A 56,468-nucleotide genomic window follows, 5' to 3' on the forward strand; every position below is an offset into this window, starting at 1 on the left:
ACGTCTCGCGGGGCGCGGTGCTGACCGGGCACGTCGTCGCCAGCGTCCTGACGAACCTGGTCGCCATCGCCGCCCTCGTAGGCGTGGCCTTCGCGCTGGGCTTCCGGCCGAACGCAAGCTTCTTCGACTGGCTCGGTGTGCTCGGCATCGTCGTGCTGCTGGCCTTCGCGGCCGGCTGGCTGACCGTCGCGCTGGGACTGTTCGCGAAGTCGCCGGAGACGGCGGGGCTGGCCTCCGTGCCGCTGGTCATGCTGCCGTTCTTCAGCAGCGCGATCGCTCCGGCCGACAAGATGGGACCGGGCCTGAAGCAGTTCGCGGAGTACCAGCCGTTCACGCCGATCATCGAAACCGTGCGCGGGCTGCTCAACGGCACCCCGTCGACCGGTTACGCGATCACCGCCGTCGCCTGGTGCCTCGGCATCGCCCTCGCCGGCTACTTCTGGGCGCGGTCGCTGTTCAAGAAGCGAGCGTGACCTCGGCGAGCTCCCGCCAGTCCGTCCGCGCCCCTTCCGAAGCCGCCTCGGTGAACCCCTCGTCACCGAGGCGGTTTCGCGTGGCCTGCTCGATCCGGGCCAGGTCCGGCCGGGACCGGTCCGGCAGGCCGCGCACGCCAGCGCTCGCCGCCAGCAGCCGCGCGGCCTGCTCGTAGTCCTCGCGCCGCAGCGCCAGATCCGCGATGCCGACGAGGACCTGCGCGAGCAGCGGCGGGTGGCCCACCTCGGCCGCCGCGGCGAAGGCCGCCGCACGGTGTTCGAGGGCTTCGCCCGGATCCTCGGTGAGGTACCCGAGCAGGTCGTGGACCACCGCGCGGACCTGGGCCCGCTCGGCCGCGGTGCCCAGCATCGCTTTCGCGACGTCGAGCTGGCGGCGGGCCTGCGCGTGGTCGCCGCTCCAGCGGGCGAGCTCCGCCTTCGACAGGGCCAGCTCGGTCAGCGCCTCCGGCCACGCGACGCGCTCCGCGGACCGCTGCGCCTCCGCGATCGAAGCCGCACTCGACTCCTCGTCCCCGGCCAGCCAGTACAGCTGGGCCTGCCGCGCCCGCATCCGCACGACGTCCTCGACGGCGCCGACCTCGGTGACGATCGCGACCGCGGCCTCGTAGTGCTCGCACGCTCCGGCGAAGTCGCCGCGCATGGCGATCAGGTCGGCCAGCTCGGTCTGCGCGAACGACGTGCCCCACCGCTCGCCGAGCGCACGGAACTCGGCCAGGGCCGTCTCGAAGTACGCGGCCGCGTCCTCGCCTTCCCGGCCGAGCTGGATCCGCATCTTGCCGAGCTGCAGCCGGGCCAGGGCGCGAACCCACGGGTCGTCGTCGGTGATCAGCGGCTCCCACGTCGACTCGAACGCGTCCGGGACTTCCACCATGCGCTGCAGTGCGGCGACGAGCGACACCGCCGGGTGCCGGTGCGGCAGGCGCGCCGCGATCTCGTGCACCTGGCGAATCCACTCGACCGCCTGGTTCTGGTCGCTTTCGCGGCCCGCGGTCAGGAACCCGGTGACGAACGCGTAGACCGTCGCCCGCGTCTCGTCGGCCACCTCGCCCGGGACCGCGGTGGCCGCCATCAGCAGCTCGTTGCCCTCGAACTTGTGCCCGGCGAGCCACCAGTACCAGCCGGCGCCCGCCGCGAGCCGCATCGCCCCGGCCGCCTCACCCGCCGCCAGCGCACCGCGCATCGCGGCGGCGATGTTGTCGTGCTCGGCGTCGAGGGTGGCGAGCCACGTCAGCTGGTCGGCGCGGCGCAGGTGCGGCTCCGCGGTTTCGACGAGCTCGGTGAAGTACGCGAGGTGCGCCTGCCGCGCCGACTCCGTTTCCCCCGCTTCGGCGAGCCGCTGTGAGGCGTACTCCTTGATCGTGCCGAGCATCCGGTAGCGCGGCGCCTGGTCGCCTTCGGTGACCACCAACGACTTCTCGGCCAGCGCGGTCAGGATCTCTTCGACGGCGCCGGTCCCGCAAACCCGCTCGGCCGCCTCCAGGCTCGCCCCGCCGGCGAACACCGAGAGCCGGCCGAGGACGGCGCGCTCGTCGTCGGAGAGCAGTTCCCAGCTCCAGTCGATCACCGCGCGCAGCGTCCGGTGCCGCGGCAGCGCCGTGCGGCTGCCGCCGGTCAGCAGGTGGAACCGGTCGTCGAGCCGGTTGGCGAGCTGTTCGAGCGACATCGTCCGCAGCCTCGCCGCGGCCAGCTCGATGGCCAGCGGCATCCCGTCCAGCGCCCGGCAGACGCGGGCCAGCGTCGGGGCGTCGGCCACGAAGTCCTTGCGCACCGCGCCGGCCCGGTCCCGCAGCAGCCGGACGGCCGGGGCTTCCTCGATCTTCGCGGGGTCGGCGTCCTCGGCGGGCAGGACGAGCGGCGCGACCGGCCACAGCGCCTCACCGGTGATGCCGAGGGGTTCGCGGCTGGTCGCGAGGATGCGCAGCCGGCGGCACTCGCCGAGCACCCGGTGGGCGAAGGCCGCCGCGGACTCGATCACGTGCTCGCAGTTGTCCAGGACCAGCACCATGTCCCGGTCCTGCAACGCGGCGATGACCCGGTCGGTGGGGTCGGCCTCCGGGGCGTCGCCGAGCAGGGCGTCACGGAGCTTGAGCGCGGCGAGCGTCGCCTGGGCCACGTCGCCTTCGGTCGGCGCGAGCTCGACCAGCCAGGCGCCGTCCGGGGCGTCGCCGAGCAGCGTGCGCGCCGTTTCGGTGGCCAGCCGGGTCTTGCCCGAGCCGCCCGGCCCGACCAGCGTGGTGAGCCGGTGCCCGGTGACGAGCCCGCGGACGGCGGCGACGTCGTCGTCCTTGCCGACGTAGCTGGTCAGCTCGGCGCGCAGGTTCGTCTTGCGGGGCTCCTCGCGCCGGGTCAGCTCGCCGCGCAGCAGCGCGACGTGCAGGGCGGCCAGCTCCGGCGACGGGTCGACGCCCAGTTCGTCGGCCAGCGTCTCGCGCGTGCGCTCGTAGACGCGCAGGGCCTCGGTGTCCCGGCCGGTCGCGACCAGGCCGCGCATCAACGCGCCGACGAGCCGCTCCCGCGCCGGGTGCGCGGCCACCAGGTCGGTGAGCTCGGTGACGACGCCCTGGCCGAAGTCGGTTTCCGCGTCGAACCGGTCTTCGAGGGCGGCCAGCCGGAGCCCTTCGAGCCGGGTGACCGCGGCGTCGAACGCGGCGCTCTCGGTCAGTCCGACGTCCTGCATGGCACCGCCCCGCCACAACGCCAGCGCCTCACGCAGCTGCCGGACGTCGTCGCCGGCCTGGCCGACGAGCCGTTCGAACCGCACGGCGTCGACGGCGTCGGGGTCCACCACCAGCCGGTAGCCGGCCGGGCGGCCCTCGACCGCGCCGTCCGGCAGCACCTTCCGCAGCCGGGAAACCAAGCGCTGCAACGCGTTCGCGGCGTCGGCCGGCGGCTGCTCGCCCCAGATCCAGTCGACGAGCGTCGCCTTCGGGACCACCCGGCCCGGCTCCAGCGCGAGGGCGATCAGCAGTCCGCGCAGGCGGGCGCCCGGTACGTCGGCGACGACGCCGTCGTCCGCGCGGACTTCGAAGGACCCCAGTAACCCGATGTGCACGCGGCCGATCATGCCACGGGCGCGGCGGTGGCCGGTCCGTGTCAGCGCCGTGTCAGGCCCGGCGGCGATGGTGGTCGCACAACCACCACGAAAGGACCTCCGATGAGCGACATCCCGCAGGGTCTGCCGATGGAGCGCGACGCGGGCCCCTTCGACCCGCCCCGCGAGATCACCCGGCTGCGCTCGACGCGACCGGTGAGCCCGATGGTTTTCCCGGACGGGCACGAGGGCTGGCTCGTCACCGGCTACGAGGCGGTGCGCCAGATGATGGCCGACACGCGGTTCAGCTCGCGGCTGGACCTCGACGTCGTCCACGTGCCGTACGAGACGCCCGGCATGCCCGTCCCGACCGAGCCGTCCCCGCAGCTGCCGGGCATGTTCATCGCGATGGACCCGCCCGACCACGGCCGGCTGCGCAAGCGCCTGACCGGCGCGTTCACCGTCAAGCGGATGAAGCAGCTGGAGGAGCGCATCGCCGAGGTCGTCGAGGAACAGCTGGACCACCTGGCGCGGCTGACGCCGCCGGTCGACCTGGTGGCCGAGTTCGCGTTGCCGGTGCCGTCGCTGGTGATCTGCGAACTGCTCGGCGTCCCGTACGACGATCGGGGCGACTTCCAGGTCAACTCGGCGCAGTTCATGGTCCGCGACCAGACGCTCGAGCAGAAGATGGGCGCGTACATCGCGTTGAACACGTATCTGTCCGAATTGGTCACGCGGAAGCGCTCCTCGCCGACCGAGGACATCCTGTCCGACTTGGCGCGGCACGAGGACCTGACGATCGAGGAGCTGACCGGGGCCGCGTTCCTGCTGCTGATCGCCGGCCACGAGACCACGGCGAACATGCTTTCGCTGGGGACGTTCGCGTTGCTGGAACACCCGGCCGAGCTGGCTTCCCTTCGCTCTGAGCCGGAGTTGATGCCCGGGGCGGTGGAGGAACTGCTGCGGTACCTGTCCGTGGCCGACATCTTCTTCCGGTACGCGACGGAGGACCTTTCGCTTGGGGGTGAAACGATCCCGGCGGGCTCGACAGTCGTCGTGTCGTTGCTGGCGGCCAACCGGGACCCTTCGCGGTTCGAGAACCCGGACGTCTTGGACTTCCGGCGCAACGCCCGGGGGTTGCTGTCGTTCGGGCATGGCGTTCACCAGTGTCTCGGGCAGCAGCTGGCGCGGATCGAGATGCGGGCCGGGTTCGAGGGGCTGGTGCGGCGGTTCCCGACTTTACGGTTGGCCGTTGCCGCTGATGAGGTGAAGCTGCGGACCGACATGAACATCTACGGGGTGCACGAGCTGCCGGTCACCTGGTGAGCCCGCGGCGGCCGGCTCGCGACCCCATGGGCGGGTCTTCCGACCGCCAGTTCGCCACCGGGCGGCACACCAAGGCCTCCGACGTCCTCGCGTATTCCAAACTTCGCAGGTAGTAGGAGTACCGGCTCAGGTCACCAAGTCGATGGTGTTCGGCGAGAGCGCAAACAAGGTGCTCGCTTTCCTCGAGCAACGCCAACCCGTCCGGCAGCTCGGCTCGGCCGGCGTCGGCGGGCTCGGCGATGAACGGGTTGGCGATGACGATCCCGGAAACCCACTCGGTCGGGTCGTCGGCAACGAGGCCGGCGGGCCCGACCAGGTACGCGAGTGGTCGGACGTCGGCAACGAGGGGACGGGACTCGCGGCTTCTGGTGACCGATCGATCGCCACGCGGTCGCCAGTACAGGCCTTCGTGGACGCCGATCGACCGGCACAAGTGCACGAGCGGTGCGCTGTCGAGCGGTATGCCTTCGAGCTGGAACGAGAGGGTGATCATCGTCGCTCGGCGCGATCGGTCGGCTGCGAGGTTGGCGGTCAGCGTATAGAAACCACCGTCGCACCGGTCGAGGTAGCAGATTTCCTCGCTGTCATAGGCGCCGGGCGTCTTGGCGCGCTGGTCCCACCGCGGCAGCTGTTCGGCGAACGCCGCCGAACCGAGGCCGTGCCAGTTCCGGTTCGCCTGTTGCACGCTCCACCGCGCGTCCGGTGTCGCCCACCCGAGAGCAGCCAGCTTGCCGACGAGTTCGAGCAGTCCGTATTCGTCGAGGCCCCTCGGTGCCACGTCGAGTGTGACGCCGTAGCCGTCGGCTGCCACCCAATCGATGTCCGGGAGCTCGTGCGCGAAGACGAACTGCCCGAACTCTCCGGCGCATTCGATCACCTGGCTGCGCTTACCGTCGGATTGCATGAACTGAAGGTTCGCTACGGGCAGGCCGATGTGCCGTGTCTTCGGCCGCTTCGCGTCGGGCTCGTCGAGCAGTACGGTGCCGTTCGTCAGCAGCGCGTCCCTCTTCCGCCACAACAGCTCGGAAAGGGGAACCAGCCCGATCGCGGCCAGGCGGAGCTCGTCGCCCGAGATCAGCAGGACAGGTTGGCTCCGGTGTTGCTCGACGTCGGATACGACAGAACCGGTGAAGCCCTCGAAGCTGATGAGGACGCCGACTACTCGCCGCTCCGTTCGTCTGAGACGCGAGCGGAGACTGTCGATGTCGTCGATGTCGGCTTTGGTGCTCCGCCATTTGCACTCGATCAGGTAGATCTCGCCATCCCTGGTCGCCAGGACGTCTGTCTGCCGAGGCCGGGCTGTGCGCGGGTTCCTGGTGACCTCGAAATGATGTTGCCGGAACATCTCGGCCGCGAACTCTTCGAGGTCGCGGCCCCGTTTTGCCGGATCGTCGAGCTTTTGCAGGGCATCGAGCCACTCTTCCAGGGCGTTCCTCACCACGGCATCATCCCGCTCATGGACGCGTCCGGCCTCTCATCCACAGGACGACGTCCAGGCACCTCAGCAAGCTGATGTCGTCGATGCCGCCCGCCTCCTTCCGCAGTTCCTCCACCGCACGGGCTCTCGTCGGGTCCGTGTGGAACCAGGTCCACAAGCAGTGCCACGGGCTTGCCGGGGCCTTCAGCACCGTCCGGACCTGGCTGTCGTACACCGGCGTCAGGTGCGGGCGTTTGCGGGCCAGCAGCTTCGACGCCGTCACCGGGCGGTGGTTGCCGCCGCACTGGCGGAACAGCTCCCACAGGCGGTGGGCCGGGGCTCCCGGTTCGTACGTCGACCACGGGGCCTCGTGCATCGGCAGGTCCGGGGGGATCTGCTCCAGCAGCTCGCGGATCCGGAGCGCGTGCGTCATCGTCGCGTCGATGGCCACGTTCGCCAGGCTGGTGATGCTCAGGAAGTTGAGCGCCAGGACGTCGGCTTCGGTGACCGTGTTCGCGACCGATGGTTCGTCGCCGCCGCCGGCGTAGCGCTCGAACCAGCGGCCCGTGCAGTCGTCGAAATACTCCCTCAAAGCCGTCAACGACTTGTCGCGGTGCCGGCCGCGGACGCATTCGTCCACCAGGTCGTGCTGGTCGGCGTAGTCGGGCATGGCGGGCTCCCCTCATCGCCGAATGAGGGTCGCGGCCGTCCGATCTACCGTTACGGCAGGGTTCTGAGCCAATTTCCCACCACGCTGAAGTACAGCGGGGCGTTTGGCGCGTAGTTGATCGCGTGGCCGTAGCCGTTCAGGATGTACGTCTGCAGCTGCGAAGTGCCGAAGAACGGCGCTTCGGACGCCTTCAACGCCGCGGGCGACGAACAGTCGCTGCCCAGCAGCCCGCAGAAGTTCGGGTCGTCGCCGACCACCAGCAGCACCGGAGCCGTGATCTGGCGGGACACCGGGATGACCACTGTGGTCAGGGTCAGGCTGTCCACCGCTTCGGTCGCCGCGAAAACGTCCTTTGTGGACTCGTCGTAGGCGAGCGCGCCGGCGTCGAGCGGACCCGGCGTGTGGAACGCCCCGTAGCGGGTGCCCGGGTCGGTCGTCAGGTAGCCCACGTCGCGGCCGGGCGTGGCCGGGTCCAGCGGGGCCGGGTGCATCTGCGCCAACGTGGGGACCACCGAGACCAGGTTCATCCGGTGCGTCATCCCGGTGACGAGCACGCCGTCGACGTCGCGGTAGCGGCCGGCCTCGATCATCGCCATCGCCGAGCCGATCGAGTGGCCGCCGATGACGACCTTCGCGAAGCGGGGACGCACCGCCTGGACCACCTGGTGCGCCGCCGTCGCCTGGACGGACGCGCTCAGCAGCGTGCTCAGCGGCTTCGAGCTCTGCCCGGTGCCCAGGCGGTCGAGCGCGAGCGTCGCGATCCCCGCGTTGTTCATCGCCAGGCGGAACGACCGGGTCTGCGGGGTGTAGGCGATGTCCCAATAGGACGCGTTGTACGTGCCGCCGGGGACCAGGACCACCACGGTCTTCGCCCCGGGCGGGGCGCACAGGCGGCCGTGCATCGTCTGCGGCAGCAGGGCCACCGTGACCGGGACGTACAGGTCCTCGCAGGTCGCCGCGTGAGCCGGTGCGGGTACGAACAGCGAGGCCGCGAGCAGCGTGAAGACAGCACAAATTCGGCGTAGCAAGGGGAAAGCCTCCTACTGGTGACGGGGGACAGCCGTCATGGGCAGGCTGTCCGGGTACGCGGCGGAGGTGAACTTCACGCGCACCGGCCGGCCCGGGAGCGGGACCAGCCGCCAGCGCGCGGCCACCGTGGCCACCGTGATGACGATTTCGTTCTGGGCGAAGCGGTTCCCGATGCACTGCCGCCCGCCGGCGCCGAACGGGATGAACGCGCCCTTGGGCAGCCGCGCCGCCCGCTCCGGCTCCCAGCGATCGGGGTCGAACCGGTCCGGGTCGGGGAACGACGCGGGGTCGTGGTGCAGGGCGTGCGGGCTGACGATCACCTCGGCACCCGCCGGGATCCGCGTGCCGCCGAGGTCGACCTCCTCCAGCGTCCGGCGCATCAGCATCCACAGCGGGTAGCAGCGCAGGACCTCGTCGACCACCTGCCGGACGTAGGTCAGCCGCGGCAGGTCGTCGACGGTGACCGGACGGCCGCCCAGCACCTCGTCGACCTCGGCGTGCACCCGGGCTTCCACGTCCGCGTGCCTGCCGAGCTCGTGGAACGTCCAGGCCAGCGCGAGCGCGGTCGTCTCGATGCCGGCGGTGAGCAGGGTGAGCACCTCGTCGCGGGCCTGCTCGTCGGTCATGCCGGCCAGCAGGAGCATCGAGAGCAGGTCGCCGTGGTCCACGCTCTCGGTGCGCCAGTCGCGGATCACGTCGACGACGATTCCCTGCATCCGTCCGATCGCTTCGTCGAACCGCCGGTTGCCGGGCACCGGCAGGTTTTCGACGAACTTGGGCGACAACGCGCGAATCATCCCCTGCTGGATGATCAGGTAGATGGACCGCCGGGCTTCGTCGACCGCCTGCTTCCCGATTTCCGTGTGGAACAACGCTTCGCCGACGATCGTCACCGCGAGCTCCTGCAGGTCCTGGTCGAGCGGACGCACTTCGCCCGGTCGCCACGAGTCGCTCAGCTCGGTCGCGGCCCGCCGCATGGTTTCGGCGTACGCGGCCAGGCGGTCGCGGTGGAACGCCGGCTGCATCAGGCGCCGCTGCCGGAGGTGGAAGTCACCGTTCGAGAGCACCAGGCCGTTTCCGACGAACGGCTTGAACTTGTCGAACATGACGCCCTTGCGGAACTTCGGCCCCGCCGTGACCAGCACTTCGTGGGCCAGCCGCGGGCTGGTGACGAAGTAGGCGGGCATCGGGCCGAGGTGGAGTTTGACGATTTCTCCGTGTTCGTGCAGGGAATCGGTGAATGCGAAGCGTCGTCGCAGCAGTGCCGGAGTGTGCCCGAGAAAAGGCCACCGGCCCGGGGCTTCCGGGACGGTCATGCGGACTCCTCGTTACGCCATTGTGTGGATTTCCCAAGGAGACGGCCTACGGTAGGCGCGTCCGGCCGAACGGGACAGTGCCCGATCGGGTGGTGTGGCCTCACGCGGATGGCGCAGTCACCGGTCGTTCGGGAATCGCTAAGCTCTTTCCGGTCCGACGCGGCTGAGAAGGTGTTTCTCGTGACACGATCACCGGAATGGGTTCCACCGGGTGTCGATATCTCCGTGCCCAGCATGGCCCGAACTTACGACTTCATGCTCGGCGGTGGCCACAACTTCGCCGTCGATCGCGCGGTCGGCGAGCAGATCGAACGCGCGATGCCGGGCCTGCGCGACGCGGCGCGCGTGAATCGCGCGTTCCTCGGGCGCGCGGTGCGGTTCATGACGGACAACGGGATCCGCCAGTTCCTCGACATCGGTTCGGGGATCCCGACGGTGGCGAACGTCCACGAGGTCGCGCAGGCGCAGGACCCGGACTGCCGCGTGGTGTACGTCGACCGCGATCCGGTGGCGGTCGCGCACAGCGAACTGATGCTCGCGGGAAACGACCGCGCCGCGATCGTGCAGGCCGACATGCGGGATCCGGAGAAGATCCTCGATTCGCCGCAGGTGCGCGGCCTGCTCGATCCCGAAAAGCCGATCGGGCTGCTGATGTTGTTGATGTTGCACTGGGTCCCGGACGAATCCGGGCCGCTCGACCTCGTGGGCCGGTACGGTTCGGCGCTCGTGCCGGGCAGTTTCCTCGCGATCACCCACGTCACCGGCGACCACCAGGGTGAAAACCTCGAAGAAGCGACGGACGTGATCAAAGAAAGCCGCAGTCCCGATCAAGTGACGCTGCGGACGCACGCCCAGGTGTCCGCCCTTTTCGCCGGTTTCGAAATCGTCGAACCGGGGCTGGTGGGCTGCGGGGAATGGCGGCCGTCCGGGCCGGCGGACATCTCCGCGGCGACCGAGATGAACATGCTGGTCTACGCCGGCATCGGCCGAAAGAGCTGAACGGGCGCCGCACATGCCGATGATCGAACAACGACCGGAACAACCGGCGGGGCCGGACCCGGAACGCGCGCGGACCGTGCTCGCCCGGAAATGGGCTTACCTGCTCAGCGGCGTGACCGTCGTTTCGCTGAGCCGCGAACTGCTCGACGAGGAACTGCGCGGAATGCTGGACACGCTGGTCGAGTCCCTGCGGGGCACGTCCGCGGACACCGCGCCCGCCGAGCGGATCGGCGCGCGGCTGGTGGGGCTCGGGTACGTCGGCGAGCCGGGGCTGCGGTGCACGCTCGACGTCCTCGGGAAGGGCCTGCCGTCGCTGCCGGAACTGCGGACGGCGGACCGCTTCGTCGAGCGGATCGTGGTGGCGCTGGGCGCGCTCTCCTGCGGATTCCTGCTCGCGCACGAGCGGAGTGTGCTGGACCAGCAGGAGATCATGCACCTGTCGCTGCTCAAGGCGGTGCGGGACGCGCAGTGGAACCTGAAGCAGAGCGAGGCGCGCTTCGAACAGGTCGTGACGTCGTCCGCGAGCGGCATCGCGCTGGTCTCCCTCGACGGCCGGATCGTGCGCGCGAACGCGGCGCTGGCCGAGATGCTCGGCCACCCGGCGGGCGAGCTGACCGGGACGCAGCTGGCCGACCACGTGCACCCGGAGACCGTCGCGGTCCTCCGTGAGGCCATGGCGGAGCTGGTCGCCGACGGCAAGGAGCGGATCCGGCAGTCCCAGCGGCTGCTGCGCAAGGACGGCGACGTCGCCCGCATCTCGCTCACGGCGTCGCTGCTGCGCGACGCCGAAGACCGGCCCGGTCACTTCGTCGTCGTGGTCGAGGACGGCACCGAGCTGATGCTGCTGCAGGGCGAGCTGAGCCGGCAGGCCCTGCACGACGTGCTGACCGGGCTGCCGAACCGCCAGTACTTCGGCACCCACCTCGAAGCGGCGCTGCGGCGCGCCGACCCGGACTACGGGATCACGCTGTTCCACGTCGACCTCGACGCGTTCGGCATGGTCTGCAACAGCCTCGGCCGCCGCGTCGGCGAACAGCTGCTGGTGCACTTCGCCCAGCGGCTGAAGTCCGTGATGGCGCGGGAAAAGGCGATGATCGCGCGGTTCCACGCCGACGAGTTCGGCATCCTGGTCGAGAACTCCGCGACGACGCCGGCGATCGACGCCACCGTCCGCGCGATCAACGACGAGCTCGCCGAGCCGTTCTTCGTCGACGGCCACGGCCTCGCGCTGTCGGCCAGCGCGGGTGTGGTCCACCGGCCCGCCAAGAGCATCGACCCGGGGGAGCTGCTGCGCGCGGCCGACCAGACGCTGCGGCGCGCGAAGGTGCGGCGGCGCGGCCAGTGGAAGATGTTCGACCGCGACGCCGACGCGGACGACCGGCGGACGCAGGCGCTGGCCGTGGGCATGGCCGGTGCCTGGGAGAACGGCGAGATCGCCGTGCGCTACCGGCCGCTCGCGCGGCTGGCGGACGGCGAGGTCGCCGGGTACGAGGCCCGCCTGCACTGGGACCGGCCGGGCGCCGCGGCCCTGCCGCACGAACGCTGCGCGGAGCTCGCCGAGTCGACCGGGCTGGTGCTGCCGCTCGGGGACTGGCTGCTGCGCGCGGCGGCCCGGCAGGGCGAGTGGTGGCGCCAGCGGGCGGGTTCGCGGCTGCCGGTGGTCGCCGGGCTCACCGGCCACCAGATGACGGACGAAGCACTCGGCACGCGCGTGACGCGGCTGCTGTCGGACACCGGCCTGCCGCCGGAGCAGCTGATGCTCGGCGTCCCGGTCGGCGCGCTGAAGGTGTCCGGCGTCCTCGACAACGTCGCCGCGCTCGCCGGCCTCGGGGTCTGCGTGATGCTCGACGAGTTCGGGCTCGGCCCGGACGACCTGCGCGCGGTCGAGGACCTGCCGGTCGGCATCGTCCGCGTCGACCGCCGGCTCGCGGAGTGGCAGGCGTGGTCGGATTCGACGTTCCTGAGCGCGCTGGTCCCGCTGGTCCGCCAGGTCGGCGCCACGCTGGTCGTCGACGGGATCCACACCGAGGACCAGGCGCAGTGGTGGGGCACGGCCGGCGCGGAGCTGGGCACGGGCGACTACTTCGGGGTCGCGAGGGCGCCGGGCGAGCTGGCCTTCGTCTGAGCGGGTCGGCGCGTCAGGCCGACGGCGACCAGCACGATCGCCATGCCACCGAGCACGCGTGGGGACAGCGGTTCGCCGAGGAAGAGCGCGCCGAGGGCGACGGAGACCACCGGGAGCAGATAGCCGACCGTCGCCGCCGCTGTCGGGCCTTCCTCCGTGAGGACCTGGTAGTTGAGGTAGAAGGTGACGCCGGTCCCGAACACGCCGAGGATCGCCACGGCCACCACCGCCGTCACGGTCAGGTGCGGGGCCGTGGCCGGCACCGGCAGCGCCAGGGCGGTCAACGCGGTCGCCGTCGTCAGCTGGGCGGCCGACACCGCGAGCGGTGCCCCGCCGGGCGGCAGTTTCCTTGCCATGTAAGCGAACGCGATCGCGTAGCTGAGGCCGGCGCCGAGCAGCGCCAGCGCGCCCGTGCTCAGCAGCCCGGACTGCTCCCAGGGCGCGAAGATCACCAGCACGCCGGCGAACCCGAGGGCCAGCCCGAGCAGCCGCGCCGGGCCGAGCCGGCGGTCCGTGCCGAGCAGGACGCCGATCAGCAGTGACCACAACGGCGTCGTCGCGTTCATGACGCCCGCGATCCCGGAGTCCACCGTGCTTTCCCCGATGCCGAAGAGCGCGAACGGCAAGGCGTTGCAGAAGAACGCGGCGACGACCAGGCGGCCCCACGTCCGCCGGTCACGCGGAAGCCGCTGGCCGGCCGCGAAGGCCAGGACCAGCAGCGTCAGCGCGCCGAGGGCGCAGCGGACCAGCGTGAGGTGGACGGGGCTCAGCCCGGTCAGGGCCAGCTTGATCCACAGGAAACCCGAGCCCCACAACAGAGCCAGTACAGCTATTCGCGTCACGTGATCCACGGTGCCCAAGCGAACCCGTCAGGACAAGTGAAGAGTTCTGGACTGATCGTTAAGGTCTGCTACAGCTTTCGGGCGCCAGAGCCGGTCGCCGAACAGCGCCAGGGCTGCCGGGAGCAGCACGCCACGCACGAGCGTCGCGTCGAGGAGGATCGCGAACGCCATCCCGAGCCCGAGCATCTTGTACTCGATCGCCGCCAGGCTCAGGAAGATGCTGAACACGCCGGTCATGATCAGTGCGGCGCTCGTGACGACGCCGGAACTGCGCGCAGTGCCCTCCACGATCGCGTCCCGCGCCGAGGCGCCCGCCTGCCGTCGTTCGCGGATCCGGCTGAGGATGAAGACGTGGTAGTCGGTGCTCAGCCCGAACAGCAGCACGAAGAGGAACATCGGGAGCCAGCCGAGGACACCGCCGTAGGGTGTGAAACCCAGTAGTGGCGCGAGAAAGCCGTTCTGGAACACGAGTGTGAGCACGCCGTACGCCGCGCCGACCGACAGCAGGTTGAGCAGGATCGACACCGCGGGCACCGCGACCGACCGGAACACCACGAGCAGCAGCACGAACGCGAGCAGCAGGATGAATCCGAAGACGTACGGCGCCCGCGCGAGCACCTGCGCGGTGAAGTCGTGCGCCTCCGCCGTCCGGCCCGCCAACGCGTAACCAACGCCGTCCAGCCGGCCGATCGTTTGCGGCAGCAGGGTTTCCCGCAACGTCGTGAGCGTGCGGCTCGCGGCTTCGTCGTTGCCGGTGCCGCCGAGCGGGATCCGGACGACGAGCGCCCGGTCGACCGGGACGACGACGGCCGGTTTCGGCGTGCCCGCAGTGAGTTCCCCGATGGCTTGACGGACCGCGGGTGTGTCGACCGGGCCGCCGTTTTCGTTCCACAGGACGACGTGCGCGGGCATCGTCACGCCGGGAAACGCTTCCTGGACGCGCGCGGCCGCGTCGATCACCGGGATCGTGCGCGGCAGGCTTTCCGTCGGTGCGGGGTCCTGCAGGCGGATCCCCACGGCGGGCAGCGCGAGCAGAACCAGTGCTGTGGCGGCGATTCCGCTCCAGAGCGCCGGACGGCGGGTGACGACCCCGGCCACCGCCGCCCAGAACCGCGAGCGCGTCCCGCGGTTGCCGAGCCACGGGATCCGGCCGCGGTCGACGCGGTGCCCGAGCAGCGAAAGCGTCGCCGGCAGGACCGTCACCGCGGCTAGGACGGCCAGCCCGACGACGAGGATGGTGCTCACCGTCAGGCCCTGGAGGTTGTCGAGGCCGGTGAACAGCAGGCCGGTCACGCACAGCACGACGGTCAGTCCCGACACGACGATCACGTGCCCGGACGTCCGGGCGGCGATCCGGATCGACTCGTCGACGCCGTGAGCGCGTTCCTCTCGCACCCGGCGCAGGAAGAACAGCGAGTAGTCGACGCCGACCGCCATGCCGATGAGCAGCGTCATCGCGGAAGTGGCGCTGTTGACCGGGATCCAGTTGTCCACAAGGGACAGGAAGCCGAACGCGGCGGCCACCGTCGTCCCCGCGAGCAGCACCGGGATCGCGGCCGCGACCAGCGAGCCGAACACGACCAGCAGGATCAGCACGGTGATCGGCAGCGAGCGCGTTTCGGAGCGTTTGATGTCCTCCTTGATGCTCTGGTCGACCGCGCCGGACACGCTGAGGTCGCCGGCCTGGGCCAGGTGGGCGTCCGGGTGCCGCGCGGCGACGGTCCGGACCGCGGCGCTCGCGGTCGCGAGGTGGTCCCGGATTTCCGTGCCGGTACCGGGGATCCGGAAGGTGACCAGCCCGGACCGGCCGTCGGCGGAGACCTGCGCGGGATCGTCGAGCGGGGAACGGATGTCGGCGGCGCCGGCCGTCTTCAAGGTCGCGACCAGGTCGGTGACGACGGTGGTTTCGCGGGGAACGAGGACGTTTTCGAAGAACGGTTCGCGCGTGGCTTGGCGGTCGAGGACGGCTTGGCCGGCCCCGGCGTCGCCGGCGGGGCTCGAGCGCGCGTCGGTGCCGGGGACGAACGTGCCGACGGCCCAGGCGAAGACGACGAGCGCCAGCCAGCCGAGGATCGCGGCGGCGCGGTGGCGCACCGACCAGTTGGTGACGCGTTCGACCACCGGGGGTTTTGCGGGCAGCATGAACTAAAGTCCTTCCGTGAAGGAGTGATCCGATGAGAGCTCGCCCTCGGGCGAGTGGGTGCTTCTTCCTCCTGGGCCGCCGAGTTGCCGCTCGGCGGTCCAGGGCCTCAACTCAGTCGACCTCCCTGAGCACGTGTTCGATGGACCGCAGCCGGTCCTGGACGTCCTTCAGCTGCCGCCCGGTTTCCTCCTGGGTCCGGACGGCTTTTTCGGCCAGGTTCCGGTATTCGCTTTCCCGGGCGAGCGCGGCCTTGGCGCGCCAGGTCGAGGCCAGCTGCACGATCGCGATCGACAGCACGACGGTGATCAGGACGAAGACCCCGGTCACGCCGATGATCTCCTGCCACTGGTGCCAGTTCATGTCCGTCCCTCCTCGCCGTCCCCCTGGACGGACTCCGGTGTGGTCAGCGTCGGCACGGCGGCCGCGATCGTCTCCGGCGTCAGCACGACGGAGAACGGGGTGAGCTCGTAGAACCGCAGCGTCTTGCCGTCGTCGCCGACCTCGAAGCTCGCCTCGACCAGCCCGGCGGCTTCGAGCTTGCGCAGGTGCACCTGCAGCAGCGCACGGCTGATCCGCAGCTCGCGCGCGAGCTTGCTGACATAGGTGCGCTCAGCGCGCAGGGCGGCGACGATCCGCAGCCGGTGCGGGTTGCCGAGGGCACCCAGCTGCCGCAGGAGCTCGTCGCCCGTGGTCCACATGCCAACAAAAGTTAGCAGGTGGGTCGACGAGGGGATATCAGGGTGATCCCTGGTTTCCCATCCTGCGGGCTCGGCCTCCTCGCCGATCGGGCGGACCGACACGATCAGCTTGCGCAGTCCCTTTTCCGCGGCCCGCGCCTGAGGAACCGCTCGCAGGTGATCATCCGGCCGCTCGCGCCCTGGTAGACGAACTGGCCGCCGACGTCGCCGAGGCCCAGCGCCGCGTCCAGCAGATCGGGGCCGGAGGCAAGATCGACAACGCGCATGCGCTCAGTGAAGCGAAAAATCACCGGCCGGACACCGGCGACCGGGCGACGCGGGGTGCTGGGCGACGGTCAGCGCAGGGCCTTGAGCCGGCGGGTGAGCGCCGACGGGTCGAGGTTCGCGCGCGTGCCGGCGTCGTGGCCGTCGAGGTAGCCGCTGCCCGACAACCGGCGGGGTGCGGCCGAACGCAGGTCGCCGTACTCGGCGTCGAACGCGTGCTGGACCATCTGTGCGCGGTCGCGGACCACCAGCTCGGCCGACTTCCCGGCGCCGGGCATCGCCGTGCGGACCGCTTCCTGCTCGGCCTGCGTCAGCCGCTCGTGCACCGCGCGGGCGAAACCGTGCAGCCAGGTGCGCCGGTAGGCGGCGAGCGACTCGCCGGGGAAGAACCCGTCCGGCCGGACGCGCGTCAGCTGCGTGCTCGCCTGCAGCAGCAGGCTGGTGAACAGCAGCTCGACCCGGCCGAGGTCTGACCGGTAGCCGAAGACCGTGACGCTGTCGACCTTCTGGCCGTAGCGGTGCAGCAGCGTCCGGCAGCGCAGGGGGTAGGCGACCGAGGTCAGCAGGCTCGCCTTGTCGCGGCTGTAGGGGTCGTTCATCGGGATCTTCAGCGTGCCGATGTCGTCGGAACTCGCCCCGGACGCGGCGAGCATCGCCTGGTCGATCCCGTACCGCGCGACCAGCTCGGCGGCCTTCTTGTTGTAGGCCTCGGCCTCCGCCTCGGTGACCGCCGGGTCCTCGGCCTTCGCCAGCAGCTTCCGGATGCGCTCGAGCTGCGGGTCTGACTCGGTCATGGAGGGAGGGTATTCGATCAGGTGTTCGGACGCGCGCACCGGGGTCGGCGTGTCCTGGAACACTGGACGGACGACCGGAGGGGGCCCGGCGAGCCCCGCTGCCCTTGGCGGAACTGGTGGGGCGGTGGACGTGGTCCTTGCCCGGCATCGGGCCTGCCGAGCGCTGGGTGGGCTGGCGCGGCGGCGACCTCGTCGCGCTGGCCCAGGTGCATTTCCTCGAAGCCGAGAACAGCGAGATCGGGTTGACGCACGTCGTCGTGCACCCGGCCGCCCGGCGGGGCGGGGATCGGCGGCGCGATGCTGCGCGCGGTGCTGCCCGCGCTGCGGGAGCGAGGCCGGCGGGTCGTCGAGGGCTGGGAGGTCGTCGCCGGCACCGCGGGCGAGCGGTGGGCCGCGGCCATGGGGTTCCGGCCGGTGCGCACGATCGTGCGGCAGGAACTGGTGACCGCGGCAGCCGACCGGTCGCGCTGGGACGTCCCGGTCCCGGCGGGCTACCGGCTGCTGCGGTGGACCGGTGCCGCGCCGGACGCCGTGCTCGGTTCCGTCGCCACCGTGCGGGACGCGATGCACGATGCTCCGCTCGGGGAGTCGGGCTACCGCTGGCCGGAGTGGTCGCCCGCGCGGGTGCGGGCCGCCGAAGCCGAGGCGCGGGCCCAGGGCCTCGAACAGCGGGTCGTCGTCGCGGTCGAGGAGCGCACCGGGGACGCCGTCGGCCTGACCGAAGTCTGCGTGCACCCGCGCCGCCCGGACTGGGGGTACCAGCGCGACACCGCCGTGGTGGCCGCGCACCGGGGGCGGGGCCTCGGCCGGTGCGTGAAGGCGCACATGGCGCGGTGGCTGCTCGACGAGCGTCCCGCGGTCGCCCGGATCAGCACCACCACCGGCGCCGACAACGCGCACATGATCCGCGTCAACCGGGAAGTCGGCTACACGACGCTGCCGTCCATGATCGCCGTGCAGCGGGACGTCAACCCAAGTACGCGTCCAGTGTGACGGCGAGCGCCGACTCCGGCGAAGGCGCGAAACTCGCTCCCGCCAGCCCGCCCCACAGCCACAGCTGCGCCAGGCCGTGCAGGGCCGCCCACAGCGATGCCGCGACCAGCCGCAGGTCGGCGCCCGAGCGGGCGAGCGGGGTCGGGACCGCCGCCACCAGGACCGCGAACGTGTCGAACACCGCGCTCGCCGCCGCCGAGAGGGCCGGGTCGTCCGCGTCGATCAGGTCCCGGCGGAACATCAGCTCGAACATCGCCGGGTTGGCCAGCGCGAAGTCCAGGTAGCTGTGGCACGCCGCGGTCAGCCGCTCCCGCGGTGTGTTTCCCGGCAGCGTGTCGCGGCGGGCGAGCAACTCCGCGTACCCGCGTGTCGCCACCGCGGACAGCAGTTCGGCACGGCCGGAGAAGTGCCGCAGCGGTGCGCCGTGCGAGACGCCGGCCGCCTTCGCGATCCCGCGCAGCGTCACCGCGTCGACGCCGCCGTCGGCCAGCAGCTCGGAGGCCGTGTCGATCAGGCGTTGCCGGGTGCCCACGCTTCATCCCGGGTCATGGGGAGCAGGTCCGGGCGCTTCGGGAAGAAGCCGTCGCCCGGCTGGCGGCCGATCATCCGGTTGCGCGTGCGCGACACCGCGACCGGCAGGACCTCGCGCAGCAGCCAGTGCACGTCGGCGCGCCAGCTGCCGGGCGCCGCGACGCCGGGCAGCGGTTCGAGCCACGCGGGGTCGTGCGCGACGCCGAGCAGGCCCAGGACGTACGCGGCGAGCCGGCGGTGGCCGTGCGCCGACAGGTGCAGCCGGTCGGCGCCGAAGTACCGCGAGTCCGTGACGGCCTGGTCGGGCCACAGGTCGATCAGCAGCGCGCCGTAGCTGACGGCGGCCTCGCGGATGGCCTCGTTGAGCGCGACGATCCGCGGCCGCATCCGCTGCCCGAGCGGCATCCGGTGGGAGACGTCGCTGAGGGTGAACGTCACGACGACGGGCGAGATCTCCGTGCACGCGCGGACGGCGGCGTCGACCCGCCGGGCGACGGTCCGCGCGTCCCAGCCACGGCTCATGACGTCGTTGCCGCCGCCGAAGAGGGCGACGAGGTCGGGTGCCAGGCGCGTCGCGGCCGGGATCTGCTCGGGGACGATCTGGTCGAGCCGCCGGCCGCGGACGGCCAGGTTGGCGTAGCGGAAACCGGGCTCGTCCTGGGCGAGCCGGGCGGCGACGAAGTCGGCCCAGCCCCGGTAGGCGCGCTGGTCCGGGTACGGGTCGTCGAGTCCTTCGGCGCAGCTGTCGCCGAGGACGACGAAACGGTGGTAGCTCATTCCGATCTCCGTAACCCGTGGTTCACCTTGCCGACACTGTTTATCAAACTTGTGTAGACGGTGTCTACTTGGGTCGTCACAAACAGGGGGCCCGGTTCGTCGGGGTGGCATGACACTCGAATCGGAAGTCGCCCGGCACCTCGGCAAGATCATCGACGGGCTGCGGGCCAAGGACCTCGACGCGCTGCGGACGCTCTACGCCACGGACGTCGTGTCCTTCGACGTCGAGCCGCCGCTGCAGCACGTGGGGGTCGACGCGAAGCTGAAGAACTGGGCGAAGGTCTTCGCCCTCTTCGACGAGGTGGACTACGAACTGCGCGACCTGACCGTCACCGGGGAAGGCGGCCTGGCCGTCGGGCACGGCTTCGGCCGGGTCAGCGGCACCCTCGGCGACGGGACGCCGGTCGAGGGCATGTGGGTCCGCGCCACCTTCGTCCTGCGGAAGCTCGACGGCGCCTGGGTGATCGTCCACGACCAGGCGTCGGTGCCGTTCGACATCGCGACCGGCAAGGGCGTGACCGACCTCCAGCCGTGACGTTCAGGCGAGCCGGGCGCGGTGGGCCGACACGGCGGCCCGCCGCGGGTCGGCCGCCGGCAGCGTCCGCAGCAGGGCGTCCAGCACCGCGAAGTCGTCGACGCCGCAGGCGGTTTCCCAGAACGACCACAGCACGCCCGGGTCGCCGCTGTTGAGCGCCACCTGGCGCACCTGGGCCGTGAGCGTCTCGCGTTCCTCGCGGATCGCGGGCGCCTCCGACTCCGGCAGCAGCGGCCCGCGGAACAGGCGCAGGACGTCGGACGGCGTTCCGGTGCGCAGGCGCGCTCGCGCGGTGGCGAAGTCGGCGTCGACGTCGGCCGCCAGCCGGTACGGGCGCGTCTGCACCACCGAGGCGCCCAGCTGGGAACGCAGGCGGTGGATCTCCGCGCGGACCGTCACCGGGTTGCCGGTCTCGCCGTAGAGCTGCAAGGCCAGCCGTTCCGCCGAAAGCCCGTTGGGGTGCAACGCCAGCAGCGTCAGGATCTCAGCATGCCGCAAGGTCAACGGGACTTCGCGACCGTCCACAGTGGTCACGTGCGGGCCGTCCGACAGGTACTCCAGCCGCAGCCGTGAGCGTTGACTGCCGCCACCGGAAGAAAGCCGGAGCAGGTAGCCCTCTTCGAGGGGCTCCACCGTGGCGAGCCGTCCGTCGGGCAGGGCGACCGTCCCACCACCGCGTCGGATGTCCACTGTGGACGGCAGCAGGCACGACTGCGCGGCCAGCACCCGGCCACCGGCGGACAGCAGTGCGCCGGGGCGGCCGCGCAGGGCCTCCAGGTGCGGCATGTTGACCCGCCGCAGGCGTTCGTCGCGGATCGCGAGCTGGGCGCGCAGCTGGCCCTCGGCGAGCTGGGCCGTGGCCGTGACCAGCGAGATCATCGCCGGGTGGACCGTGCGCAGCGGCCCGCTGACGTCGATCGAGCCGAGCAGGACGCCGGTCTCGGGGTCGCGCACGGGCGCCGCCGCGCACGTCCACGTGTGGTAGCGCCGGACCAGGTGCTCGGCCGAGTGGATCTGCACCGGCTCGCCGGTCGCCAGCGCCGTGCCCATGGCGTTGGTGCCGATCGCCGCCTCGCTCCACCGCGTGCCTTCGACGAGCCCGACGCGGTCGCCGCGCAGCAGCTGGCCCGCCGCGCCTTCGCGCCACAGGATCAGGCCTTCGGCGTCGGTCACAATCATCACGTGCTCGGCGTCGTCGGCGATGCTCACCAGCATCTGCCGCAGCACGGGCAGCACCGGCGCCAGCGGATGGGCTTCACGCAGGGCGGCCAGCACGTCGGCGTCGTAGACGAACGGCGCTTCGCCCTCGTCCGGGTCGACGTGCGCGGCGAGCGAGCGGTCCCAGGAAGCGGAGACCACAGAGCGTGGCGAACGCGGGCCCGGCACACCGGCCAGCACGGCCTCGCGGACGTGCTCCAGCAGCCGCGCGTAGGACTCCGGGTCGCGCAGCATCTCCGGTTCGGGCGCCTCTGCCACGTCCTCCAGCGTAGAGAGCCGGCTCACAGCGGTGCAACGCGCTTGCAACGTTGCCGAACCTACGTTCTGCGGCACCAGCCCCACCGTCACTCCGAGCAACGAGGCAGGGAAGATGGTCCAGTACGCCGCACCGAACACCGAAGGCAGCGTCGTCAGCTACGAGTCGCGCTACGACCACTACATCGGCGGCGAGTACGTCCCGCCCGCGAGCGGCCAGTACTTCGAGAACCCGACGCCCGTCACCGGCAAGACCTTCTGCGAGATCGCCCGCGGCACCGCCGAGGACGTCGAGAAGGCGCTCGACGCGGCCCACGGCGCGGCGCCGGCGTGGGGCCGGACCTCGCCCGAGGAACGCGCGAACACCCTGCTGAAGATCGCCGACCGGATGGAGCGGAACCTCGAAGCGATCGCGGTCGCCGAGGCGTGGGAGAACGGCAAGCCGGTCCGCGAGACCCTGGCCGCCGACATCCCGCTGGCCATCGACCACTTCCGCTACTTCGCCGGCGCCCTGCGCGCGCAGGAGGGCGGCATCTCGCAGGTCGACGAGAACACCGTCGCCTACCACTTCCACGAGCCGCTCGGCGTGGTCGCGCAGATCATCCCGTGGAACTTCCCGATCCTGATGGCGGTCTGGAAGCTCGCGCCGGCGCTGGCCGCGGGCAACGCGATCGTGCTCAAGCCGGCCGAGCAGACGCCGGCGTCGATCCACCTGCTGTTCTCGATCATCGGCGACCTGATCCCGCCGGGCGTGGTCAACATCGTCAACGGCTTCGGCGTCGAGGCGGGCAAGCCGCTGGCGTCGAGCAACCGCGTCCGCAAGGTCGCCTTCACCGGCGAGACCACCACCGGCCGGCTGATCCTGCAGTACGCCAGCGAAAACATCATCCCGGTGACCGTCGAGCTCGGCGGCAAGAGCCCGAACATCTTCTTCGACGACGTCGCCGCGCGGAACGACGACTTCTACAACAAGGCGCAGGAAGGCTTTGCGCTCTTCGCTCTCAACCAGGGCGAGGTCTGCACCTGCCCGTCCCGCGCGCTGATCCAGTCCGGCATCTACGACAAGTTCCTCGGCGACGGCGTCGAGCGCGTCCGCAGGATCAAGCAGGGCCACCCGCTCGACACCGAAACGATGATCGGCGCGCAGGCGTCCAACGACCAGCTCGAGAAGATCCTGTCCTACATCGACATCGGCAAGCAGGAAGGCGCCGACATCCTCACCGGCGGCGTGCGGTCCGACCTCGGCGGCGAACTGTCCGGCGGTTACTACGTCGAGCCGACCGTGTTCGCCGGCGACAACAAGATGCGGATCTTCCAGGAGGAGATCTTCGGCCCGGTCGTCTCGGTGACGAAGTTCGACGACTACGCCGACGCGCTGAAGATCGCCAACGACACGCTGTACGGCCTCGGCGCCGGCGTCTGGTCGCGCGACGGCAACACCGCCTACCGCGCCGGCCGCGACATCCAGGCGGGCCGCGTCTGGGTGAACAACTACCACGCCTACCCGGCGCACGCGGCCTTCGGCGGCTACAAGGCGTCCGGCATCGGCCGCGAGAACCACAAGATGATGCTCGACCACTACCAGCAGACGAAGAACCTGCTCGTCTCCTACTCCGACCAGGCGCTCGGGTTCTTCTGATGACGCAACGAGTCGACCTGACACCGGCTGCCGCGGACCTGCTGCGGCAGTTGGTGTCGCTCCACGGGCCGGTGATGTTCCACCAGTCCGGCGGGTGCTGCGACGGCAGCGCCCCGATGTGCTACCCCGCAGGGGAGTTCCGCATCGGCGCGTCGGACGTGTCCCTCGGCGAGCTGGCGGTCGAGGGCATCGAGGACGTGCCGGTGTGGATGTCCGGGCCGCAGTTCGAGTACTGGAAGCACACGCACCTGACGATCGACGTCGTGCCCGGCCGCGGGAGCGGGTTTTCCTTGGAGGCGCCCGAAGGCGTGCGCTTCCTGATCCGCTCCCGGCTGCTCACCGACGAAGAGTCGGCGGCGCTGAACCGATAGCGCCGAACAACGCCGTGGCGAGCACCAGCCCTTCCCGGGCGACCGGGGCGAGCAGGTGCTCGTCCGGCGCGTGCTGCAGGCAGCCCGGGTAGGAGTGCGGCAGCCAGAGCGTCGCCAGGCCGAGGACGTCGGTGAAGACGTGGTTGGGCAGGCCGCCGCCGAAGTTGGGCAGCAGGGCGACGGGTTTCTCCGCGACCGCGTCCAAAGTGGACTTGGCCCAGCCCACCCACGGGTCTTCGACCGGCGTCCGGCTGGCGAGGAAACGGGCGTCGGCTTCGACGTCGACCATCGGAAACCCCTGCGCGGCAAGGTGTTTCCGGATGGCCGGTGCGATGCCGTCGACTTCGGTGCCGGCGACGTACCGCAGCTGCAGCACGGCGCGGGCGCGGCCGGGGATGGCGTTGACCGGGCGGTCGGCGTTCCCGGCGTCGAGGGCCAGCACTTCCAGGGTGTTCCAGCCGTAGAGCCGCTCGGCGGGGCTCAGCTGCGGGTCGCCCCAGCCTTCGTCCGGTGCGTCGACGACCACGTCGGCCAGCGCGGCCCGCACGTTGTCCGGTAGTTCGGGTGGCAGCAGTTCGGGCACCTGGATGCGGCCGTGGCCGTCGACGAGGCTCGCGATCGCCGCGGCCAGCGTCGTGGCCGGGTTGCGCAGGATGCCGCCCCAGTTCCCGGAGTGGGCGGCGTCCGGGCGCAGGTCGGCGTCGAGGGTGATCCGGACGCCGCCGCGGGCGCCGAGGAACAGCGTCGGCGTCGCCGCGTCGAGGCGCGGGCCGTCGGAGGCGATGAGGACGTCGGCTTTCAGGAGTTCCTTTTGCTGCGACGCGAATTCCGTGAGCCCCGGTGAGCCGATCTCCTCGCCCGTCTCGAAGAGGAACTTGAGGTTGAAGCCGAGTTCTCCGTTCGCCGCGAGCAGCAGGCGCAACGCCGTCAGGTTGATCAGGTGCTGGCCCTTGTTGTCTGCGGTGCCGCGGCCGTACCAGCGGTCGCCGTCCGCGGTCAGCGTCCACGGGTCGAGGCCGTCGCGCCACTGCCCGGCTTCCCCGACGACGTCGGCGTGGCCGTAGCAGAGCAGCGTCGGCAGGTCTGCTCCTTCGGTGCGGACGCCGACCAGGAACGGGCCGCCCGCCGGATCCGGGTTCGGGTGCTGGGACACCTCGCAGCCGAGGCGGGTCAGCGCCGGCGTCAGGACGTCGTCGAGGTACGCCTGGATCGCTTCGCGGCCTTCGGGCGCGTCGCTCACCGTGGGGTAGGCGACGAGCCGGGCGAGTTCGGTGAAGAACGCGCCGGAGTCGACGTGGGCGCGGGCCTGGTCGAGCAGTTCCATGACCGCCAGCCTAGAGGGCGAAAACTATACGAACGGTCGTGCTATCTTCGGGGGTATGAACGTCGACAGCGTCTACGTGGGCGAACCGAGCGTCCTGGGGTACCGGCGGGAGCTGCCGGTGCTGAGCGGGATCACGAAGGCGCTGGTCACGGCGCCGGAGCTGAAGCTGACCGAGCTGAACCTCGACGGCGACCGGCAGGCCGACCTCACCGTCCACGGCGGCCCCGACAAGGCGGTCTACGTCTACCCGGCCGAGCACTACGCGACCTGGCGCGAGGAAGGCTTCGAGGTGTCGACGGCCGACTTCGGCGAGAACATCTCGCTGTCCGGCGTCACCGAGGACGACGTGCGGATCGGGGACGTCTGGGCCTGGGGCGACGCGCTCGTGCAGGTCTCGCAGCCGCGGTCGCCGTGCTACAAGCTCGCCATGAAGACCGGCCGCAAGGACATCACGCCGGCGATGATCGACTCCGGGCGCAGCGGCTGGTACCTGCGCGTGCTGCGGCCGGGCACGGTGCCGACGTCCGGCGCGGTCGAGCTGGTCGAGCGCGCGGACGGGCCGACGGTCGCCGAGGTCTACGTGATCACCTTCGCGAACTACGGGCAGCTGCCGCCGGAGCACGTCGAGCCGGCGCTGGAGTTCGCGGACCGCGTGCTGGCGACGCCCGCGCTGGCGGAGCAGTGGAGTGCGGGAGTCCAGTCCACAGTGGACCGCTGGCGGGCGCGGCGTGCCGGTTGACGGCCGGGTCGCCCGCGGCGACGCCACCCGCCGCCTGGTGCTGCGCCGGGCGGCCGACGTCGCGTCGGTCGACGGTCTCGACGGGCTGTCCCTCGGCCGGCTGGCCACCGAGCTGGAGCTGAGCAAGAGCGGCGTGTTCGCGCTGTTCGGCTCCAAGGAGGAACTGCAGCTCGCGACCATCGAGGCCGCGTTCGGCATCTTCGAGGCGCACGTCGTGACGCCTTCCCTGGACGTGCCCGCGGGACTGCCGAGGTTGCGCGCGATCTGCGAAAACTGGCTGGAGTACTCGGAAAAGCGGATCTTCCCGGGCGGCTGCTTCTTCTTCAACGTCGGCGCCGAGTTCGACGCGCGTTCCGGCCGGGTCCACGACGCGGTGGCGGCGGCGAGCGGCTCGTTCGCCGGGTTCATCCGCGAAACTTGCTCTGAGGCGGTCTCCCTCGGTCACCTGGACGCGGACCCGGAAGTCCTGGCGTTCGAGCTGCACGCCCTGGGTCGCGCGGCCAACGCCGACGCGGTCCTCAACGGCGGGACGCAGGCATACGCCCTGGCCAGACGAGCCATCGGTGCAAGGCTGTCGTGAGTGAGAAACAGTGTTAGAACACTGTTTCTCACTCACGACAACGGGACCACTTGCTTACTTCCAGTCGACCTGGGGACTGCGGTAGAAGCCAATGCCCTGGACCACCCAGCGCGGGCTCTGCTTGGCGAGGCGCAGCCGGTAGGCGTCCCAGTTGTGGGTAGCGCGAGGAGACCAGCCGATCTCCGCGATCCCCGGCAGCCGCGGGAACGCCATGTACTCGATGTCGGCACTGGTCCGGAGCGTCTCGGTCCACAGCGGCGCCTCGACACCCGCGATCTGCTTCTCACCGACACCGGTCACCAGCGACGCGGGATCCCAGTTGTAGCCGTCGCGCACCTCGATCAGCGCGGCCCAGTCCTGACCCAGCGGCGTCGAAGGGTCGTACTTCATGTCCAAGTACGCGTAGTTCGCCGGCGACATCAGGATTTTGTTGCCCCTCGCCGCCGCGGCCGCGACGGACGCGTTGTCGCCGCCGAAGTCCCAGTACTGCGGAATCGCCGAAACCGGCAGCTCGGACTTCGCGATCTCGTGCCAGCCGGTGACCTTCTTGCCGTACTTGGCGACGATCGGCTGCACCTTCTGCTCGAACGCGATGTAGTCCGCGGGCGGCGTCGAGTGGGCCTCGTCGCCGCCGATGTGCAGGTACTGGCCCGGCGTGATGGCCGCCAGCTCGCGGACGACGTCCTCGACGAACTTGTACGTGATCGGCGAGGAAATGCACAGCGAGCTGTAGCCGACCTCGGTGTCCGTGCGGACCGGGACGGCCTTGCCGTCGCAGTTCAGCTCCGCGTACGTCGACTGCGCCGCGTTCGTGTGACCCGGCATGTCGATCTCCGGGATCACCGTGATGTGCCGCGAAGCCGCGTAAGCGACGATGTCCTTGTACTGCGCCTGCGTGTAGTAGCCACCGGGGTCGCCGTCGACCGCGGTCAGGCCGCCGACCGTCGCCAGCTTCGGCCAGCTCTTGATCTCGATGCGCCAGCCCTGGTCGTCCGCGAGGTGCAGGTGCAGCGTGTTGATCTTGTACTGGGCGATCTGGTCGATGTACCGCTTGACCTGGTCCGGCTTGAAGAAGTGCCGGGCGACGTCGAGCATCGCGCCGCGCTGGCCGAAGCGGGGGTAGTCGAGGATCGTGCCGCCCGCGACCGTCCACGTCCGGTGCTGGACGCGCTTCGCGTCGATCGCCGACGGCAGCAGCTGGCGCAGCGACTGGACGCCCTCGAAGAGCCCGTCCGCGGTGTTGGCCTTGAGCGAGACGCCGTCGCGGGCGACCTTCAGCTCGTAACCCTCGGTGCCGATCCGGGAGTCGTGGCCCAGCTGCAGGGAAATCGCGGGGACACCCCAAGCACGCGGCACCACCGGCAGCGGGTAACCGGTGGCCGGACGCAGCAGGCCGCGCAGGTAGTCCGCGACCTGGCCGGCGCCGCGGCCGGCGGTGATCACGGTGAACGGCGTCAGCTTGAAGCCGCCCCGCGGGTCGGCCTTCGCCGAGACGGGCGCCGGGACGACGTCGGTCACGCTGCGTTCCGGGGCGGCCGGCGCGGCCACCGCGGCAGCGGGGACGCCGACGGCCGTGAGACTCACGATCGCCGCGGTCAAGACGGCTCTGGACAAGCGCATCAGGGCACCTCCGGTCGGGGACTCCTCCCAAAGGTACAGACCAGCGTGGCCATTTGGAACAGTCCTTAACGAAGGGCCGCGCGGATGGCGTCCAGGACGCTCGGGTCCTCGATCGTCGACGGCACGGCCTCGTCGCGGCCGTCGGCGATCTCGCGCATGGTCTTGCGCAGGATCTTGCCCGACCGCGTCTTCGGCAGGGCGTCCACAATGGACACGTCGCGGAACGCGGCGACCGGCCCGATGTCCCGGCGGACCAGCGCCACCAGTTCGTCGCGCAGCTGCTCCGCCGGGATGTCCGCACCCGCCTTCAGCACGACGAACCCACGCGGCAGCTGGCCCTTGAGCTGGTCGGCGACGCCGATGACGGCGCACTCGGCGACCGCCGGGTGCGAAGCGAGCACGGCCTCCATCGACCCGGTCGACAGCCGGTGCCCGGCGACGTTGATGACGTCGTCGGTGCGGCCCATGACGAACAGGTAGCCGTCCTCGTCGAGGTAACCGGAGTCGCCGGTCAGGTAATGGCCGTCGTAGCGGGAGAGGTAGGCCTCGCGGTAGCGCTCGTCGTCGCCCCACAGCGTCGGCAGCGAACCCGGCGGCAGCGGCAGCTTGACCGTGATGGCACCTTCGCGCCCGGCCGGCAGCTCGTCGCCGGCCTGGTCGAGGATGCGGACGTCCCAGCCGGGCACGGGCTTGGTCGCCGACCCGGCCTTGACCTCCATCGGCTCCAGGCCACGCGGGTTGGCCGCGATCGGCCAGCCGGTCTCGGTCTGCCACCAGTGGTCGACCACCGGCGTGCCGAGCTTCTCGTGCGCCCAGTGGTAGGTCTCCGGGTCGAGCCGTTCGCCGGCCATGAAGAGCGTCTTGAACGCCTTCAAGTCGTACTTCTCCAGTTCGCGCGCGTCCGGGTCGACCTTCTTGATCGCCCGCAGCGCGGTCGGCGCGGTGAACAGCGCCTGGACGCCGTGTTCGGCGACGACTCGCCAGAACGCGCCCGCGTCCGGCGTGCCGACCGGTTTCCCCTCGAACATGACCGAAGTGGCCCCCACCAGCAGCGGCGCGTACACGATGTAGGAGTGCCCGACGACCCAGCCGACGTCGGACGCCGTCCACCAGACGTCGCCGGCGTGGACGTCGTAGACGGCGTCCATCGAGTAGGCGAGCGCGACGGCGTGGCCGCCGGTGTCCCGGACGACGCCCTTCGGCTTCCCGGTGGTCCCGGACGTGTAGAGGACGTAGAGCGGGTCGGTGGCCGCGACCGGCACCGGGTCGGCCGGCGTGGCGTTCGCCGCCAGCTCGCGCCAGTCGAGGTCCCCCTTGGCCAGCTCGGCCGGCGCCTGCTCGCGCTGCAGCACGACGACGTGGTCGGGCTGGTGCCCGGTCATCCCGAGGGCCGCGTCGATGATCGGCTTGTACTCGACGACCCGCGTCGGCTCGATGCCGCAGGACGCCGCCAGGATCACCTTCGGTTTCGCGTCCTCGATCCGCGCGGCCAGCTCCTTCGGCGCGAAGCCGCCGAAGACCACCGAGTGCACCGCGCCGATCCGCGCGCAGGCCAGCATCGCGATCGCCGCTTCGGGCACCATCGGCAGGTAGATGATCACGCGGTCACCCTTGGTGACCCCGAGCGAGCTGAGCGCGCCGGCGAACCGCGCGACCGTGTCCCGGAGCTCCTCGTAGGTGTAGGTGCGTTGCCGTCCGGTCACGGGAGAGTCCCAGATCAGTGCGGCCTGGCCGCCGCGGCCGGCCTCGACGTGCCGGTCGAGCGCGTTGTACGAAGTGTTCAGCTCGCCGTCCGGGAACCACCGGTAGAAGGGCGGGTTCGAGGCGTCCAGGGCGCGTTCCGGCGCCTTCGTCCAGCTGATCCTCTCCGCCTCGGCCAGCCAAAACGCTTCCGGGTCCGTCAGGCTGCGCCGGTAGGCCTCCGAGTACGCGCCCATGCCCGCTCCCTCGCGTCGATCGTCCGCACCGGCCCCCATCATGGCGCGGGAGCGGCGGGCCCGCCGGATTCCGGGCACGCTGAAGACCCGGCAACCTCCTGGCGCCCGGCTGCGTCCTAAGCTGGACCGCGGGGAAATGCCGCGTGACGGTAAGAAGTGAACACGGACAGTGAGGGGATCCGGCGGTGAACGGACTCGCGAGCGCGTTGCTCTCGCTAGCCCATTCCTTGTTCGGCCCGGGCTTCTGCCCCGGCGACTGGGTTTGGGCCACGAGTGCGGCCGGCGCGCTCGTCGCGCTGATCCCGCCGGCCGGCGCGCTGGCCGTGTCGATCATCCGGAAGGGCACCGGCAACCGCTACGACGCCACGACGCTCGGCGTCTTCGGCGCGATCGGCCTGGTCAGCGCGCTGGTGCTGCCGTGGCTGCTGTCCAACGGCGTGTCGGGGGTCTTCCGGGCGGAGTTCGCGGGCGAGAAGTCCGGGCTGTCCAAGGCGGAGACGGCCACGTTGACCAGCGGCTTCTGCTGGGTGGACGACCAGAAGCGGTACCTGGGCGGCGGCCAGACCGTCTACGACGTGCTGTTCTCCCGGAACGGGAGCGACCTCCCGTTCTTCGTGTACCTCCTGGCGTTCGCCGTCCTGGGCGCCGGCTCGCTGCTGTTCGTCATGCTGCAGGGCCGCACCGCCTTCCGCCGCGGTCCGAAGTGGCCGTCGCGGTTCTTCTGGATCCCGTTCGCCGCGATGCTGGTGTTCAGCGTCGGCATGGAGGCGAACACCGCGCTGCACTTCTGGCTCGGGTTCCTGCCGTTCAGCGTGCTGGGGCTGATCCCGGTCGCGATGGTCGGCCCGCCGCCGTGGTCGGTGATCAACCGGCCGGACGCGCCGCCGCGCCGTGAGGAGCCGCAGGGGCCGCCGCCGTCGCAGGTCCAGCCGCGCCCGACCCCGCCTCCGCCACCCCCGCCGCCGGTCAACCGCCCGTACCCGAAGACGGCGCTGGCGGCCGCGCCCGAACCCCCGCCGATGGCCGGCGCGCTGGCCGCGGCCCCGGGCCCGATCCCGCCGCCGCCCGGCTCGCGCAACGCCGGCGGCAGCCGCTACCGGCGCGTCAAGCAGCTCGGCGCGGGCGGGTTCGGCACGGTCTGGCAGGCCGTCGACACCCAGCTCAACCGCACGGTCGCGCTGAAGATCGCGCACGCACCCGACCGCGACACCGCCGAGCGCATGCAGCGCGAGGCCCGCGCGCTGGCCGTGGTCAGCCACCCGAACTGCGTCAAGGTGTACGACCTGGCCGAGGAGCCGGACGGCCTCGCGCTGGTCATGGAGTACCTCGAGGGCCGGCCGCTGGCCGAGCTGGTCGACGGCCAGGGCCCGCTCGACGACGTCGCGGCCGGCCGCCTGTGGGCGACGATGGCGGGCGCGCTCGCCGCGGCGCACGAGAAGGGCGTCCTGCACCGGGACATCAAGCCGTCGAACGTCATCCTCGACCCGAGCGGCCTGGCCCACCTGATCGACTTCGGCATCGCCCGCAGCCAGGGCGACTCGAAGATGACGGCGACCGGGATGATGATCGGCACGCCGGACTTCGTGGCCCCGGAGCAGGCGATGGGCTCGGCGGCTTCGCCGGCGTCCGACGCGTGGCAGCTGGCGGCGACGATCAGCTACGCCCTGTCCGGCCAGCCCCCGCGCGGCACGCGCGAGACCCCGATGGCGGCCCTGATGGCCGCGGCTCGCGCGGAACCGGTGTCCCGGCTGCCCCAGCGCAGCGCGCACGCGCGGCTGCTGGCGGCTTCGCTGGACCCGGAGCCGCGACGACGTCCGACGCTGAACGCCGTGCGGCGCGAGGTCGAGGGCTGGCTGTCGCGGGCGGGCAAGTCGGCCGACGGGCCGGTGACGCGGGTGGTGCCGCGCCAGCCGGGGAACCAGCTGCCCCGCCGTTAACCGGGCTTCACGGCCGAGAAGATCACGAGCTGCTTCGGCTCCAGCTGGACGTCGACCTGCTCGAAGCCCGCCTTTTCGAGGCGCGCGGGGAACGTCGCCGCGTCGACGACGTTCATCGTGTCGCCGATGTGCAGCAGGCGGAACCGCAGGTTGAGCTGGCCGTCGCTGCCGCAGTACGTGCCGCCCGGGCGCAGGACCCGCGCGGCCTCGGCGAAGATCGCGTCCTGCAGGTCCTTGGTCGGCACGTGGTGCAGCATCGTGAAGCAGACGACGGCGGAGAAGCGGCCGTCCTCGAACGGCATCTCCGCACCGCTGCCCTCGACGACGTCCGCGCGGTCGCCGTACTTCGCCCGCAGCAGCTCGCTCGACGCGTGGTCGATCTCGAGAACCGTCAGCTTCGGGACGGCCTTGAGCAGCACGTTCGTGGTGGCGCCGAAGCCGGGTCCGATCTCGAGGACGTCGTCGCCGAGGTCGCGCTTCTCGAGCCACGGCGCTAGGCGTTCTTCGACGGTGGCCGCCCACTTCTCCGAGCTGCAGATCTTGCGGTGGATCAGGTTCATCGGCATGCGTCCGACGCTATTTCGGCGCGCTGGTGGCCGGTAGCCGATAGCCTGCCAACTGATGTCGCGAAACAGCCAAGCCATGCTGCTCGGCGAGGTCGACCTGCCCGCCGGCACCTGGTTCCCCTGGCACGAGCACCCGGTGCACCAGCTGGTCTGGTCGGCTCGCGGCGTCGTCGCGGTGAAGGTGGGCGACGCGGGCTGGGTCCTGCCGCCGACGCGGGCGCTGTGGATGCCGGCGGGTGTCCAGCACCGCACGGGCGCGCTCGGCCGGGCGGCGCTGCGCGGCATCTACGCCGACCCCGCGCTGTCCCCGGTCTCGTGGCCGGCGCCGCGGATGGTGGTGGTCCGGCCGCTGCTGCGCGAGCTGCTGGAGTACCTGACCGGCGACGGCGTGGCCCCGGACGCCCGCCTGCGCGCCGAAGCGGTGGCGTTCGACCTGCTGGAACCCCTGGACGTGGTGCCGATCGTGGTCCCGTCGCCGGCCGACCCGCGCGCCCGTGACGTCGAACGCGCGGTGGTCGCGAACCCGGCCGACCCGCGCAGCCTGGCGGAGTTCGGCCGGGACGTCGGAGCCGCGGAGCGGACGCTGGCGCGGATCTTCGTCCGCGAGTGCCGGATGCCGTTCGGGACGTGGCGCACGCAGGTGCGGCTGCGTGCGTCGCTCCCGCTGCTGGCCCAGGGGACACCGATGGAGACGGTGGCGCACCGGGTCGGCTACAGCTCGGCGAGCGCGTTCGTGGCGGCGTTCCGGCGCGCGGTCGGCGTCACGCCCGGGTCGTACTTCGCGGGCTGAGCTACCGCCAGGACGGCAGCCAGCGTTCGGCCTCCCACTGGCCCGTCGTGATCGCGACGCCGTTCAGGATCGGCCACAGCCAAGCGAAGTTGGCCACCACCAGCCCGACGTACAGGCTGACCACGAGCAGACCGGTCCCGCGTCTCTCGAACCCGCGCCGCGCGCTGCCCAGGATCTGGCCGAGGCACAACGTCAACCCCAGCACCAGGAACGCGGCCAGCGGCGTCGCGTAGAAGAAGTACATCTGGCGGTCGATGTTGGTGAACCAGAAGACGTACCCGCCGAGGTAGCCCACCAGCACGGCCGCGTAGCGCCAGTCCGCGCGGAACACCGAGCGCCACACCGACCAGCCCAGCATCGGGATCGCCAGCCACCACATCGCCGGCGTGCCGATCAGCATCGTCGCGCTCACGCAGCGGGCCTCGCCGCAGCCGGTGACGTCGCCGTCGTAGCTGTAGAGCATCGGGCGCAGCCCCATCGGCCACGTCCACGGCTTCGACTCCCACGGGTGCGGGTTGTCCTTCGGCGTGACCAGCGTTTCGTGGAAGTGCAGGACGTTGCCGGTGTAGTCGGCCAGCGACCGCAGCGACGCCGGCACCCAGGACCAGAACCCCGGCGCGATGTCCTTGATCTCGGTGTAGTGCCGGTCGGTCGCCGTTTCGCTCGCGAACCACGCCCAGTACGCGCTGAGGTACATCAGGAACGGGATGAGCAGGATCGCCCAGAGTGCCGGGAGCACGTCCCGGCGGATCGTGCCCAGCCACGGCCGTTCGACGCCGGCCGCGCGCCGCGCCGCGACGTCGAAGAACACGCACAGCAGCCCGAACGCGACGATGTAGTACAGCGCCGACCACTTGACGCCGAAGGTGAGCCCGATCATCAGCCCGGTCGCGAACCGCCACCAGCGGAAGCCCAGCTTGGGACCCCAGACGGACTCGTTGACCCAGCCCTCGCGGACCGCCGTCGCGAGCCGTTCGCGCACTTGGTCGCGGTCGACGAGCAGGCAGGCGAACGCGGCGAGCACGAACAGCGCGATGAAGATGTCGAGCATGCCCATGCGTGACTGCAGGTGCAGCACGCCGTCGCTGATCACGAGGATGCCCGCGATGCCGCCGAGCAGCGTCGAGCGCGTCAGGCGGCGGGCGATGCGGATGGTGAGGAAGACGATGAGCGTGCCGGCCAGCGCGGGCATGATCCGCCAGCCCCAGCCGTTGTAGCCGAACAGCCATTCGCCGATCGCGATCAGCTGCTTCGCCAGCGGCGGGTGGACGACCAGCTCGTAGCCGTAGTTGTCCTCGTAACCGCCGTTGCGCAGCATCTGCCACGCCTGCGGGACGTAGTGCTTCTCGTCGAAGACCGGGCTGCCCTTGTCCGTCGGCACGCCGAGGTTCTGCAGCCGGACGATCCCGCCGATCACGGTCAGCACGAGGGTGACGACCCAGCCGCGCAACCGGTCGGTCGGCATGCCGCGGCCGAGCAGGGTCACTTCGCGGTCGGTCGGCGGCCGGAGCGCCTCGAGGGGGTCCGGCCGGACGCTCTCGTCGTCGGCACGGGTCAGCACGGCGGTCACGGGGGCGATCCTACGGGCGCCGCGGGGCGTGCGTCGTCGGGATCCGCTGATCAGCCTAGGCTGGCCGGGTGAGTTCCTCGCTCGTTCCCGGTCGCCTGGTGCTGGCCGCGACCCCGCTCGGCGACGTCCGCGACGCCTCACCGCGGCTGGCTTCGGCACTGGCGGAAGCCGACGTCATCGCGGCGGAGGACACGCGCCGCCTCCGGTCCCTGGCATCGGCGCTGGAGGTGACCCCGCGCGGCCGCGTGGTGAGCTTCTACGAGGACGTCGAGACGGCGCGCCTGCCCAAGTTGCTCGAATCGTTACGCGCGGGCGAGACGGTGGTGCTGGTGACGGACGCCGGTATGCCCAGTGTGTCCGATCCGGGCTTCCGTTTGGTTGCGGCTTGTGTCGCTTCGGACTTGCCGGTCACGTGCTTGCCGGGGCCGTCCGCGGTGACGACGGCGCTCGCTTTGTCCGGGTTGCCGTGCGACCGGTTTTGTTTCGAGGGGTTCGCGCCGCGGAAGCCGGGGGAACGGTCGCGGTGGTTGACGTCGCTGGTGTCCGAGCCGCGGACGGTGGTGTTCTTCGAGTCCCCGCACCGGGTGGCATCGCTGCTGGCCGACGCGGCTTCGGTGCTGGGGGCGTCCCGTCAGGCGGCGGTGTGCCGGGAGTTGACGAAGACGTATGAAGAGGTGAAGCGGGGGTCGCTTTCTTCGCTCGCCGAGTGGGCCGCGGAGGGGGTGCGCGGGGAGATCACGGTGGTGCTCGCGGGGGCGGAGCCGCGGTCGGTTTCGGTGGCGGACTTGGTGTCGGAGGTGGCTTCCCGCGTAGAGGCCGGCGAGCGCTTGAAGTCCGCGGCCGCTGAGGTTGCCGAGGCCGCTGGGGTGTCCAAAAAGGAGCTTTACGACGCTGTGCTGGCCTCGCGGGTCAAGTGAACGATCGTGGAGCTTGAGCTTCAGCGACACGACTGGCCGTCGCTGTCTTCGTCCTACGGCAACTCGTCGCTGGTCCCGGACGCGATCCGCGACCTTCGGTCGGCGGGCAGCCGGTCCGACGCCGAACACGCGCTTCGCCGGCTGGAACAGGTCCTGCCGGGGCTCGCCGAGGTGACCGTCGCCGCGGCTTCGGTCCTCGTCCACGCGTTGTGGGGCTGCAGTCCCTTCTCGATCGACCTGGTGCTGGGCGTGCTCGCCGACCTCGCCGCCGGGGTATACGAGGACCAACCGCCGAACGAACGGGAAGTGGTCCTCCGCCGCGAGGTCTTGCGGGAAATCGGCCGCGGTTTCGCGGCGTATGTCGAGATCGTGGAGTCCACCGACGTGGACGACAGCCGGACGGCCTGCATCGACTTGGTCGCCGCGTGCGGTGAGGCCGACCCCGGCCTCCGCGAGCGCGCCTGTCACGTCCTCGGCGCGCTGCTGGAGATGGAGCGGTTCGCCCGATATCGAGAGCTCATCGAGGCGTCGATCGAAGAGTTGCGCGCCGCCTAGTCAGGTCAGCAACGCCGTCACCGCGGCATGCGCCTTTTCCGCGTCCGGCGCGTCCCCGGTGATGACGTCCGTGTACACGAACGACTCGCCGATCCGCACCAGCAGGTAAGCCAAGTCCGGCACTGGCAACGGCGGCTCCAGCCGCCCCGCCGAGACCTCGCCCTCCAAAAGGGACTGCAGCTCCGCCGTCGTGCGCTGTTGGCAAACGCTTGCGCGGGTCGTCAGCAGCCGCAACGCCCGCTCCGGTTCCCGGCGCAAGAAGTCCCGGAACGGCGGGGACTCGTTCGCGAACCGGACATACCCGCTCACGAAGTCCGCCACCCCAGCAGCGCCCCGGCCGACGCACGCGGGCCACAGCCGGGCGATGGAGGCGGACGAGAGAGACCACAAGATCTCCCCGAGCAGCAGATCCCGCGACCCCACCCGCCGGTGCAGCGTCGCGCGGCTGATCGACAGCGCCTCCGCCAGCTCGCCCATGTCCACCCGGCGACCGGCCAGGAACCAGTCGCGGGCCAGGTCGAACGCAGCCGAGTGAGACATATGCCAGAATGTCTCACATCGAGCGGCCGACGGCGAGAGGGAAACGCAGATGCGCGCAGTGCAGGTGACCGAGTTCGGCGGACCCGAGGTGCTCACCCCCGTCGAGCTGCCCGATCCCGTGGCCGGCCCCGGTGAGGTCCTCATCGACGTCGAGCGCATCGGGGTCAACTACGCCGACACCCACCAGGCCGAGAACTCCTACCTCGCGCCGTCGAAGCTGCCGCTCGTTCCCGGTGGTGAAGTGGTCGGCAAGACCGGTCAAAAGCGGGTCGTCGCCCTGCTCAACGGTGGTGGCGGGTACGCCGAGAAGGCCGTCGCGCCCGAGGCGACCACCTTCCCCGTTCCGGACGGCATCGACGACCTCACCGCGCTGTCCATGCTGGTCCAGGGCACCACCGCCTGGGTCCTGCTGCGCAAGAACGCCCACTTGGAGAAGGGCGAATCGGTCGTCGTGCACGCCGCTGCCGGTGGCGTGGGGACCGTTGCCGTCCAGCTCGCCAAGGCCTGGGGCGCCGGCCGCGTCATCGCCACCGCCAGCAGCGACGAGAAGCGCGCTCTCGCCCTCGAACTCGGGGCCGACGTCGCCGTCGACTCGCGGGCCGAGGACATGACCGCGACCCTCATCGAGGCCAACAACGGCCGTCGCGTGGACGTCGTGCTCGACATGGTCGGCGGGACCACCACCGACCAGAGCATCGCCGCGCTCGCGCCGTTCGGGCGGCTCGCCTTCTACGGCATGGCCGGCCGGGAGAACCCGAAGCCCGTCGAGATGCGCAACCTGCTCGGCCACAGCACCACCATCAGCGGCATGTGGCTGCCGCACGTCTTCCGGCTGCCCGGCAACGTCTTCGGGACCGCGCTCACCGAGCTGTTCGACCTGGTGATCCAGAACAAGCTCAAGGCCATCCCGGGCGGCGAGTTCCCGCTGTCGGACGCCCGCGGCGCGCACGAGGCCCTGCGCTCCCGCAAGACCGTCGGCAAGCTACTGCTCGACCCCGGCAAGTAGGCGTTCCAGGGGTGCCGCCTTGTGGAGGCACTCCTGCCACTCCGCCTCCGGGTCCGAATCGGCCGTGATGCCGCCGCCGACGCCCAAAGACACCTCGCCGGCGGCGATCTCGAACGTCCGGATCGCCACGTTCAGCTCCAGCCCCGCCGCCGGCGACAGCAGCCCGATCGCACCCGTGTAGACACCGCGTCCGCAGGGTTCCAGCGAGGCGATCAGGTCCAGCGCGCGGATTTTCGGCGCGCCCGTGACCGAACCCGGCGGGAAAGAGGCCGAAAGCAGATCAGCGTCCGAAACGGACGGTCGCAGCGTCCCCGTCACCGTCGAGTCCAGGTGCCAGACCCCCGGCGCCGGCCGGACCCGCAGCAGCGACGGCACGGTCACCGACCCCACCTCGCACACCCGGCCGAGGTCGTTGCGCACCAGGTCCGTGATCATCACGTTCTCGGCGACGTCCTTCGCCGACTGGCGCAACAACAACGCGTTCCCGTCGTCGTCAGGGCCACGTCGGGGGAGCGTCCCTTTGATCGGCGTCGAGCGCACCGAACGCCCGTGCCGCGCCAGGAACAGCTCCGGCGAGAAGGACACCACCGAGCCCCACGCACCCGAAAGGAACGCTGCCCGACGCGGGTCCATCGAGGACACCCCGGCCGCGAACAAACCGGCGGCGGACCCCGAAAACGACCCCGTGAACCGGCTGCAGATGTTGGCCTGGAACAACTCCCCGGCTTCGATCGCGTGCACGCACGCCTTCACCGCGTCCCGGTGCTCCGACGGCAACGGACGCCGCAGTGGCCCGGCGGTCCACGGCGAACCAGGCGCAGCAGTGGTCAGCAATGACTCCATTGTGGACACCGAAGGGCCGCCGCCGTCCACTGACTCCAGGTAGCACGTGCCCGACGAGGACCACCGCAGCACGTGGTCCGCCCAGCCCCACGCGGCCGGCGGGAGCGAGCCGGAGTCGTCGTACGCCAGGTACCCGAACCACCCACCGCCGATCACGCCCGGTGGCGCGTCGACCTCCGGGCAAGACGGGAAGCCGCCGGGAGAAACCACGAGCGAAGGCGCGAGCACCGCCCGCGAGGAAAACCAGTCACCCGACAGCATCGCGGGCGGCGGCAGCCCGCGCGCACGCGCGTGAGACGCCAGGGTCGAAAAGGCGCGCGCGGGCGTGACGTCCGTCCGGAGTGCCCTGCTCGTCACGCGCATGGCGACATACCACCACACGTCAGAGCAGCAGGTCACCCAATGTGAACGGGTACACGACGGCGTTCTGCTCCACCGGCCCGTCGACGCCCCGGACGTCCGGGCCGTACGCGTGCTGGTGCACGCCGAGCCGCGAGTGGAACCAGCCCGGCCTGCCGGGGATGCCGTTGTGCCGGATCAGCCACAGCACGACCTCGCTGTCGGCCCAGCGGTCCGGGTGCAGCCGGTGGGACCAGCAGTCGTGGTCGGCGTAGACGAGCACCCGCTCGATGCGCGCCGCGTGCCGGACGTGCTTGATCCACGTCTTGATGAACCGGTCGTCCACGCTCGGCGCCGCCACCTCCAGCGCCGGCGCCAGCGACCCGGGCGCGAACGCGCCGAGCCTGCTGGCCGTCCGGACGAAGTGGTCGGCCTGGTCGTGCGCCGCGCCGGGGCGGGCGTAGTGCCGGCCGCCGACGTGCAGGCCCGCCTCCTGCGCGCCGGCCAGGGAGCGCTCGGCCGCGGAGCTGGTCCAGTTGACGTTCTCGCTGATCGTCACCGACACGAACCGGGTCTCCGCGCCGCGGACGGCGTGCCAGTCGGTCACCCGCTCCCGGTGGGACAGCGAGATCCCGCGTTCGCTCTCCGGTTCCGTCACAGTCCGCCCCCGGCACGTCGGTGGAGAGCACACCATACGTCGCCGGAGGCGGACCCGCAGTGACAACCCGCTGGTTGATCAGGCCGTTCCGATCAGGCGCTTTCCTTTTGGAACGTCCGGGTGCCCCACCACACGGACACCACCGCCATCACCAGCACCACGACACTCCCGGTGAACAACGCGTCCACCGTGAAGTCGCCGCGGAAGGTGTTCCGCTCGACGTCCACCACGTGCCGGAAGGGGTTGATCTGGGAAACCGTGTACAGCCACTTCGGCGCGACGCCCGCGGTGATCGGCAGCAGGATCCCGGAGAGCAGCAGCAGCGGGATGAGCACGGCGTTGAGCAGTGCGGGGAACGTCTCCTCGCTCTTCAACGTCAGCGCGAGCGCGTACGAGCACGACGCCAGCGACACCGCCAGCAGGAACACGATCACCAGGCTCAGCAGCACCCCGCCGACCGGCGCGTCGAGGTCGAACGCCAGGTACGCCAGCGCGATGATCAGCAGCGCCTGGACGACGGCCTGCAGCGCGTTGGCCAGCACCTTGCCCAGCAGCAGCGCGCCGCGGCCGACCGGCGTCACCCGGAACCGCTCGACGACGCCGGAGCGGTAGTCGGCCAGCAGCCCGAACCCGACGAACGAGCTGCCGAACAGCGCCAGCTGCGCGATCAGCGCCGGGGTGAGCAGCATCCAGCCGTCCACTTCGGACAGGCCCTGGGCCTGCATCGCCTTGACCATCAGCGGCCCGAACAGGAACAGGTACAGCAGCGGCTGCATGATCCCGATCATGACCCAGGTCGGGTTGCGCAGCGCCGCCTTCATGTCGCGGCGGAAGATCAGCCAGGTGTCACGCAGCACGGCTGCCCTCCTCCGCTTCGCGCAGGGAGCGCCCGGTCAGGGTCAGGAAAACGTCGTCGAGCGTGGGCCGGTGCACCTGGACCGACAGCATCGGGATGGACTTCGCGTCGAGCGCGCGCAGGAGCTCCGGCAGCGCGACGTCGCCGCGCGGCACCCGGAACCGGACGACCCCGCCGTCCGCGGACAGCTCGTGCGCGCCCGCCAGCCGGCCCGCGATCTCGGCGGCGTCGGCGCGCTGCTCCGGGTCGACGCCGACCTCGACGCGGTCGCCGTTGACCCGGGCCTTGAGCGCGTCCGGCGTGCCCTCGGCGACGATCCGGCCGTCGTCGATGACGATCAGCCGGTCCGACAGCGCGTCGGCTTCGTCGAGGTAGTGGGTCGTGAGGAAGACCGTGACGCCCTGTTCGGCGCGCAGCCGGCGGATGTGGTCCCACAGGTTGGCGCGGCTCTGCGGGTCGAGCCCGGTCGACGGCTCGTCGAGGAAGACCAGGCCCGGCGAGTGGATCAGCCCGAGCGCGATGTCGAGCCGCCGCCGCTGCCCGCCCGACAGCGTCTTCGTCAGCCGCTGGTCCAGGCCGGTCAGGTCGAACTGGTCGGCGAGTTCGGCGCCGCGCGCGACGGCGTCGGCCTTGCTCATCCGGTAGAGCCTGCCCTGCAGTTCGAGCTCGTCGGCGACCTTGGTCTCCGGCGAGCTGCTGCCGCCCTGTGCGACGTAGCCGATGCGCTTGCGCACGCCGAGCGGGTCGGCCAGCAGGTCGCGGCCGCCGACGGTCGCGGTGCCCGCGGACGGTTTCAGCAGCGTGGTCAGCATGCGCAGCGTGGTCGTCTTCCCGGCGCCGTTCGGCCCGAGGAACCCGACGAGCTCGCCCGCTTCGACGTCGAGGTCGACGCCCTTGACCGCGTGTACTTCGCCCCCAGTGCGGCCCTTGCGGCGGAACCGCCGCTCGAGACCGCGTGCCGTGATCATGAAATCCCCTCTCGAGGGTAGTCAAGCTTGACTAGCTGAGGCGCACACTGTGCCCCAGCAGGGTGCGCTAGTCAAACTTGATTACTCCGAGGCGCGGGACGGTGGCTCGCCGAACGCGTCGCCGGACTCGCCGGCCATCACGTACTCGCCCGCTTCGAGCCGCTCGATCAGCGCCGCCAGCCAGGTGAGGCTCGCGTCGGTGATCCCGCCCCACAGCCGGTACAGCTCGCCCACGTGCTCCGGCGTTCCGAGCCCCACGTTGACCTTCAGCTCTTCGAGCATTAGCCCCGCCTGCCGCTGCTCGGCCTCCAGGTGCACCAGCCGGTGCCGGAGCAGGTTGATCACGCGCGCCCGGGGCAGCGTGGTCATCAGCGAGATCGCCGCCGACAGGTCGGGGTGGTTCAGCGAAGGGTCGGACAGCGCCTTCGACAGCAGCACCTGGTACTCCTGCTCGCCCTCGGCCGTCAGCCGGTACGCGGTCCGGTCCGGGCCGCCGTCGCCCGGCTCGACGTCGACCTGCTCCAGCAGGTCCTCGGCGGTCATCTTCTTCAGCGCGTGGTAGATCGACCCGGGCTGGACGTTCGCCCACTTGTCCGCCGACCAGGTCAGCAGCTCGCGCCGCACCTGGTAGCCGTGCGCGCGGCCGTACATGCGCACCACCCCGAGCACGAGCAACCGTGTCGCCGACAACCGGGCCTCCCTCTCGACAAAGCGCGTGACGCCCTCCGTAGGCTAATAAGGTATGAGCACCCCTGTGTTGACCGCGGTGGCCTGGCCCTACGCCAACGGCCCCCGCCACATCGGCCACGTGTCCGGATTCGGCGTCCCGTCCGACGTCTTCTCCCGCTACCAGCGAATGGCCGGCAACCGGGTGCTCATGGTGTCCGGGACCGACGAACACGGGACCCCGATCACCGTCCAGGCCGATAAGGAGAACTCGACCCCGCAGCAGACGGCGGACAAGTACACCCGCCAGATCGGCAACGACCTGCAGGGCCTCGGCCTGTCCTACGACCTGTTCACGCGAACCACGACGGGCAACCACGCCGAGGTGACGCAGCAGATCTTCCTGGCGCTGCACCGCAACGGCTACGTCGTGCCCAAGACCACGCGCGGCGCGATCAGCCCGTCCACCGGCCGCACGCTGCCCGACCGCTACGTCGAGGGCACCTGCCCGATCTGCGGGTACGACGGCGCGCGCGGCGACCAGTGCGACAACTGCGGCAACCAGCTCGACGCCGCGGAGCTGATCAACCCGAAGTCGCGGATCAACGGCGAGACGCCGAAGTTCGTCGAGACCGAGCACTACTTCCTCGACCTGCCGGCGTTCACCAAGACCCTCGGCGACTGGCTGGGCACCAAGACCGACTGGCGCCCGAACGTCCTCAACTTCACCAAGAACCTGATCGACGACATGCGGCCGCGGCCGATCACCCGCGACCTCGACTGGGGCGTCAAGATCCCCCTCGACGGCTGGCGCGACCAGCCGCTGAAGCGGTTCTACGTCTGGTTCGACGCGGTGATCGGCTACTTCTCGGCCAGCGTCGAGTGGGCGCGCCGGTCCGGGAACCCGGACGCGTGGCAGGAGTGGTGGAACAACGCCGACGCGCGGTCCTACTACTTCATGGGCAAGGACAACATCACCTTCCACGCCCAGATCTGGCCGGCCCTGCTGTTCGGCCACAACGGCGAGGGCGACAAGGGCGGCGAGCCGGGCAAGTACGGCAAGCTGCACCTGCCGGACGAGATCGTCTCCAGCGAGTTCCTCACCATGAGCGGCTCGAAGTTCTCGACCTCGCGCGGGCGCGTCATCTACGTCGAGGACTTCCTGCGCGACTTCGGCCCGGACACGCTGCGGTACTTCATCTCGGTCGCCGGCCCGGAGACCCAGGACACCGACTTCACCTGGGACGAGTTCGTCCGCCGGACCAACTTCGAGCTGGCCAACGAGTGGGGCAACCTCGTCAACCGGTCCATCTCGATGGCGCACAAGAACGTCGGCGCGATCCCGCGCCCGGAGGCCCCGACGGCGGCCGACGAAGAGCTGAAGGCGTTGTCGCGCAAGGCGTTCGACACCGCGGGCGCGCACCTGGCCCGGTCCCGCTTCAAGCTGGCGGCGAGCGAGGCGATGAAGGTCGTCACCGCGGCGAACAAGTACATCTCCGACCAGGAGCCGTGGAAGCTCAAGGACGACCCGACGCGGCGCGACACCGTGCTGCACACCGCGCTGCAGGTCGTCTCCGACGCCAACACGCTGCTGACGCCGTTCCTGCCGCACTCGGCCCAGAAGGTGCACGAGGCACTCGGCGGCACCGGCGTCTGGGCCGCCCAGCCGGAGCTGCGCGAAGTGGAGGACCTCGACATCGACGGCCGGGTCAACCCGATCCTGACCGGCGACTACGCGGCCGAGCAGGCGAAGTGGGAGTCGAAGCCGATCGAGGTCGGCAAGCCCCTGCAGAAGCCGTCGCCGCTGTTCACCAAGCTCGACCCGGCGCTCGGCGAGACCGGCCCGGAGTGGGCACCGATCGTCAAGGAGTAAGAGGTAGTGCATGGGTGACGAGAAGCGCGAGCTGCCGCCGGTCCCGGACCGGCTCCCGGTGTCGGTGGTGGACGCGCACACCCATCTCGACGCGTGCGGTGCGGTCACCGCGGCCGACGTCAAGGCCGTGGTCGACCGCGCCGAGCGCGCCGGCGTCGCCCGCGTCGTCACGGTGGCGGACGACCTCGCGTCGGCCCGCTGGGCCACCGAGGCGGCGACCTGGGACCGGCGGGTCTGGGCCGCCGTCGCGATCCACCCGACGCGGACCAAGGAGTTCGGCGAGGCCGAGAAGGCCGAGGTGGAGCGCCTGGCGGGCCAGGAGCGCGTGGTGGCGGTCGGCGAGACCGGCCTCGACTACTACTGGGACTACTCGCCGCACGACGCCCAGCAGGAGGCGTTCCGCTGGCACATCGACCTCGCCAAGCGGCTGGACAAGCCGCTGATGATCCACGACCGCGAGGCCCACGACGACGTGCTGCGCATCCTGGCCGAAGAGAATGCGCCGAATGCCGTAATTTTCCATTGCTTTTCCGGGGACGCGGAAATGGCCCGGAAGTGCGTCGACGCGGGATACGTCCTTTCCTTCGCGGGAACGGTGACGTTCAAGAACGCGAAGGGGCTCCACGAGGCGGCCCGGCTCTGCCCGGCGGACCAGTACCTCGTCGAAACCGACGCGCCGTTTCTGACCCCCCACCCGTTCCGTGGGCGGCCGAACGAGCCGTTCGGCGCCGCTTACACCGTCCGTCACCTCGCGGCGCTCAGGGGCGAAGCTGTCCACGAAGTCGCCGAAGCGGTCCGGACCACCGCCGAGCGGGTCTACCGACTCCCCAGTGTCACAACGGGTTGAACGCATTGCGACATCGGGGTTCCTTGATCGTCCACCTGATGGAGTGACGGGGATCACGACACTCCGGGGGGTGTTTGCGCAACCCGCCGCGACCCGTTACTGTCCCGTGATCGTGCCGGTCGGGCCTGCGCTCAGCAGCTTCCGATCGTCACGCCCAGTCGTAGAGACGGCGCCCCCGACCGCCGTCTCGTGAAAGGGAACGATCCCCGGTGACAGGTAGCAGACAGGCTGGAGCGCGCTCCGCCGTCCTCGAACGCAGTTATTTCGAGGACACCGCGTATGGCCAGCTCGACTTCTCCGACGACCCGAACATCACGCAGCAGGACATCCTCGCCGCGCTCGGCCCGGACGCCGACGCGATGATGGCCGAGATCGACGTCGACGTCGACGAGCTGATCCGCCTCATCAACGCGGAGACGACGTACCTGCCGCCGATCGTCATCCCGGACGGCCTCGACGAGGACCGCACCGCTTCCCCCGAAGCGCGTCGCGCGGCTCTGGACGAGGGCCTCCGCCAGACCACCAAGGTCTGGAAGCGCCGCTTCCTCAAGGGCGCCGTCCTCAGCGTCATGATCAGCGTCGCCGGCGGCGGCGCGGCCGCGCTGGCGATGAACAAGAGCATCACCGTCGACGTCGACGGCCAGCAGACCACCGTGCACTCGTTCGGCGACACCGTCGGCGAGGTGCTGGAGGACGCGGGCCTGTCCGTGGGCGCGCACGACTCGCTCTCCCCGTCCCCGCAGGCGGAGGTCGGCGACGGCGGCGTCATCAAGCTCGAGCGCGGCCGCCAGCTGAAGATGATCGTCGACGGCGCGGAGCACACCTCCTGGGTCCGCGCGACCCACCTCGGCGACGCGCTGTCCCAGCTCGGCATGACCGCGATGGACAAGCCCGGCACGTGGATGTCGATGCCGAAGGACGGCGAGCTGCCCCTCCAGGGCGCGACCGTCGAGATCAAGACGATGAAGAACATCACCCTATACGACGGCGGAAACGCGCCGAAGCAGGTGAAGACGACCGCGGTCACGACGCAGGAGTTCCTGGGCGAGTACAAGCTCACCCTGGGCCCGGAGGACCAGGCCGAGGGCGGCCTGGACGTCAAGCTGACCGACGGCGCCGAGGTGCACATCAGCCGCACCGGCGTCTCGACGGTCGTTCAGAAGGAAGCCATCGACCCGCCCGAGCAGCGCGTCGACGACCCGGACCTCGCCAAGGGCAAGACCTCGGTCGAGGACCCCGGCACGCCGGGTGAGAAGGAAGTGACCTACAAGGTCACGCAGAAGAACGGCAAAGAGGTCGGCCGGGAGAGCATCTCCGAGAAGGTCATCACCCAGCCGAAGCCGAAGATCGTCCACGTCGGCACCAAGCAGGCCCCGACGCCGGCGATCGGCGACGGGTCGGCGTGGGACCGCATCGCGCAGTGCGAGTCGGGCGGCAACTGGGCCATCAACACGGGCAACGGCTACTACGGCGGCCTCCAGTTCGACAAGCGCACGTGGGACGCCTACGGCGGCGACCAGTACGCGAACCTGCCGAACCAGGCGTCGCGTGAGCAGCAGATCGCGGTGGCGGAGAAGGTCCGCGACGCTCGCGGCGGCTACAGCGCCTGGCCGGTCTGCGGCAAGAAGGCCTGAGTTTCGCTTCGGAACGGCCCCCGTCCTTCGTGGACGGGGGCCGTTTCGCGTGCGCGAGGGACCTCATCGGTAAGCTCTGCCGGTGGTTGAACTGCTGGGACCTGCCGAGATCCGCGGGCTGGCGGCCGAGCTCGACGTGCGGCCGACCAAGAAGCTCGGGCAGAACTTCGTGCACGATCCCAACACCGTCCGGCGGATCGTCGAGCTGGCGAACGTCACCGAAGGCGACGTCGTCCTCGAGGTCGGGCCCGGGCTCGGTTCGCTCACCCTCGGGCTGCTGGCCACCGGTGCGCACGTCGTCGCCGTCGAGATCGATCCCAAGCTCGCCGAACGGCTGCCCAAGACCGTCGCCGAACGCGGCCCCGAAGCCGCGGACCGGCTGACCGTCGTCGGGGCCGATGCCCTGCGCGTCACGCGCGAGCAGCTCGGCGAGCCGACCGCGCTCGTCGCCAACCTGCCCTACAACGTCGCCGTCCCCGTCGTGCTGCACCTGCTCGCCGAGGTGCCCTCCCTGCGCACCGGCCTCGTGATGGTCCAGACCGAGGTCGCCGACCGGATGGCCGCCGGCCCCGGCAGCCGGATCTACGGCGTCCCCAGCGTCAAGCTCGCGTGGTACGGCCCGGCGCGCAAGGTCGCCCCCGTGCCGCGGTCGGTGTTCTGGCCGGTGCCCAACGTCGATTCGGCGCTCGTCGCCTTCGAACGCGGTGACGCTCCGGCGTCGGACGACCGCGATCGGCTCTTCGGCCTCGTCGACGCCGCCTTCTCACAGCGCAGGAAGACCCTCCGCGCCGCGCTCGCCGGCTGGGCGGGCTCCGCCGAGCGGGCCGGGGAACTGCTCACGGCCGCCGGGATCGACCCGAAGACCCGCGGCGAGCAGCTGGACGTGCACGACTTCGCCCGGATCGCCGCCGTCCGTTAGCAGGTCCACAGTGGAAGTCAACGCCGCCGGGTGAAAATACGCCTCTTGCCGCGTGATCTCGCGATTCGGACACCGCCACTCGTGTGATCTGGGCCAACGGGCTTGCGTTCGCTCCTCGGGATCGGTTTTACTCAGTACGTCCATCCCGAGCGACTGAGAGACCTGGCTCGCCGAAGTCGCAGCAACCACCCTCCGCAGGGCAGGTGCTACCGCCAGGACCGATGGAGGCCGTTTCCGATGAAGAGGGTAGCCCGCCCCCTGCTCCTGACCAGGCGTCGCGTTGTCGACGAAGGCCGCCGCTCCGTGACCGCATGTCGACGCTCCCACTGAGCTTGTCGTAGCCGGTCCACCTCTTCTTCACGCACCGTCCAGTTAGGACGGACTCTGCTTGCGGCCGGGCGCCTCCGAGTGAGCGCGCCCCGTTTTCTGGAGCCTTCGTGATCACCGTCGAAAACCTGTCCAAAACCTTTGCCACCAACGGAAATTCGGTCGTCGCCCTGCGGGACGTGAGTGTCGACGTCCAGGCCGGCTCGCTCTTCGGCGTGGTCGGCCCCGCCGGTTCGGGCAAGTCCGTCCTGGCCCGCTGCATCGCGCTGCAGGAGCGGCCCGACCGCGGCGTCGTCCGCCTCGACGGCCTGAACACCGGCACCCTCGACGGCCGCCGCCTCCGGGAAATCCGCCGTCAGCTGGGCGTCGTCTCGACGAAGCCGGAGCTGATCGCCGAGCGCACGATCGCCGGCAACATCGCCTCCCCGCTCGAGCAGCTCGGCATCGACGGCCCGCAGCGCCGCAGCCGCGTCGGCTCGCTGCTCGACCTCGTCGGCCTGACGCAGCGCGCGACGCAGCGTCCCGGCGAGCTGTCGGAGGGTCAGCTCCGCCGCGTCGCGGTCGCGAAGGCCCTCGCGGCGGCGCCGGCCGTGCTCCTGGCCGACGACCCGACGGCCGGCGTCGACCCGGAGGAGGCCGGCTCGGTCCTCACCGTCCTCGACCGCGCCCGCGCCGAGCTGGGCACGACCGTCGTGATCACTACGCCGGACGCCGGCGTGGTCCGCCGGGTCTGCGACGACGTCGCGGTGCTCGAAGACGGCACGGTCATCGAGCGCGGCACGGTGCTCGACCTGATCTCGAACCCGGCGAGCCGCACCGCGCAGGCGCTGCTGCCGGCCATCGAGACCACCCGCGCGCAGTCGTCGCGCTACGACCGCTCGGTCGACGTCGTGCTGGTCGGCTTCGCGTCGGTCGGCGCGCTGCTGCCCGAGGCCGCGGGCCGCTTCGACGTCGAGTTCGCCACCATCGGCGGCGGCCTGACCCGCATCGGCGACACCCCGGTCGGCCGCTTCCGCCTGGGCGTCCGCGGCGAGCGCGCCGACGCGGCGCTGGCGTGGGTCGCCGAGCGCGGCGGCCACGTGACGCACACCGCGCGCGGCCCGCAGGGCGTCGCGGCCGCCTGATCCAAGCGCCCCAATGTGGCCTTGGTTGCGTCTGACGCACCCAAGGGGCCCTTCGGTGCGTCAGACGCACCGAAGGCCACATTGGGGCGTTTTCGCGGGCACGTAGGCTGGTCGGGTGCTCGCCGTAGTTCCGCCTCCAGTCACCGTCCGGGTCCCGGCCAAGGTCAACCTGCACCTGGCGGTCGGCGACCTGCGCGAAGACGGTTACCACGAGCTGGTGACCGTGTTCCAGGCCCTGTCGCTGACCGACGAGGTGACCGTCGCCGTCACCGAAGAGCCGGGCCTGGAGATCTACGGCGAGGGCGAGGGCTCGGTCCCGACCGGTCCCGAAAACCTGGCCTGGCGCGCGGTCGAAGCGCTGTCCGCGCACGCCGGGCGGACCGGCGACCCGAAGGTCCGCGTGGTGCTGCGCAAGGGCATCCCGGTCGCGGGCGGCATGGCGGGCGGCAGCGCCGACGCGGCGGCGACGCTCGTCGGGCTGGCGAGCCTGTGGAACCTCGACGTCACGCGCGACGAGCTCGCGGAAATCGCCGCCGGCCTGGGCAGCGATGTCCCCTTCGCGCTTTACGGCGGCACGGCGCTGGGTACCGGACGCGGAGAACGGCTCGTCCCGGTGCTGTCGCGGCACACCTTCCACTGGGTGCTGGCCTTCGACGAGCAGGGCCTGTCGACGCCGAAGGTGTTCGGCGAGCTCGACCGGCTGCGCGTGGACGGCAACCCGCCGCGGATCGGCTCGCACACCCCGGTCGTCGAGGCGCTGGCCTCGGGCGACCCGCGTCAGCTGGCGCTGCTGCTGGGCAACGACCTCCAGGCGGCGGCGGTTTCGCTGCGGCCGGGCCTGCGCCGCACGCTGCGCGCGGGCGTCAACGCGGGTGCGCTCGCCGGCACGGTCTCCGGTTCCGGCCCGACGTGCGCGTTCCTGTGCGAAGACGCGCAGTCCGCGGTCGAGGTCGCCGCCGAGCTGTCGGGCGCGGGGGTGTGCCGCACGGTCCGGGTGGCGCACGGCCCGGTGCCCGGCGCCCGCGTCGTCGGCGGTGACGACGCGCCGCGGCCGGCGCCGCCGCGCGTGCACGCCTGATCGTCCACGTTTGATTGTCCACTGTGGACTTCTGTTGATGGGGAAAGGATCCGGATGGCCAACCTGGTCAACCTGGAGGCGGTGAGCAAGTCCTACGGGGTTCGCCCGCTCCTGGACGGCGTGTCGCTGGGTGTCGCGGCCGGGCAGCGCATCGGCGTCGTCGGCCTCAACGGCGGCGGCAAGACGACCCTGCTGGAAGTCCTTTCCGGACTCGCCGAGCCGGATTCCGGGCGGGTGAGCCAGGTTCGCGACCTGCGGATGGCGGTCGTCACCCAGCGCACCGAGCTGCCGGAGGACAGCACGGTCGGCGACGTCGTCCTCGAACGCTACGGCGCCGAGCACGAATGGGCGGCCGATGCCCGCGTCCGGTCCATTGTGGACGGCCTGGGGATCACCGCGATCGGGCTGGACACGCCGACCGCGAACCTCTCCGGCGGCGAGCGGCGCCGGGTGTCCCTGGCCGCCGCGCTGACCGGCGAGCTCGACCTGGTCGTGCTCGACGAGCCGACCAACCACCTGGACGTCGAAGGTGTCCGCTGGCTGGCCGACCACCTGCTCGCCCGCCGGATCGCGGTCGTGGTCGTCACGCACGACCGGTGGTTCCTCGACACCGTCGCGACGCTGACGTGGGAGGTCGCGAACGGCCGCGTCGAGCAGTACGAAGGCGGTTACGCGGACTGGATCTTCGCCCGCGCCGAGCGGGCGCGGCTGGCCGCGACGGCCGAGGAGAAGCGGCAGAACCTGGCGCGCAAGGAGCTGGCGTGGCTGCGCCGCGGCCCGCAGGCGCGCTCGTCGAAGCCGCGCTACCGCATCGAAGCGGCCGAAGCGCTGATCGCCGACGTGCCGCCGCCGCGCGACTCCGTCGAGCTGCAGGCGTTCGCCAAGCGCCGGCTCGGCAAGACGGTGCTGGAGCTGGAGGACACGACGTACGCGGTGGGCGAGCGGACGCTGCTCGACCACGTCACGTGGCGGATCGGCCCGGGCGACCGGATCGGCCTGGTCGGCGTGAACGGCTCGGGCAAGACGTCGCTGCTGAAGCTGCTCGGCGGCGACGTCGAGGGCTCGACCGGCCGCCGCGTCGAGGGCAAGACGGTGGCGCTCGCGCACCTGCGCCAGGAACTCGACGACCTGCCCGGCGACCTGCGCGTGCTGCAGGCGATCGAGCAGGTGGCCGGGCGCGTGGTGTTCGGCAAGCAGGAGATGACGGCGTCGCAGCTGGGCGAGAAGCTCGGCTTCCCGCAGGCCCGCCAGTGGACCCCGGTCGGCGACCTGTCGGGCGGCGAGCGCCGCCGGCTCCAGCTGTGCCGGCTGCTGATGGCCGAGCCGAACGTCCTGCTGCTCGACGAGCCGACGAACGACCTGGACATCGACACGCTCCAGCAGCTGGAGGACCTCCTCGACGGCTGGCCGGGCACGATGGTCGTGGTGTCGCACGACCGGTACCTGGTGGAAAGGGTGTGCGACACGATCGTCGCGCTCTTCGGCGACGGCCGGATCACGCACCTGCCGGGCGGCATCGAGGAGTACTTGAACCGCCGCGCGGCCGTTCAGCCGGTCACGGGCCCGGCGCCGTCCGCGGAGAAGGTTTCGGCGAAGAAGTCGGCGGCGGATCTACGCGCGGCGCAGAAGGAATTGGGGCGGCTGGAGCGCAAGCTGGACCAGCTGCACGCGAAGGAGGAGAAGCTCCACGCGTCGTTGCTGGAGGCGGCGACGGACCCGGCGAAGCTGATGGAGCTGAACGCGGAGCTGAAGGGCGTCCAGGGCGAGATCGAGGACGTCGAAGGCCGCTGGCTGGAGACGTCCGAGCTGCTGGAGTGACACCTGTTCGCCTGCTGGCACGCAGTGCTGAACCCGTGCCAGTAATGTCTGCCTCATGAGCAGGTTCGTGGACACGCTCGTCGCCACCGCGGCGGGTCGGGGTCAGCAGCGTGGCATGGTCACCGGGGAGCCCAGGGAACCCGTCCGGCGGACCTGGGGTGAGGTGCACGAAGAAGCCCGGCGGATCGCCGGTGGGCTCGTCGCCGCGGGGTTCCGGCCGGGGACCGCCGTCGGGGTGCTGGCCGCCGCGCCCGTGTTGATCGCGCCCACCGTGCAGGCCGTCTGGCTCGCCGGGGGCAGCGTCACCATGCTGCACCAGCCCACTCCGCGCACCGATCTCGCCGAATGGGCCGAGGACACCGTGCGCGTGCTCGGGATGATCGGCTCGGACCTCGTGCTGCTGGGCGAGCCCTTCGACCAGCTCGCCCCCGTGCTCGAAGAAAAGGGCATCGGGTTCCAGCTCATCACGGACCTCGCGAAGGCCGAGCCGCTCGCGGACGTCGTCACCACCGACGAGGGCGACACCGCACTGCTGCAGCTCACCAGCGGCTCGACCGCCGACCCCAAGGCCGTGCGGATCACCTACGGGAACCTGTACTCCAACGTCAAGGCCATGGTCGACCGCGCGGAGTTCGACTTCGACGTCGACGTCATGGTCTCCTGGCTGCCGACCTTCCACGACATGGGCATGGTCGGCTTCCTGACCGTCCCGATGACCTTCGGCGTCGAGCTCGTCAAGATCACGCCCGTCGAGTTCCTTTCCGGGCCGCTGATCTGGCCGGAGCTGATCACCAAGTACGGCGGCACCACCACGGCGGCGCCGAACTTCGCGTACGCCATCGTCGGGCGCCGGATGGCCCGCGTCGACGACGACAACGCCTACGACCTCTCGAAGCTGCGCATCGCCCTGAACGGTGCCGAGCCCATCGACGAGACCGCCGTCCAGACCTTTGTGGACGCCGGCGCGCGGTTCAAGATGCCCGCGGAATGCGTTTTCCCGGCCTACGGCATGGCCGAGGCGACGCTCGCCGTGTCGTTCGCGCCGCTGTTCACCGGGCTCACGCTGGACGTCGTCGAGGCGGACGCGCTGGAGGCCGGCAACCGCGCGGTGCCCGTGCCCGAGGGCGACCCGCGGCGCGGCACCGACGACGTCCGGTCGTTCGCGCTGCTCGGCCGGCCGCTGGACGGGCTCGAGGCCGAGATCGTCAACGACGCCGGCGAGCGGGCCGGCGACCGCGAGGTCGGCGAGATCCGGCTGCGCGGTGAGGCCGTCACGCCCGGGTACCTGACCATGGAAGGCCCGGTCGCGACCCAGGACGACGAGGGCTGGCTGAACACCGGCGACCTCGGCTACCTCGTCGACGGCCAGATCGTCATCTGCGGCCGCCGCAAGGACGTCATCATCATGGGCGGCCGCAACCTGTACCCGACGGACATCGAGCGCGCGGCGACGTCGGTCGACGGCGTCCGGGCGGGCAACGCGGTGGCCGTGCGGCTGGACGCGGGCAGCCGCCGCGAGCGGTTCGCGGTGGTCGTGGAGTCGAAGCTGGCGGGCGACGCCGAGGCCGAGAAGAACCTGATGAAGCAGGTCTCGGCGCGGGTCCGCGACGCCGTGGACATGCGGCCGTACGCGGTGGTCGTGCTGCCGGCGGGCAGCCTGCCGAAGACGCCGTCGGGCAAGGTCAAGCGCGCGGCGACGGCCCAGCAGTTCGCCGACAAGATCAAGAAGAACGCCGACGCCTAGCGCGTCACTTTCACGTGAAAGTGCCCACCTGGAGGCGGCACTTTCACGTGAAAGTGCCGCTTAGCGCTGCTGGACGCGGGCGGCGCGGATCGTCGGCGGGTTTGCTCGCGACGCCGTGGCTTCGGAAGGTGTGCGGGCCCCCGGGAGGTCCGGCGCGTGGCCCGTGCGGGACGCGAGCTGGTCCTCCACCCGGTCCAGGAAGTCGTCGACCTCGCGCTCGTCGTAGCCGCGCTTGCCGATCAGCGGCTTCGCGAACACCACGTGGTGCACTTCGGCGGCGGTCAGGTCGTCCTCGTCGGCGATCGTCTTGGCGATGCGCCGGACGAACTCGTCGACCTCGTGCTTCGCGTAGCCACGGCGGCCGATCGGGGCGTTACCGAAGGTGACCTCGGCGAGGTCTTCGGCGGTGAACGACATGGAACTCTCCGATTCCGGGGTTAGGCGGTGCGAACTCCCGTACACCGTCCTAGCCCTGGGACGGGTTCCCCCGGAAGAGTCGACCCCGAAGCTCACCCCGACGGGCGGGCCGTATCCGCCATCGAGTGAGGCGGGACTACCGAGCGCTGTGTGGCCGGTTTCACACCGTCGTCAGCCGCGGCCGAACCACTTCCGGGGCCCCGGCGGCGGGCCGTCCTCGACCGCCGGGCGCGGGTTGCGCAGCGCCACCAGCGCCGCCTCGGCCTCGTCGAGGAACAGGTCGACCTGGGCCTGGTCGTAGGCGCGCATGCCGACCGGCATGATCGTGAACTCGACGTAGTGGATGTCGTCGGCGGTCAGGATGTTGCGGCCGGAGAGCGCCTCGGCGATCAGGTCGAGGAACGCGTCGACCTCGTCCTCGTTGTAGCCGCGCCGGCCGAAGCGGGGTTTGCCGAACGCGATCGCCCGGACTTCGTCAGGGGTCATGGGGTCACCTTGCCACCGATGTCAGCCCGCATGGAAGGCGTTCTGCGCGGCCGCGAGACCGGTGCCGACCAGCGCCTCGGTCGCGTCCGCGCAGCGGTCCACCTCGAACGGGAGCTCCTTGCGCTCGACCGTCGAGAAGTCCTTCAGGACGAAGTCCGCCGGGTCCTGGCGGCCGGGCGGGCGGCCGATGCCGCACCGGACCCGGTAGTAGTCGCGGGTGCCCAGCGACTTCGTGATCGAGCGGAGCCCGTTGTGGCCGTTGTCGCCGCCGCCGAACTTCAGCTTCAGCGCGCCGAAGTCGACGTCCAGCTCGTCGTGCACCACGACCACTCCGGTCGGCGGCACCTTGTAGAACCGCGCCGCGCCGACCACCGGGCCGCCGGAGAGGTTCATGTACGAGCGCGGCTTCACCAGCACGACGCGGCGGCCGCCCAGGCGGCCTTCGAGCACCTCGCCGCCGGACTTGTGCGTCTTGAACTTGCCGCCGATGCGGGCGGCGAGCTCGTCCAGCACCATGAAGCCGACGTTGTGCCGGTTTCCGGCGTACTGGGGTCCGGGATTGCCGAGGCCGGCGAGCAGAATCAGCTCGCCGGCCCCGGGTACGTCTTCGGTCACGCGGTAATACTATTCGGCGGCTTCGGCCGACTCTTCGCCCGCTTCGGCGGCCTCGTCGTCGGCCTCTTCACGCTGCGGCTCGTTGACGGCGACGACCAGCGACTCCGGGTCGGTGACCAGGGTGGCGCCCCGGGGCAGCTCGACCTGGCCGGCCAGGACCTGGCTGCCGACCTCGAGGCCCTCGATCGAGACCTCGAACTGCTCCGGGATGTGCAGCGCCTCGACCTCGACCTGCAGGGTGTCGACGTCCTGGTTGACCAGGCCGCCGGGGCCGGGGGTGCCGGAGACGACGACCGGGACGTCGACGACGATCTTCTCGCCGCGCTTCACGACCAGCAGGTCGACGTGCTCGATGTAGTTCTTCAGCGGGTGCACGACGATCGTCTTCGTCAGCGCGAGCTCGTCGGAGCCCTCGATGGCGAGCGTGATGACGGCGTTGGAGCCGTTCTCGCGGACGACGCGGGCGAACTCGATGGCCGGCAGCGCGAAGTGCCGCGGGTCCGAGCCGTGGCCGTACAGGACGGCCGGGATCTTGCCGGCGCGACGCGTGCGACGCGCGGCGCCCTTGCCGAACTCGGTGCGCGGCTCGACGGACAGACGTACCTCGGACACGGTGTGGCACTCCTTCAAATCACGAACATGGTGCGGGAGACAGCATGCTGCGGCGGGGGATGCTTCGTTTTTCTGTTCAGGCGGTTGCGGCGGCGAGTTTCAGGCGTGCACGACAGCCGGGGCTACTCGAGCCGCCGCGTCGATCACGCCGGGCACCCCAGAAGGGCCCCGCCTCGCCGAGACAACCTCAAGAGTGTAAACCAACCTCATCACGGTGGGTTGCGGCGGGGGCCCGGCCCAGGCTAGAACCCTCCTGAACCCCGGTGCGTGACGACACAAATCCGGTGGCGGGACTTCACCGGCCGAGGTGTCCTCGGGTACAGCGGAAGAGCAGGGGGCGGAAGATGCGGGCTCGACGGGCCACGACGGCGGCGGCGGTGCTGCTGCTGGGCGGACTGCTGGCGGGCTGCCAGGTGGCGGTCCCCGGTGCCGCCGGGGTCTCCGCGGCCGGGCAGCAGACGGCCGACCGGCGCGCCGAACAGCGCTCCGCGGTCGACGCCGCCCTCACGGCGCTCGGCCAGGCGCCCGCGCTCGCCCTGAAGTCGGCGACCAACGGCGCCGAGCAGCAGTTCCGCGTCACCCGCGGCGGCAACGCGCTCGGCGGGCTGCCGCTGGAGGGCCGCGTCGTCCAGGTGACCGCCGCGGCGGGGCAGTTCTACCTGCAGGCCGACGCCGACTACTGGAAGTCGCACGCCATCGACGAGGGCACGCAGTTCGGCACGAGCTGGGTGCGCTCGCTCGGCTCCGAACTGCCGCTCGACCCCGCCGCGCGGTTCGCCCCGAAGGCGCTGGCCGACGGGCTGCGCAAGGCACTGGCCGGCCTCGACCGGCTGGGCGACCCGGTCAAGGCGAAGCTCCCGGACGGCACCGAGGTCTACCAGCTCGGTGCCGCGCCCAGCGTCCTGCGCGTGACGACGGCCAAGCCGAACCGGGTCGTCAGCTTCGCCCCCGCGCTGCTCGACCCGCAGGCCGGCCCGAAGTTCGGCACCGAGTTCCGCGTCGGCCCGCTCGCCGGCGACGCGCTCAAGACGTTCCACACCGACCTCGACAACACCGTCGGCGGGCTGGGCCAGCCGTTCGAGGGCCTGGTGCAGGC

53 protein-coding genes and 1 riboswitch (2 of these 54 only partly in view) are annotated in these 56,468 nt (G+C 71.0%); of the genes, 24 read left to right on the plus strand and 29 right to left on the minus strand.

The annotated features are described in order from the left end of the window. Window positions 1-473, plus strand: the 3' portion of a protein-coding gene (locus ACIQWX_RS11325; RefSeq protein WP_400868297.1) for an ABC transporter permease. It extends 268 nt beyond the left edge of the window; only the last 473 of its 741 coding nucleotides appear in the window; its start codon lies beyond the left edge, outside the window; the stop codon is at window positions 471-473. On the opposite strand, the gene ACIQWX_RS11330 is transcribed toward ACIQWX_RS11325, so the two are convergent. Then, entirely contained in the window at window positions 457-3,546 is a 3,090-nt protein-coding gene (locus tag ACIQWX_RS11330) for a BTAD domain-containing putative transcriptional regulator (RefSeq protein WP_400868299.1), read from the minus strand. The genes ACIQWX_RS11325 and ACIQWX_RS11330 overlap by 17 nt on opposite strands. A gap of 102 nt (window positions 3,547-3,648) precedes the next feature. On the opposite strand from ACIQWX_RS11330, the gene ACIQWX_RS11335 reads away from it, so the two are divergent. Then, entirely contained in the window at window positions 3,649-4,851 is a 1,203-nt protein-coding gene (locus ACIQWX_RS11335; RefSeq protein WP_400868301.1) for a cytochrome P450, read from the plus strand. On the opposite strand, the gene ACIQWX_RS11340 is transcribed toward ACIQWX_RS11335, so the two are convergent. From ACIQWX_RS11340 to ACIQWX_RS11355, 4 genes are read right to left on the minus strand one after another with little or no spacing between them, the layout of a single operon-like run. Then, the gene (locus ACIQWX_RS11340; RefSeq protein ID WP_400868303.1) at window positions 4,841-6,289 is read right to left on the minus strand and encodes a restriction endonuclease; all 1,449 of its coding nucleotides are present in this window, start codon (window positions 6,287-6,289) and stop codon (window positions 4,841-4,843) included. The genes ACIQWX_RS11335 and ACIQWX_RS11340 overlap by 11 nt on opposite strands. A gap of 16 nt (window positions 6,290-6,305) precedes the next feature. After that, window positions 6,306-6,938 (minus strand): DUF6308 family protein, encoded by a 633-nt coding sequence (locus ACIQWX_RS11345; RefSeq protein ID WP_400868305.1) that lies wholly within the window; start codon window positions 6,936-6,938, stop codon window positions 6,306-6,308. A gap of 50 nt (window positions 6,939-6,988) precedes the next feature. Continuing rightward, on the minus strand, window positions 6,989-7,966 hold the full coding sequence (locus tag ACIQWX_RS11350; RefSeq protein WP_400868307.1) for an alpha/beta hydrolase: 978 nt from the start codon (window positions 7,964-7,966) through the stop codon (window positions 6,989-6,991). A gap of 12 nt (window positions 7,967-7,978) precedes the next feature. Next, on the minus strand, window positions 7,979-9,283 hold the full coding sequence (locus ACIQWX_RS11355; protein WP_400868309.1) for a cytochrome P450: 1,305 nt from the start codon (window positions 9,281-9,283) through the stop codon (window positions 7,979-7,981). A gap of 180 nt (window positions 9,284-9,463) precedes the next feature. Between ACIQWX_RS11355 and ACIQWX_RS11360 the strand changes: the two genes are divergently transcribed. Further along, entirely contained in the window at window positions 9,464-10,282 is an 819-nt protein-coding gene (locus ACIQWX_RS11360; RefSeq protein ID WP_400869533.1) for an SAM-dependent methyltransferase, read from the plus strand. Window positions 10,283-10,295: 13 nt separating this feature from the next. Then, a complete protein-coding gene (locus ACIQWX_RS11365) occupies window positions 10,296-12,407 on the plus strand; it encodes a putative bifunctional diguanylate cyclase/phosphodiesterase (protein ID WP_400868311.1) in 2,112 nt (703 codons plus the stop codon). On the opposite strand, the gene ACIQWX_RS11370 is transcribed toward ACIQWX_RS11365, so the two are convergent. The 6 genes from ACIQWX_RS11370 to ACIQWX_RS11395 form a co-directional block, all read right to left on the minus strand. After that, window positions 12,362-13,240 (minus strand): DMT family transporter, encoded by an 879-nt coding sequence (locus tag ACIQWX_RS11370; protein WP_400869536.1) that lies wholly within the window; start codon window positions 13,238-13,240, stop codon window positions 12,362-12,364. The genes ACIQWX_RS11365 and ACIQWX_RS11370 overlap by 46 nt on opposite strands. Before the next feature lie 36 nt (window positions 13,241-13,276). Beyond that, window positions 13,277-15,391, minus strand: a complete 2,115-nt coding sequence (locus ACIQWX_RS11375) for an MMPL family transporter (RefSeq protein ID WP_400868313.1) — start codon at window positions 15,389-15,391, stop codon at window positions 13,277-13,279. Between the two features lie 112 nt (window positions 15,392-15,503). Beyond that, on the minus strand, window positions 15,504-15,752 hold the full coding sequence (locus ACIQWX_RS11380; protein WP_400868315.1) for a hypothetical protein: 249 nt from the start codon (window positions 15,750-15,752) through the stop codon (window positions 15,504-15,506). Next, window positions 15,749-16,090 carry an ArsR/SmtB family transcription factor gene (locus ACIQWX_RS11385; protein WP_400868317.1) on the minus strand — a complete coding sequence of 114 codons (342 nt, stop codon included), beginning with the start codon at window positions 16,088-16,090 and terminating at the stop codon, window positions 15,749-15,751. Before ACIQWX_RS11385 ends, ACIQWX_RS11380 begins: the two co-directional genes overlap by 4 nt. A gap of 104 nt (window positions 16,091-16,194) precedes the next feature. Beyond that, entirely contained in the window at window positions 16,195-16,356 is a 162-nt protein-coding gene (locus ACIQWX_RS11390; RefSeq protein ID WP_400868319.1) for a hypothetical protein, read from the minus strand. A 69-nt stretch (window positions 16,357-16,425) separates the two neighbouring features. Continuing rightward, window positions 16,426-17,148, minus strand: coding sequence for a DUF2786 domain-containing protein (locus ACIQWX_RS11395; RefSeq protein WP_400868321.1), 723 nt, complete (start codon window positions 17,146-17,148; stop codon window positions 16,426-16,428). A gap of 297 nt (window positions 17,149-17,445) precedes the next feature. Here ACIQWX_RS11395 and ACIQWX_RS11400 point away from each other — a divergent pair, with 297 nt between their 5' ends. Beyond that, the gene (locus ACIQWX_RS11400; protein ID WP_400868323.1) at window positions 17,446-18,141 is read left to right on the plus strand and encodes a GNAT family N-acetyltransferase; all 696 of its coding nucleotides are present in this window, start codon (window positions 17,446-17,448) and stop codon (window positions 18,139-18,141) included. Here the strand turns inward: ACIQWX_RS11400 and ACIQWX_RS11405 are convergent. Together ACIQWX_RS11405 and ACIQWX_RS11410 are read right to left on the minus strand one after the other, a co-directional pair. Beyond that, window positions 18,116-18,673, minus strand: a complete 558-nt coding sequence (locus ACIQWX_RS11405) for a TetR/AcrR family transcriptional regulator (protein WP_400868325.1) — start codon at window positions 18,671-18,673, stop codon at window positions 18,116-18,118. The two genes, ACIQWX_RS11400 and ACIQWX_RS11405, sit on opposite strands and share 26 nt — an antisense overlap. Next, window positions 18,652-19,449, minus strand: coding sequence for an SGNH/GDSL hydrolase family protein (locus tag ACIQWX_RS11410; protein ID WP_400868327.1), 798 nt, complete (start codon window positions 19,447-19,449; stop codon window positions 18,652-18,654). The genes ACIQWX_RS11405 and ACIQWX_RS11410 overlap by 22 nt, the downstream gene beginning before the upstream one ends. 109 nt (window positions 19,450-19,558) lie before the next feature. Between ACIQWX_RS11410 and ACIQWX_RS11415 the strand changes: the two genes are divergently transcribed. Further along, on the plus strand, window positions 19,559-19,984 hold the full coding sequence (locus ACIQWX_RS11415) for a YybH family protein (protein ID WP_400868329.1): 426 nt from the start codon (window positions 19,559-19,561) through the stop codon (window positions 19,982-19,984). A gap of 3 nt (window positions 19,985-19,987) precedes the next feature. On the opposite strand, the gene ACIQWX_RS11420 is transcribed toward ACIQWX_RS11415, so the two are convergent. Next, window positions 19,988-21,460: a GAF domain-containing protein gene (locus ACIQWX_RS11420; RefSeq protein WP_400868331.1), complete on the minus strand. Its 1,473-nt coding sequence runs from the start codon at window positions 21,458-21,460 to the stop codon at window positions 19,988-19,990. Between the two features lie 112 nt (window positions 21,461-21,572). Here ACIQWX_RS11420 and adh point away from each other — a divergent pair, with 112 nt between their 5' ends. Together adh and ACIQWX_RS11430 are read left to right on the plus strand one after the other, a co-directional pair. Further along, window positions 21,573-23,096: an aldehyde dehydrogenase gene (gene adh / locus ACIQWX_RS11425; RefSeq protein WP_400868333.1), complete on the plus strand. Its 1,524-nt coding sequence runs from the start codon at window positions 21,573-21,575 to the stop codon at window positions 23,094-23,096. Further along, window positions 23,096-23,467 carry a DUF779 domain-containing protein gene (locus ACIQWX_RS11430; protein ID WP_400868335.1) on the plus strand — a complete coding sequence of 124 codons (372 nt, stop codon included), beginning with the start codon at window positions 23,096-23,098 and terminating at the stop codon, window positions 23,465-23,467. The genes adh and ACIQWX_RS11430 overlap by 1 nt, the downstream gene beginning before the upstream one ends. Here the strand turns inward: ACIQWX_RS11430 and ACIQWX_RS11435 are convergent. Then, the gene (locus ACIQWX_RS11435) at window positions 23,433-24,791 is read right to left on the minus strand and encodes a M20 family metallopeptidase (RefSeq protein ID WP_400868337.1); all 1,359 of its coding nucleotides are present in this window, start codon (window positions 24,789-24,791) and stop codon (window positions 23,433-23,435) included. The genes ACIQWX_RS11430 and ACIQWX_RS11435 overlap by 35 nt on opposite strands. Window positions 24,792-24,846: 55 nt before the next feature. Between ACIQWX_RS11435 and ACIQWX_RS11440 the strand changes: the two genes are divergently transcribed. Next, the gene (locus tag ACIQWX_RS11440) at window positions 24,847-25,530 is read left to right on the plus strand and encodes an MOSC domain-containing protein (RefSeq protein ID WP_400868339.1); all 684 of its coding nucleotides are present in this window, start codon (window positions 24,847-24,849) and stop codon (window positions 25,528-25,530) included. Further along, window positions 25,520-26,110: a TetR/AcrR family transcriptional regulator gene (locus ACIQWX_RS11445; RefSeq protein ID WP_400868341.1), complete on the plus strand. Its 591-nt coding sequence runs from the start codon at window positions 25,520-25,522 to the stop codon at window positions 26,108-26,110. The genes ACIQWX_RS11440 and ACIQWX_RS11445 overlap by 11 nt, the downstream gene beginning before the upstream one ends. Before the next feature lie 54 nt (window positions 26,111-26,164). On the opposite strand, the gene ACIQWX_RS11450 is transcribed toward ACIQWX_RS11445, so the two are convergent. Together ACIQWX_RS11450 and ACIQWX_RS11455 are read right to left on the minus strand one after the other, a co-directional pair. After that, complete coding sequence (locus ACIQWX_RS11450; protein ID WP_400868343.1) at window positions 26,165-27,730, minus strand: beta-N-acetylhexosaminidase; 1,566 nt, start codon at window positions 27,728-27,730, stop codon at window positions 26,165-26,167. Window positions 27,731-27,795: 65 nt separating this feature from the next. After that, on the minus strand, window positions 27,796-29,667 hold the full coding sequence (locus ACIQWX_RS11455; protein WP_400868345.1) for a propionyl-CoA synthetase: 1,872 nt from the start codon (window positions 29,665-29,667) through the stop codon (window positions 27,796-27,798). A gap of 185 nt (window positions 29,668-29,852) precedes the next feature. On the opposite strand from ACIQWX_RS11455, the gene ACIQWX_RS11460 reads away from it, so the two are divergent. Next, window positions 29,853-31,604, plus strand: coding sequence for a protein kinase (locus ACIQWX_RS11460; RefSeq protein WP_400868347.1), 1,752 nt, complete (start codon window positions 29,853-29,855; stop codon window positions 31,602-31,604). On the opposite strand, the gene ACIQWX_RS11465 is transcribed toward ACIQWX_RS11460, so the two are convergent. After that, window positions 31,601-32,170 (minus strand): class I SAM-dependent methyltransferase, encoded by a 570-nt coding sequence (locus tag ACIQWX_RS11465; RefSeq protein WP_400868349.1) that lies wholly within the window; start codon window positions 32,168-32,170, stop codon window positions 31,601-31,603. The two genes, ACIQWX_RS11460 and ACIQWX_RS11465, sit on opposite strands and share 4 nt — an antisense overlap. A gap of 76 nt (window positions 32,171-32,246) precedes the next feature. On the opposite strand from ACIQWX_RS11465, the gene ACIQWX_RS11470 reads away from it, so the two are divergent. Then, window positions 32,247-32,960 carry an AraC family transcriptional regulator gene (locus tag ACIQWX_RS11470; protein WP_400869539.1) on the plus strand — a complete coding sequence of 238 codons (714 nt, stop codon included), beginning with the start codon at window positions 32,247-32,249 and terminating at the stop codon, window positions 32,958-32,960. Window position 32,961: 1 nt separating this feature from the next. On the opposite strand, the gene ACIQWX_RS11475 is transcribed toward ACIQWX_RS11470, so the two are convergent. Continuing rightward, complete coding sequence (locus tag ACIQWX_RS11475; RefSeq protein ID WP_400868351.1) at window positions 32,962-34,530, minus strand: dolichyl-phosphate-mannose--protein mannosyltransferase; 1,569 nt, start codon at window positions 34,528-34,530, stop codon at window positions 32,962-32,964. 68 nt (window positions 34,531-34,598) lie between these two features. Here ACIQWX_RS11475 and rsmI point away from each other — a divergent pair, with 68 nt between their 5' ends. Together rsmI and ACIQWX_RS11485 are read left to right on the plus strand one after the other, a co-directional pair. Next, on the plus strand, window positions 34,599-35,447 hold the full coding sequence (gene rsmI, locus ACIQWX_RS11480; protein WP_400868353.1) for a 16S rRNA (cytidine(1402)-2'-O)-methyltransferase: 849 nt from the start codon (window positions 34,599-34,601) through the stop codon (window positions 35,445-35,447). Window positions 35,448-35,453: 6 nt separating this feature from the next. Further along, on the plus strand, window positions 35,454-36,002 hold the full coding sequence (locus ACIQWX_RS11485) for a hypothetical protein (protein ID WP_400868355.1): 549 nt from the start codon (window positions 35,454-35,456) through the stop codon (window positions 36,000-36,002). Here the strand turns inward: ACIQWX_RS11485 and ACIQWX_RS11490 are convergent, their stop codons facing one another. Next, entirely contained in the window at window positions 36,003-36,542 is a 540-nt protein-coding gene (locus ACIQWX_RS11490; protein WP_400868357.1) for a QsdR family transcriptional regulator, read from the minus strand. It lies immediately after the preceding gene. 49 nt (window positions 36,543-36,591) lie between these two features. Here ACIQWX_RS11490 and ACIQWX_RS11495 point away from each other — a divergent pair, with 49 nt between their 5' ends. Next, on the plus strand, window positions 36,592-37,548 hold the full coding sequence (locus tag ACIQWX_RS11495) for a zinc-binding alcohol dehydrogenase family protein (protein ID WP_400868359.1): 957 nt from the start codon (window positions 36,592-36,594) through the stop codon (window positions 37,546-37,548). Here ACIQWX_RS11495 and ACIQWX_RS11500 read toward each other — a convergent pair. From ACIQWX_RS11500 to ACIQWX_RS11520, 5 genes are all read right to left on the minus strand, one after another. Continuing rightward, window positions 37,525-38,754, minus strand: coding sequence for an aminodeoxychorismate synthase component I (locus ACIQWX_RS11500; protein ID WP_400868361.1), 1,230 nt, complete (start codon window positions 38,752-38,754; stop codon window positions 37,525-37,527). The two genes, ACIQWX_RS11495 and ACIQWX_RS11500, sit on opposite strands and share 24 nt — an antisense overlap. Window positions 38,755-38,773: 19 nt before the next feature. Beyond that, entirely contained in the window at window positions 38,774-39,388 is a 615-nt protein-coding gene (locus ACIQWX_RS11505; RefSeq protein WP_400868363.1) for a glycoside hydrolase family 25 protein, read from the minus strand. Between the two features lie 92 nt (window positions 39,389-39,480). Further along, window positions 39,481-40,245, minus strand: a complete 765-nt coding sequence (locus ACIQWX_RS11510; protein WP_400868365.1) for an ABC transporter permease — start codon at window positions 40,243-40,245, stop codon at window positions 39,481-39,483. Next, window positions 40,235-41,212, minus strand: a complete 978-nt coding sequence (locus ACIQWX_RS11515; protein WP_400868367.1) for an ATP-binding cassette domain-containing protein — start codon at window positions 41,210-41,212, stop codon at window positions 40,235-40,237. The genes ACIQWX_RS11510 and ACIQWX_RS11515 overlap by 11 nt, the downstream gene beginning before the upstream one ends. Window positions 41,213-41,293: 81 nt before the next feature. Then, entirely contained in the window at window positions 41,294-41,902 is a 609-nt protein-coding gene (locus ACIQWX_RS11520; protein ID WP_400868369.1) for a PadR family transcriptional regulator, read from the minus strand. A gap of 52 nt (window positions 41,903-41,954) precedes the next feature. Here ACIQWX_RS11520 and metG point away from each other — a divergent pair, with 52 nt between their 5' ends. The 8 genes from metG (at window position 41,955) to ACIQWX_RS11560 (ending at window position 53,242) form a co-directional block, all read left to right on the plus strand. After that, complete coding sequence (metG, locus tag ACIQWX_RS11525; RefSeq protein ID WP_400868371.1) at window positions 41,955-43,751, plus strand: methionine--tRNA ligase; 1,797 nt, start codon at window positions 41,955-41,957, stop codon at window positions 43,749-43,751. A gap of 10 nt (window positions 43,752-43,761) precedes the next feature. After that, a complete protein-coding gene (locus ACIQWX_RS11530; RefSeq protein WP_400868373.1) occupies window positions 43,762-44,598 on the plus strand; it encodes a TatD family hydrolase in 837 nt (278 codons plus the stop codon). A gap of 209 nt (window positions 44,599-44,807) precedes the next feature. Further along, complete coding sequence (locus tag ACIQWX_RS11535; RefSeq protein WP_400868375.1) at window positions 44,808-46,232, plus strand: transglycosylase family protein; 1,425 nt, start codon at window positions 44,808-44,810, stop codon at window positions 46,230-46,232. Window positions 46,233-46,314: 82 nt separating this feature from the next. Next, window positions 46,315-47,151, plus strand: a complete 837-nt coding sequence (gene rsmA / locus ACIQWX_RS11540; RefSeq protein WP_400868377.1) for a 16S rRNA (adenine(1518)-N(6)/adenine(1519)-N(6))-dimethyltransferase RsmA — start codon at window positions 46,315-46,317, stop codon at window positions 47,149-47,151. Between the two features lie 137 nt (window positions 47,152-47,288). Next, a riboswitch (SAM riboswitch) is annotated at window positions 47,289-47,379 on the plus strand. Between the two features lie 209 nt (window positions 47,380-47,588). Continuing rightward, window positions 47,589-48,602: a methionine ABC transporter ATP-binding protein gene (locus ACIQWX_RS11545; RefSeq protein WP_400868379.1), complete on the plus strand. Its 1,014-nt coding sequence runs from the start codon at window positions 47,589-47,591 to the stop codon at window positions 48,600-48,602. Between the two features lie 115 nt (window positions 48,603-48,717). Continuing rightward, window positions 48,718-49,680: a 4-(cytidine 5'-diphospho)-2-C-methyl-D-erythritol kinase gene (locus tag ACIQWX_RS11550; protein WP_400868381.1), complete on the plus strand. Its 963-nt coding sequence runs from the start codon at window positions 48,718-48,720 to the stop codon at window positions 49,678-49,680. Window positions 49,681-49,734: 54 nt separating this feature from the next. After that, window positions 49,735-51,498, plus strand: coding sequence for an ABC-F family ATP-binding cassette domain-containing protein (locus ACIQWX_RS11555; protein WP_400868383.1), 1,764 nt, complete (start codon window positions 49,735-49,737; stop codon window positions 51,496-51,498). A gap of 55 nt (window positions 51,499-51,553) precedes the next feature. Further along, window positions 51,554-53,242, plus strand: coding sequence for a fatty acyl-AMP ligase (locus ACIQWX_RS11560; RefSeq protein WP_400868385.1), 1,689 nt, complete (start codon window positions 51,554-51,556; stop codon window positions 53,240-53,242). A gap of 60 nt (window positions 53,243-53,302) precedes the next feature. Here ACIQWX_RS11560 and ACIQWX_RS11565 read toward each other — a convergent pair whose 3' ends face one another. The 4 genes from ACIQWX_RS11565 to ACIQWX_RS11580 form a co-directional block, all read right to left on the minus strand. Beyond that, complete coding sequence (locus tag ACIQWX_RS11565) at window positions 53,303-53,659, minus strand: DivIVA domain-containing protein (RefSeq protein WP_400868387.1); 357 nt, start codon at window positions 53,657-53,659, stop codon at window positions 53,303-53,305. Between the two features lie 171 nt (window positions 53,660-53,830). Further along, window positions 53,831-54,145, minus strand: a complete 315-nt coding sequence (locus ACIQWX_RS11570) for a DivIVA domain-containing protein (RefSeq protein WP_400868389.1) — start codon at window positions 54,143-54,145, stop codon at window positions 53,831-53,833. A gap of 21 nt (window positions 54,146-54,166) precedes the next feature. After that, the gene (gene pth / locus ACIQWX_RS11575; RefSeq protein WP_400868391.1) at window positions 54,167-54,760 is read right to left on the minus strand and encodes an aminoacyl-tRNA hydrolase; all 594 of its coding nucleotides are present in this window, start codon (window positions 54,758-54,760) and stop codon (window positions 54,167-54,169) included. A 9-nt stretch (window positions 54,761-54,769) separates the two neighbouring features. Next, on the minus strand, window positions 54,770-55,372 hold the full coding sequence (locus tag ACIQWX_RS11580; protein WP_400868393.1) for a 50S ribosomal protein L25/general stress protein Ctc: 603 nt from the start codon (window positions 55,370-55,372) through the stop codon (window positions 54,770-54,772). A gap of 344 nt (window positions 55,373-55,716) precedes the next feature. On the opposite strand from ACIQWX_RS11580, the gene ACIQWX_RS11585 reads away from it, so the two are divergent. Further along, window positions 55,717-56,468, plus strand: partial view of a hypothetical protein gene (locus ACIQWX_RS11585; RefSeq protein WP_400868395.1) — the 5' portion only. Its footprint extends 367 nt past the window's final position; only the first 752 of its 1,119 coding nucleotides appear in the window; the start codon lies at window positions 55,717-55,719; its stop codon lies beyond the right edge, outside the window.

Origin of the sequence: Amycolatopsis sp. NPDC098790 (genome assembly GCF_044759945.1) — a bacterium.
Classification (GTDB): domain Bacteria; phylum Actinomycetota; class Actinomycetes; order Mycobacteriales; family Pseudonocardiaceae; genus Amycolatopsis.

Coding starts and splice junctions, on each gene's coding strand:
- ACIQWX_RS11500 (WP_400868361.1), bottom strand. CDS start 38,754: ATGCGCGTGACGAGCAGGGCACTCCGGACGGACGTCACGCCCGCGCGC.
- ACIQWX_RS11455 (WP_400868345.1), bottom strand. CDS start 29,667: ATGGGCGCGTACTCGGAGGCCTACCGGCGCAGCCTGACGGACCCGGAA.
- ACIQWX_RS11530 (WP_400868373.1), top strand. CDS start 43,762: ATGGGTGACGAGAAGCGCGAGCTGCCGCCGGTCCCGGACCGGCTCCCG.
- ACIQWX_RS11380 (WP_400868315.1), bottom strand. CDS start 15,752: ATGAACTGGCACCAGTGGCAGGAGATCATCGGCGTGACCGGGGTCTTC.
- ACIQWX_RS11385 (WP_400868317.1), bottom strand. CDS start 16,090: ATGTGGACCACGGGCGACGAGCTCCTGCGGCAGCTGGGTGCCCTCGGC.
- ACIQWX_RS11390 (WP_400868319.1), bottom strand. CDS start 16,356: ATGCGCGTTGTCGATCTTGCCTCCGGCCCCGATCTGCTGGACGCGGCG.
- ACIQWX_RS11555 (WP_400868383.1), top strand. CDS start 49,735: ATGGCCAACCTGGTCAACCTGGAGGCGGTGAGCAAGTCCTACGGGGTT.
- ACIQWX_RS11495 (WP_400868359.1), top strand. CDS start 36,592: ATGCGCGCAGTGCAGGTGACCGAGTTCGGCGGACCCGAGGTGCTCACC.
- ACIQWX_RS11345 (WP_400868305.1), bottom strand. CDS start 6,938: ATGCCCGACTACGCCGACCAGCACGACCTGGTGGACGAATGCGTCCGC.
- ACIQWX_RS11435 (WP_400868337.1), bottom strand. CDS start 24,791: ATGGAACTGCTCGACCAGGCCCGCGCCCACGTCGACTCCGGCGCGTTC.
- ACIQWX_RS11560 (WP_400868385.1), top strand. CDS start 51,554: ATGAGCAGGTTCGTGGACACGCTCGTCGCCACCGCGGCGGGTCGGGGT.
- ACIQWX_RS11570 (WP_400868389.1), bottom strand. CDS start 54,145: ATGACCCCTGACGAAGTCCGGGCGATCGCGTTCGGCAAACCCCGCTTC.
- ACIQWX_RS11415 (WP_400868329.1), top strand. CDS start 19,559: ATGACACTCGAATCGGAAGTCGCCCGGCACCTCGGCAAGATCATCGAC.
- ACIQWX_RS11515 (WP_400868367.1), bottom strand. CDS start 41,212: ATGATCACGGCACGCGGTCTCGAGCGGCGGTTCCGCCGCAAGGGCCGC.
- ACIQWX_RS11490 (WP_400868357.1), bottom strand. CDS start 36,542: ATGTCTCACTCGGCTGCGTTCGACCTGGCCCGCGACTGGTTCCTGGCC.
- ACIQWX_RS11565 (WP_400868387.1), bottom strand. CDS start 53,659: ATGTCGTTCACCGCCGAAGACCTCGCCGAGGTCACCTTCGGTAACGCC.
- adh (WP_400868333.1), top strand. CDS start 21,573: ATGGTCCAGTACGCCGCACCGAACACCGAAGGCAGCGTCGTCAGCTAC.
- ACIQWX_RS11430 (WP_400868335.1), top strand. CDS start 23,096: ATGACGCAACGAGTCGACCTGACACCGGCTGCCGCGGACCTGCTGCGG.
- ACIQWX_RS11335 (WP_400868301.1), top strand. CDS start 3,649: ATGAGCGACATCCCGCAGGGTCTGCCGATGGAGCGCGACGCGGGCCCC.
- ACIQWX_RS11450 (WP_400868343.1), bottom strand. CDS start 27,730: ATGCGCTTGTCCAGAGCCGTCTTGACCGCGGCGATCGTGAGTCTCACG.
- ACIQWX_RS11365 (WP_400868311.1), top strand. CDS start 10,296: ATGCCGATGATCGAACAACGACCGGAACAACCGGCGGGGCCGGACCCG.
- metG (WP_400868371.1), top strand. CDS start 41,955: ATGAGCACCCCTGTGTTGACCGCGGTGGCCTGGCCCTACGCCAACGGC.
- ACIQWX_RS11395 (WP_400868321.1), bottom strand. CDS start 17,148: ATGACCGAGTCAGACCCGCAGCTCGAGCGCATCCGGAAGCTGCTGGCG.
- ACIQWX_RS11440 (WP_400868339.1), top strand. CDS start 24,847: ATGAACGTCGACAGCGTCTACGTGGGCGAACCGAGCGTCCTGGGGTAC.
- ACIQWX_RS11400 (WP_400868323.1), top strand. CDS start 17,446: ATGCTGCGCGCGGTGCTGCCCGCGCTGCGGGAGCGAGGCCGGCGGGTC.
- ACIQWX_RS11375 (WP_400868313.1), bottom strand. CDS start 15,391: ATGCTGCCCGCAAAACCCCCGGTGGTCGAACGCGTCACCAACTGGTCG.
- ACIQWX_RS11355 (WP_400868309.1), bottom strand. CDS start 9,283: ATGACCGTCCCGGAAGCCCCGGGCCGGTGGCCTTTTCTCGGGCACACT.
- ACIQWX_RS11410 (WP_400868327.1), bottom strand. CDS start 19,449: ATGAGCTACCACCGTTTCGTCGTCCTCGGCGACAGCTGCGCCGAAGGA.
- ACIQWX_RS11465 (WP_400868349.1), bottom strand. CDS start 32,170: ATGCCGATGAACCTGATCCACCGCAAGATCTGCAGCTCGGAGAAGTGG.
- ACIQWX_RS11470 (WP_400869539.1), top strand. CDS start 32,247: ATGCTGCTCGGCGAGGTCGACCTGCCCGCCGGCACCTGGTTCCCCTGG.